A 57,553-nucleotide genomic window follows, 5' to 3' on the forward strand; every position below is an offset into this window, starting at 1 on the left:
CGACGCGGCCCGGGAGTTGGGTGTGGCACGGATCTTCGTGCTCACCTTCGAGACGCAGTTCTTCGGCGCGTTCGGTTTCCGCGAGATCGATGGCGCGCCGGTGCCGCAACCGGTGTACGAGCAGCTGCTGCGCTCGTACGACGAGGGTGTCGCGGAGTTCCTGGATCTGGAGCGGGTCAAGCCGAACACGTTGGGCAACACCCGGATGCTGCTGCGCCTGTAGTCAGGCCTTGCGGGGGTGGGCGGCGAAGAACTCCCACATCAGGTCGGTGGCCGACAGCCCTGCGGAGGAGTCGGCGAGCGAACCGGTCGTCGCCCCCGGCCAACTGTGGCCCATGTCGGCGATCGTGTAGACGCTGACCTCGCTGCCGTCCGCGCAGCCCGCCACCGTGTGCGTCACACCCGCCACACCGGACGCCTTCGGGCTCGGCCGGCAGGTGAGCCGCTGCTGCCACCCCGTCGGGGTAGGCGACAAGCGCGTTGTCCTTGTCAGCCTTGGCGTTCAGGCCAGCCAACTCCTGCATGGAGGTGGCGGAGCCGGGGTAGTAGTGCAGCGCAATGATCAGCGCGGCCGGCCGGCTCGGGTCGTAACCGGGTGGTGCGTGCAGCAGGTAGGTGCGGTCGAGCCCGTTGTGGCTCAGGGTGAGGTCGTGGTCGCCGCCGCCGGGCGCTCGCCGGCCACGGAGGGTGTGGCTGGCGGGGTCGACGAGGGCCGCCCCCGCTCACCACGGGCCGCGGCGACGATCATGAGGCAGAGCCCCGTCAACACTGCCACCGATCGCCGCACGTCGGCCTCCCCCCGTCGACCCCGCGTCCACACTGGAGGTGGTGCGCTGACGGAGCAACCCTTTCGGTCCTGAGCGAAGGCAGGCAGGCTGTCCCCCATGCTTCGCCTCCAGCTCGGGTCGGCGGACCTCTGTCGGGTGCGGTTCGCCGACCGGTTGCACCCGGTCGGCACCGCACTGTTGGCCGGTCAGTGGCTGCGGGACCCGACGGTCGCGGCGATGGCACCAGCGTTGGCCGAGCGGGCTGCGGCGGTCGGGAGTACGGGCGCCGCGCAGGCCGCCACTGCGATGCTTCAGCACCTGCTGCCCGCCCGGGGACGTCTGCCGGACTTCGTCACCCCCTTCGCCGGCCGGGAATCGATCGAGGCTGGCCTGGAGGCGATCCGGGCCACCCCGGCACAGAGGATCCGCGCCGAGGCCACCGCCGCGTACGCGCAGGCGGCCGTGACCCCGCTGCGGCAACGGTTCGCGGCCGCCGACCCGGAGGTGTTGGACCTGTTCGGCGGGGCTGTCCGCACCTGGTTCGACGCGGTTCTGGCACCGCACTGGTCCGATCTGGTGTCCGCGTACCGCCAGCAGGTGACCTGTGCCAGCCAACGGCTGGCGCAGCATGGCCTGGACGGCCTCTTCGCCGGGTTGCACCCGGCGATCCGGTGGCGTGAGCCGGTGCTGGAGGTGCGAACGTGGTGGGACGGGGATCTGCTCGGTACCGGCCACGGGCTCATCCTGCTGCCCTCCCCGTTGGCCGGGCCCCGCCCCCGGGTGCTGGTCGAGCCAGGTCACCCGATCCTGCTCGTCTATCCGGCGGTAATGGTTGCGCGCGGTGCCACTGCCGGGGCCGATTCACTCGGTCGGCTGCTCGGCGTCACCCGGGCGCTGGTGCTGCGCCGGCTGGCGGCCGAAGGCGGGTTGACCACCACCGTGCTGTCCCGGGCCGTCGGGATCAGCCTCTCCTCGGCCTCGGAGCACGCCACCGCGTTGCGGTCTGCCGGCCTGGTGGCCAGCGAGCGCGAGGGCGGGGCCGTTCGGCATCACCTGACAGTGCTCGGCGCGGAGCTGTTGAGGGGCTCGTCGGGCGACTCGTCCGAGGGGTGGCTGCCGTCCGACCAAGCCGCAGGGTGGCGTTCTGTCCTGCCGTAAGGTTGCTGCCGTGACGACGCGTGTGGCGGCCATCGACTGCGGGACCAACTCGATCCGACTGCTGGTCGCCGACCTGCCGGAGGAGTCGGCGGGTTCGCAGACGCCGCTTGTCGACCTGACCCGGCGGATGGAGATCGTCCGGCTCGGGCAGGGTGTGGATCGCACCGGCCGGCTGGCACCGGAGGCGATCGAACGGACCCGGGTGGCGCTGGCGTCGTACGCCGCGGACATCGAGAAGCTGGGCGCCGAACGGGTGCGGATGTGCGCCACCTCGGCCTCCCGGGACGCCGCCAACGCCGCCGACTTCACCGAGATGGTGCAGCGCACCCTCGGCGTCGCGCCCGAGGTGGTCACCGGCGACGAGGAGGCCCGGCTGTCGTTCACCGGCGCGGTGCGCGGGTTGCCGGCCGACGCGAAGGAGCCATTTCTGGTCGTCGACATCGGCGGCGGTTCCACCGAGTTCGTGGTCGGTGACCGGGCCGAAGGGGTGCGCGCGGCGATTTCGGTGGACATCGGCTGTGTCCGGATGACCGAGCGGCACCTGCCCGGCGACCCGCCAACGCCCGAGCAGGTCGCGGCGGCGCAGGCCGACATCGCGGCTGCGGTGGACCGCGCGCTCGCCGTGGTGCCCGGCCGCGAGGCGGCCACCCTGGTCGGCCTCGCCGGGTCGGTCACCACCGTGGTCGCCATCGCTCAGGGCCTGCGGGAGTACGACCCGGAGCGCATCCACCACGCCCGGGTGTCGTACGAGACTGTCGCTCAGGTGACCGCGGAGCTGCTGGGTCAGACCCGTGAGCAGCGGTTGACGGTCCCGGTGATGCACCCGGGCCGGGCTGACGTGATCGGCGCGGGCGCGCTGGTGCTTCGCGTGATCATGGAGCGGGCCGGGATGCCGTCGGTGGTCGCCTCGGAGCACGACATCCTCGACGGCATCGCCTGGAGCCTCCAGTAGGCCAAAAGCGCAGCGCATGACCTTGATCGACTCCAGCTCGCCGACATAGCGGTATCCGGCCAACCGGATACCGCAACATCGGCGATCCTGTGTCGATCTCTATCCGGGCTGCGGAGCTTTGCTTGATCAAGCTCAATCCGCATCCGCATCCGTATCCGGCCGACCTGTTCGCCCGATTCGTGGGGCTGGACGGCCAGGGGGTCCGACGCTGATTCGACCGGCTTCTGGCACCCCTGGTCTGGCAGCCAGGATGTCAGACGGACGACAGTCAAGCTTTTGAACTGGTGGGTACGGGCATCGACTCGGCGCCGCGAATGGCCGACCTCCACGGTAGTGTGGATGTCATGGTTGCAGCCTACGAGGATCTGCCGTTCAGCGAGTTTCTGCACCGTCCCGGGGCGACCGCAGACCGGTTGAACGTGGTGCGTGCGTTGCGGCTACGCCGTAGGGATGCCGGTGATCTCGCCCTGATGCGGGTGGATCAGATGGAGCGTGACGGTGTGGTGGTCGACTTCACCGCGCGATTGCTGGCTGGTCTGGTTCGTTCGCAGCCGCTGGACGTGGTGCGCCGGGTGCTCGGCGAGGCGTTGCCGTGGGCTACCTTCCTGCCGGAGGCAGATCTGGATCAGCTTCTCTCGGAGTTGGTGGCGGTCTCCCAGGGCGCGGCGTCGTTGGCGAATCTGTCGCCGGTGGCGGTGTTGCTGGAGCAGTGGCGGCACACGGCCGAGGTGTACGCCGACCCGGTCCTGCTGGAGATTCTGCTCAAAGAGCCGGAGGGTGATTTCGGTCCGGCGACGACTCCGGCCGGTGAGCGATGAGTCCCAGGCGCGGCGATCGAGCCGCCCCGCCTCCCGTTGGTGGCGAGTTTGATCTGCGTTTCGCCAACTCTGCGGCCGTGGATGGCTGGGAGCACCTGGCGCGGCAGGTGCCAGCCAACCTGCGGAGGGCCCATGACGCCATCCGTGCGGCCCCCAGAGGCCCCGGCTCACCGGATCGGCATCACCGGTTGAAAGGCTCATTGGCCACCGGTGTCTGGAAGGGCCAGTCGCACGAGCGTTGGCAGTATGAGGTCACCGGTGGCGGCAGAATCTGGTACCTCGTCGACGACGAACGCCGTACCGCGTGGATCACCTACGCCGGCACCGGCCACCCAAGCGAAACCGACTGACCGATCACCGACACGACGGTCTTAGGGCCTGTGTCAAAGCCCCTGGCCGGCCTGCGGCGGGCCCAGACGACGACCGGCCGCGTTGGAAGTTCGTCCGGATACAACACCGGTATCCGGACGAACTTCCGCCTTGCCGGACCGCCGCCTGGACTCCGCCTCGGCTCAACCGAGGGCTTTGACACAGACCCTAGGGCGTTTGCTGGGATCGACTCCGGGGCTGTCCGGCGGGTTCCGTTGACGGTATTTCGCATTGCACAGTAGTGTGCAATGCGTGGACACCACACAGTTGCTGAAGGGCGTGCTCGACCTGGCCGTCCTGGCCGTGCTCCGGGAGGAGGACGGCTACGGTTACGACATCCTGCGCCGGTTGCGCGAGGCCGGCCTGGAGGAGGTCGGCGACGCCTCGGTCTACGGGACGCTGCGCCGCCTCTTCGCCGCGGGCCTGCTCACCACGTACGTCGTGCCGAGCGAATCTGGGCCGCACCGTAAGTACTACTCACTCAACGCCGCAGGGCGTGACCAGTTGACCCGCTCCGGCAAGCTCTGGCGCTCATTCGCCACCACCATGGACAGTCTGCTCGACGATCGGGGGATGGCGGCATGACCGTCACGGAGCAGGAGATCACCGACTACGTGGCGCGGGTCCGGGCCGCTCTGGCCGACCTGCCGCCCTCGCAACGCGATGAGCTGACCGAGGATCTTGCCGACCACCTCACCGAGGTCGCTGCCGAGGCCGAGGGCACCCTCGTCGAGCGGCTGGGCGAGCCCGAGACGTACGCCGCCGAGATGCGCGCCGCAGCCGGCGCCGCCCCGGGCAGTGGGCGCAATCTCGACCAGCGGGTCGCGACCGCGGTGGTCCGGGTCCGCAGCCGGCTGCACGCGCTCGACACCCGACTCGGCCCACCCCTGGGGTACGCGACGGCCAGCGATTTCCTCCGGTTGCTGCGCCCCGGCTGGTGGGTGCTCCGGGGCTACTTGGCGGCCATGCTGGTCACGGTGATCAGCACCGGCGGCAGTTTCGGGCTGCTGCCCCGGTTCGGCGGCGAGTTGCTCGCCGGCCTGATCATGCTGGTCGGCTTCCTGCTCGTCTCCATCTGGATCGGCCGCCGTTCCGGGCGGTTGGCCCGCTGGCCGCGCTCGGCGGTGCAGGTCGGCAGCGCGGTGCTGGTGGTCTTCGCGTTCGCCGCTCTGATGCAGGCCGAGGACCGGATGCGTTACGGCGACTACGGCTATGACCAGACCTCGGTCGACAGCCAGTACGACCGCATCCGGGACGTCTTCGTCTACGACAGCGAGGGCCGCCTGGTGGAGAACGCTCGGCTCTTCGACCAGAACGGCAACCCGATCCGGCTCGGCTACCCGGACTGCTTGCAGGGCGCCTATGTAAAGCAGACGCTGCGGGCGTACCCGTACTGCCCGGAGCAGGCGCCCTTCGCGCCCCGCGCCCCGGGCGGGCCGATCCCCTCCGAACCACCCACCGCCGTGCCCGGCGTGACCACCACTCCGGACCCGACCAGCACCCCGGACCCGACCACCACGCCGACCCCGACCGGGACGGCCACCGGTGGACCCCCGGCAGGCCCGACCGCGACGGGCGAACCGACCCCCACGGCGACGAGCTGAGTCACGGTGTGAACTGGATCATGCAGGCGAAGCTGGGAAATAGCTGAACGGACGAGGCGAGCGGGACGGCACCGAAAATCAATGATCGTTACGGTGTCGTCTGCTCATCAACCCCTCGGAAGGAACCCCCGTGTCAGAGCAGGTCGCACCGCCCCCCGTGTCCGACGCCGCACCATCTGAGTCGGCTGTCGAGACGCCGCAGCCGGCGGAGTCGCAGCCGGCTGAGCCGCAGGCGGCGGCGTCGCAGCCGACCGAGCAGGAGGCGAAGAGGTCCGGTGGGAAGAAGGCCCTCAAGATCGTCGGCGCGGTCCTCGTGTTCGTCGTCGTCGCCGGCCTGAAGTTCGGTGTCGCCTCGGCGATCGGCAGCTACTTCAACAAGGACGAGACCGCCGCAGCCAAGGCGGGCGACTGCATCGCCGAGATGCCCGAGGTCACCGGCACCGAGGAGGAGGAGGTCGACGACGCCAAGGTCGTGGGGTGCACCTCCACCGAGGCCGCGTACAACGTGGTCGGCCGGGTGAACGACCAGACGGAGACCCAGGCCAAGGCCGACACCGCCTGCAGCCAGTTCTTCAAGGAAGGCGATGAGTTCTACGTCTTCTACAGCATCGAGCCGGGCAAGACGGGCTATGTGCTCTGCCTGACCAAGAAGGCCTGACCAAGAAGGCCTGACCGGAGCGGCAGAACGACATCGACGGCGGCGGGAGCCTACCCCGCCGCCGTCGGCGTACCCGGAGTCACCGGCGGGCAAACGGGAGGTGAATGCCACTGTTCCGGCGTCTTCCCGGCGGCGGCGCGGCATGGCAGGCTACCGGCACTAGGACCACTGGGCGACCAGCCAACGATGACTGACCGCTAGGAGGACGGCCCATGGGCGAAATGGTGAGCTACCGCAGCAACGGCGGCACGAGCGAGGGGTATCTCGCGATACCCGCCAGCGGCATGGCCAGCCCCGCCGTCATCGTCATCCAAGAGTGGTGGGGCCTGGTCCCGCACATCCGGTCGGTAGCGGACCGGTTCGCCGAGGCCGGATTCGTCGCCCTCGCCCCGGATTTCTACCACGGTGAGACGACCAGCGAGCCGGACGAGGCGCAGCGGTTGCTGATGGCGATGCGGATGGACGAGGCCGCGAAGGACATCGCTGGCGCGGCCGACTATCTCGCCGGGCGGCCCGAGGTCACCGGCAAGGTCGGTGCGGTGGGTTTCTGCGCCGGGGGCAGTCTTGCCCTTTGGTCGGCCACCATCTCCGACCGGATCGTCGCCACCGCAGGTTTCTATCCCGTGTTGCCCTGGGAGTCGATGCACCCCGACTGGGTCGACTACGCCGGCAAGACCGCCGTCATCCACTGCTCCGAAGAGGACGGCACCTCGACCGACGAGGGCGTACAAACAGCCCGTCGGTCCATTGAGGAGGCTGGCGGCGACTGCCACCTCTACGACTACCCGGGCACCTCGCACGCCTTCTTCAACGACGACCGGCCGGAGGCGTTCGACCAGCGCGCCGCCGCCAGCGCCTGGGCCCGCACCCTGGAACTCTTCCGGGCCAAGCTTGGCTGAGTCACGTACCCCCGAGCAGGTGGTCGCCCACGCAGCGCGGGCGACCGGCCTGGCTGACCTCGACGCGGCGGTGAGCGACTGTTTCGCCTGTCCCCGGTTGGTCGACTGGCGGGAGGAGGTCGCCCGCACCCGCCGGGCGGCGTTCCGCGACCAGGAGTACTGGGGCCGGCCAGTGCCGGGCTTCGGCACCGGCGACGCACGGATCGCCATCCTCGGGCTGGCACCCGCCGCACACGGCGGCAACCGCACCGGCCGGATCTTCACCGGTGATCGGTCGGGTGACGTGCTGTTCGCCGCGCTGCACCGGGCCGGGCTGGCCAACCAGCCGACAAGCGTCGCCGCCGACGACGGGCTCGCCCTGCGGGACCTGCGGATCTTCTCGGCCGTCCGGTGTGCACCCCCGGACAACAAGCCGACTCCGCAGGAACGGGACACCTGCGCACCCTGGCTGCACCGCGAGGTCACACTGATCCGGCCGACCCTGCGCGTCGTTGTCGCGCTCGGCGCATTCGCCTGGGCAGCGTGGTGGCCGGTGCTCCGCCAGGTGTACGGGCAGCGCCCGCCCAGCCCGCGACCGGCGTTCGGTCATGGGGCACACTGGTCCGGCACGGACGCTCCGGACTTGTTGGGCTGCTACCACGTCAGCCAGCAGAACACCTTTACGGGGCGGCTGACACCAGAGATGCTGGACGACGTCTTCGGCCAGGCCAAGCAGCTGGCCGGAGTGGACTGAGACATCCGTGGGGTGGTGGCGATGACAGAGCACACACGCCCGCCCACGCCGTCCGAGGTAGCCGAACCGGGGGTGTTGCGCCCGGCGCTGGGCCTGCTTCGTCGGTGGTGGCCGGTGGGCGCGGTCGGCGCGCTGCTTGTTGGTGCCGCGCTGTCGGCAGCCCACTCATCGATCGGGGCCAGCCGGATCCCGCCAGCGGAAAACGTTCCCTGGGTGCCCGAGTACCCGACCGCCGAGCCGCCGCCGTCGATTCCGATCGAGCCGCGCAACGCCGGTGAGGTCACTCAGGCCCACGTTCCACAGTGGATCTCGACCGTGGCGATCGTACTGCTCGGTCTCGCAATCCTCGCGGCGCTCGGTTACCTCGCCTGGATCCTGCTGCGGGGCTTCCGACGTCGCCGGGCCATCCGTTCGCTGCCTGCGCAACGGGCCCGCCGTTCGGCCGAGGGCACTGCCCGCGACGTGGTCGCCGCCCTCGACGCCGGCCTCGTGGAGCTCGAAGACACCGACACCGATCCCCGGGTCGCGGTGATCGCCTGCTGGGTGCGCCTGGAGGAGGCCGCCGCCGCAGCCGGTGTGCCGAGGCTTGCCGGGGACACGCCCACCGACCTGGTCAGCCGGCTACTGCGCGGTGACCCGGCGGCCGGGGTGCCGGCGATCGTCAGCACCGACGTGCTGGCCGAGTTCGCGCACGTCTACCGGGAAGCCCGGTACGCTACCCGCCCGGTCGGCGAGCGCACCCGAGACCAGGCCCGCGCCGCGCTGCGCCGCCTGCGTGGCGAACTGTCAGCGGTGGTGACCACATGAGCAGCACCAGCATCGACGATCTGCTCACCTTCGAGGAGGAGGCGGCACCGGCGGGCACGCAGGCGCGCGGCTCCCGGGTCGGCCCGGTGCTGCGCTCGCTCGCGTGGGCCGCCGGCGTGGTCGCGGTGCTGCTCGTCGGCCTGCGCGCGGTCGGCCTCCAGGTCTCGCTGCCCGTCCTCATCGCTGGGGTGCTCGCCGTGCTGGCGGTCCGCCGGGTCACCGCCCTGCTCGCGCCGCCACCCCCGCCGCCGGCGGGTGGCCGGGCCGCGACGGGCGAGGAGGACGGCAGCTACAACTGGGGTGCGCGGGACGCTCTGCGGTCCGCGATCAACCGCTGGGAATGGCCACTGGACTGGTCCAACTCCCGACCCGAACGTTTCACCGAGGTGGTCCTTCCCCGGATCGGTGAACTGGCCGACGAGCGGATGCGCCTGAAGCACGGCGTCACCCGCGAGTCGGATCCGGCCCGTGCGCGTGTCCTGCTGGGTGACCGGCTGTGGACGTTCCTGGAGACCCCACCTCGCCGCACCCCGTCGCCGCGCGACCTCGCGGTGATCGTCGCCGAACTGGAGAAGATCTGATGAACGACGTGGACCGGAGCATTGCCCCCGCCGAGGTCGGCCACCTGGCTCGGGCGGTCCTGGACGCGGTCGGCACCGTCGTGGTCGGCAAGCGGGACGCGTTGGAGCTGGTCCTCGCCGGCATCCTCGCGGGCGGCCACGTGCTCTTGGAGGACCTGCCCGGGCTGGGTAAGACGCTCACCGCACGATCGTTCGCCCAGGCACTCGGGTTGGATTTCCGGCGGCTGCAGTTCACCCCCGACCTGCTCCCCGCCGACGTCACCGGCTCGTTCCTCTACGACCAGCGCAACGGCGACTTCACCTTCCGGGCCGGGCCGGTCTTCACCAATCTGCTCCTCGCCGACGAGATCAACCGGACGCCGCCGAAGACCCAGTCCGCGCTGCTGGAGGCAATGCAGGAGAAGCAGGTTTCGGTGGAGGGCGTGACCTACAAGCTGGACGAGCCGTTCCACGTGCTGGCCACCGCCAACCCGATCGAGTACGAGGGCACGTACCCGCTGCCCGAGGCGCAACTGGACCGCTTCCTCCTGCGCGTCTCCTTCGGTTACCCGCAGCACGAAGAGGAGTGGGAGGTCCTGCGCCGGCGGATGAGCCGCCGCCGCGAGGAGGCGGACATCAAGGCGGTGGTCGACGCGGCCACGCTCCGGGCGATGCAGGCCGCACTGGAGGACGTGGTGGTGGAGGACTCCATCGGCCACTACATCGTGTCCCTCACCGCGGCCACCCGTGAGCACCCGTCGGTGCTGGTCGGAGCCTCGCCTCGCGGTTCGCTGGCGCTGCTGCTGCTGGCCCGGGTCCGCGCGGTGTTCGGCGGACGGGACTACGTGGTGCCGGAGGACGTCAAGGAGGTGGCGGCGCCCGCCCTGGCCCACCGGATCACCCTGCGCCCGGAGATGTGGTTGCGCCGCGTCGATCCGGCGTTCGTGGTCGGCGAGGTGTTGGAGGCCACCCCGGCCCCGGCGAGTGGCGCGCTACCCAGCTACGCCGCCGGCGGGCCGCGGCACTGATGGTGGGACCGACCGTGTCGAGGGCCACCGAGCCGGAACCGGCTGCCGGCTGGGCACCCACCCGGGCGCTCGGCCGGGCGGTGCTGCTTGCCGGCCTGCTGCTGGTGGCAGGGGTGCTGCTGGGGCGGGTCGACCTGATTGTGCTCGCCGCCCCGTTCGCGCTGGGCACCGCGTACGCGCTGCGCCGGCGGCCCACGGCGTTGCCGCAGGTGTGGATCACCCCGGGTGACGACGGGCCGTTGGTCGAGGGCGGCGAGGTGACGGCGGCGGTGAGTGTCGGCAACCCGGACATCGTCGACTACGACCTGGTGGTGGTGCGTTCCCGCGTGTCGCCGTGGTTGCGCGTCGACCGAGCCGGTTTCGCCCAAGACCAGACCGCCGACGACGTGCCACCCACGGCAACCACGCCGACCGGCGCAGATACACCGGCCAGCGGCACGGGCCGCTCCATTGCGGATCGGCCGTTCGTGACGTCGGTGCCCACCGGTCTGGCGGTGGACCTGGAACTGGCCGGCCGTGCCCTGCGCTGGGGCCGGCACCCGGTCGGCCCGGCCGGTGCCCGGGTCGCCACGGCGGGCGGCCTGCTGGTCTCCCGAGCGGTGATCAGCGAGCCGGTCCGGGTGCGGGTGTACCCGCGTACCGAGCCGTTCGAGGCGGTCGAGGCCATGCCCCGCGCCGCCGGCCTGGTCGGGGCGCACCACTCCCGCAGGCCTGGTGAGGGCGGCGAGTTGGCCGGCGTACGGATCTTTGGCCCCGGGGACCGGCTGCGCCGCATCGACTGGCGGGTGTCGTTGCGCGCCCGGCAACTGCACGTGGCCTCCACTCTCTCCGACCGTGACGCGGAGGTGGTGGTGCTGCTCGACGTGCTCGCTGAGGCTGGCCGATCCGGCGGGGTGGGCGGTGCCGCCTCGGTGCTGGACACCACCGTCCGGGCCACCGCCGCGATCGCCGAGCACTACCTGCACCGCGGCGACCGGGTCTCCCTGCTGGAGTACGGGCCGGCAGCCCGCCGGCTTCGTCCGGCTGCCGGGCGTCGGCAGTACCTGACCGTCCTGGAGTGGCTTCTCGACATCCGTGTCCAGTCGTCCTCGCACGAGCCGTACGACCAGGTGTTCGGCCCGCAGTTGCTCTCCTCGGACGCGTTGGTGGTGGTGCTCACCCCGCTGCTGGACGAACGGTCGGCGCAGATGCTCGCCCGGCTGACCCGTGCTGGGCGGTTCGTGGTGGCCGTCGACACGTTGCCGACCGACCTGGCGTCGCCGAAGGACCAGGCCTGGGCCGAGGTGGCGTACCGGCTGTGGCGTTTGGATCGCGAGGTCATGATCGGGCAACTCCGGGAGCACGGCGTGCCGGTGGTGCGTTGGGCCGGTGCCGGCAGTCTCGACCAGGTGCTGCGGGACGTGGCCCGGTTGGCGACGGCTCCTCGGGTTGGTGGCCGGTGAGCGCGAGGAGTGAGCTTGCGAGCCCCGCAGTCGCGAACGAGAGGCGGGCGGGGTTGAACGAGGGTAGGCGCAGATGATCGAAGCCGTGACCGGGCGGGTTCGGGCGGCCCAGAACGCTGTCGCCCGGATCAGCGTTGCCCCGCTGCTGGTTCGGGCCGGCATCTTCGTCACCGTGTTTGCCGGGTTCGTCCTGGCTTTTCCCGCCGAGGTGCTTCCGGGTCGGCCGTTCCTCTTTCTGGCGGTGGCCGCGCTGTTCCCCGCGTTCGGTCCGCGCCGGGTCTGGGCGACCTTCACGGCGTTGGTCACGGTTGGTGGCTGGCTGGTCGCCACCGACGGGTACGGCCGCCCGGTCGCCCTCTGGCGGCTGCTCGCCGTAGCTGCCCTGCTCTACCTGGGGCACACCCTCTGCGCGCTGGCTGCGCTGTTGCCGTACGACGCGGTGGTGGACCCCGAGTTGATCACCCGATGGTTGTCGCGGTCGGCCGCCGTCCTGCTGGGCAGTGCGGTGCTCGGGGTGCTGTTGTTGCAGGCCACAGGGATCGGCGGGGGCGCCGGATATCAGTGGGTGACAGTGCTGGGTCTGCTGGTGGCGGTGGGGACAGCAGCGTTGCTGGGCTGGCTGCTGCGCCGTCGGTGACCCCTGTGAAATGAGAGTTACGCAGGTCACAGGGGTTGTGCTCCGTCACAGATGGGGGGCGCGAGCGGGATTACCTGAGGAGGCCGGGGAAAGATAGACAACGTGAATCCGAAGCGGATCCTTGTGGTTGGTGCCGGGCATGTCGGTCTGTACGCCGCCCTGCGCCTGTCGAAGAAGCTCAGCGCCCGTGAGGCTGAGGTCATGGTTGTGGATCCCCAGCCACACATGACCTATCAGCCGTTCCTGCCCGAGGCGGCGGCGGGCAACATCTCCCCGCGGCACTCCGTGGTGCCACTGCGGCAGGAGTTGCGCCGGTGCAAGATGGTGGCCGGCACGGTCACGCGGATCGAGCACGACCGCAAGGTGGCGACCGTGCAGCCGATCAGTGGCCCGGCCCGGGAGATCACGTACGACCACGTGATCGTGGCCCCGGGGTCGGTTTCCCGCACCCTGCCGATCCCCGGCCTGCACGAGCAGGGCATTGGGTTCAAGACCATCGGCGAGGCGATCTACCTGCGCAATCATGTGCTGGACCGCCTCGACGTGGCAGCCGCCACGCCGGATGAGGACGTCCGCCGTTCGGCGCTGACCTTCACCTTCGTCGGCGGTGGGTACGCCGGCATCGAGGCGCTCGCCGAGATGGAGGACATGGCTCGCGACGCCCTGCGCTACTACCCCGAGCTCAAGCAGGACGAGGTTCGTTGGGTGCTGGTCGAGGCCACCCAGCGGGTGCTGCCCGAGGTCGACCGGGACATGGGCGCCTATACCGTCCAGCAGTTGACGAAGCGCAACATGGACATCCGGCTGGACACCCGGCTCGAGTCCTGCGTCGACGGGGTGGTCAAGCTCTCCGACGGTGACAGCTTCCGGTCCGACACGATCGTGTGGACGGCTGGCGTGAAGCCGTCCCCGATGTTGGACTCGACCGACTTCCCGCGCGACGACCGTCGGCGAGTCACCTGCCTGCCCACCCTCCAGGTCGTCGACGGCGACCAGGTGGTCGAGGGCGCGTGGAGCGCCGGCGACTGCGCCGCTGTGCCGGACCTGACCAAGGAGCCGGGCAACTTCTGCTCGCCGAGCGCGCAGCACGCGGTGCGTCAGGCGGCCCGGATGGCCGACAACATCGTGGCCGTGATCCGGGGCCGTGAGCCGGTCAACTACAAGCACAAGCACGTCGGCAGCGTCGCGAGCCTTGGTCTGCACAAGGGCGTCGCCCAGGTGTACGGGATCAAGATGACCGGCTGGCCGGCGTGGGTCATGCACCGGACGTACCACATGAGCCGGATCCCGTCGTTCAACCGCAAGGTCCGCGTGGTGGTGGACTGGTCGTTGGCGTTCTTCCTCAAGCGTGAGGTGGTCTCCCTGGGCCAGCTGCACGACCCGCGTGAGGAGTTCGTGGAGGCGTCCCAGCCGGTAGGCGCGCCCCGCGTCTGAGTTAGCCCTGCCCGCCCCCACCCCGCCGATCTTGCACTTCCGGACGCCGTTATGCGGCTGTTGGCACGTCCTGTCCGGGCAGTAAGTGCACGGTCGACGGAGTGGGGGCGTTGGCGTTTGTCAGACCCGCCAGATCCAGGCGTCGGCTATTCGGGTTGCTGGGCCGTAGAGCTGCTCCAGGGTGGCTCGGAGGCTGCCGGCGTGCGGGGCGTCGTCGGCCAACGCCACGCAGCTGGCATTCCAGAAGTCAGCGTCTCTCGTGGCTTGACGACGCTGCTCGTCGCCGATGGCCGGTTGGTCGCCACGCCGGGCGACGTCCGCCAACAGAGCCGAGGTGGGCTGCTTCAAGGTGCCCATCGCCGCAGTGCCGCGCCGCCCGTACGGGCCGATGAAGAACCCTTCGGGCAGACCGAAGGCGGCGTTGGCGGCGGTCGGCCAGCGCATCTGCCAGGGCTCCTCGGGCGTCGGCAGCGGCACCGGAACCAGCACCCCGCCGGGGCGTACGCACTGCCGCCAGTGCCCGCCGGTGATGAACTTCGGCACGGCAGGCCGTTCGGCGGTCGGCAGGGGGGTCGGGAAGATCGGCAGCAGCGCCGCGCCGACGGCCACTGGCACCAACCGCCGCGCCCGACCGGTGCCGCGCAGAGCCCGGTCGACGGCCAGCACCAGCAGCGTCGCGACGATCGGCAGCAGTGCCAGCGCGAACCGCATCGGCAACGCGCCGTCGACCACCGGTAGCCCGCGGATCAGCGCGTACGGGCCGGGAATCGCCGTCCTGGTGCCGTCGAGCACCACCTCGGGGCCGAGCGACAGCGCACCCATCACCAGGCCCGCCACGACGCAGGCGAAGACCCACCGGCGTCGCCCGGCCCAGATCGCGCAGGCCACGGTGACGAGCAGCAGGGGCAAGCCGAGGAAGGTGTTGTACTCAGCCGGACCGGTGGTCAACCGGGCGGATTCGTCGCTGCCAGCCACCGACAGTGGGGAGACCGCCCACCAACTGCTTAGATCGGCTGAGAAGTAGGCCGGGCCGAACAGGCCGTCGGCAACACCCTGCGGCCCGGCGAACTGGAACCACAGCGGGTAACTGAGCACCAGCAGGGCAAGCCCAGCGGCGATCGCCAGCCCACCGGCGAAGCCGGGCAGCGCCCGCCGGGCCAGGTCCCGGTCTGCCACGGCGTAGCTGATCGCGATCACCAGCAGCGTGGCGGCGGCGAGGAAGAGCACCTCCTCGCCGATGAAGACCTGCGCGGTGACCGCCGCGGCCAGCCCCGCCGCAGAGGTGAACATTCGTCGGCGATCTGGCCCCGCGGGTCGGGTGCGACAGGCCGCTTCGGGTGCCGCAGGTCCCGGGTCAGCCGCCCGCAGCAGGCGGACCACCAGCCAGACGATCACCGGCACCAGCCACTGGGCGGTCATGTGCAGGTGGCTGTTGGTCTGCGAGACCATGCCGGGGCCGAACCCGCACAACCCTCCGCCGAGCGCGGCGGCGAGCCGGCGGGCGCGCAGCGTGCGGTGGAACAGCAGGTACCAGGCGAGGGCGGTGCCGGCGAGGTTGGCGGCGGCGAGGAGCGCGAAGGTGACCGGTGCGCCCAGCAGCAGGGTGACCGGTGCGAAGACGATGCCGAGCGCGATCACCGAAGTGTTGGCCATCAGGTTGACGCCGTCGGGCGCATTCAGTCGGTCGCTGAGTAGGTCGAAGTCGCCGAGCAGCGCGCGGGCGTCGACCGCCAGGAACCACTCGTAGAGGGTCTGGTCCTCCGGGTTGAGCGCCAGGGTGCGGCCGGTCGGATCGGGCCACAGCCCGTGGGTGAGCCAGCCGGCAAGCACCAGGCAGATCAGAGTGACAAGCAGATCCGCCCGGTGTCGGTTGACGGCGGCCAGCAGGCGGGCGGCCCGAGGTCGGCGGTTGACCCGGAGGGCGAGGCGGAAGGCCTGTTCAGAGGCGGCGTCGGGGGCCGTGGGGGCTGCGCTGCTCACGGCATCGACCCTATGTGGCCAGGCCTGCTGGGTACGTCAGGTCGCCGCTAACCGGCTACGGTGACACTGCACAGCGCGTGTCGGCGCGCCGGTGCCGCCCGCCCGGGTGGTGGAAAGGCAGACACGGCCGCCTTAAAAGCGGCTGCCGCAAGGCATGCGGGTTCGACCCCCGCCCCGGGCACCAACCAGCTCGACACATTCTCATTCGTGATCACCAGGACTTGGCTGCGCCGTTTACTCTTGGAGGGCACGTTCACGTGCAAACGACCCCCTGAGGGAGGCCAGACAGTGAAGACCTCGAACCCGGTGCTCGCCCGGCTCGGCCAGGCGGCCGAGCGGGAGCGCGCCGCCGGGTACGCCCCGGCTGGGCCGTACGGACAGCCCGGCATTCCCCAGCAGTACCCGTCCCAGGCCGGATACCCGGCCGCGCCGCCGACCGTGGCGCCGATGACGGTCGACGATGTCGTCGTCAAGACCGTCGCTCTGCTCGGCATCCTCGGCATCACGGCTGCGGCAGCCTGGGTGCTCGTGCCCGACGCGTTGGTCGGTGCCGCCTGGATCGGCGCGGCGGTGGTCGGCCTGGTCCTCGGTTTGATCATCTCGTTCTCCCGGATGGCCAACCCGGCGCTCGTCATCACGTACGCGGTCGTCGAGGGCGTCTTCGTCGGCATGGTCAGCAAGGCGTTCGAGACCTTCTACGACGGCATCGTGCTCCAAGCCGCCGTGGCCAGCTTCGGCATCTTCTTCCTGATGGCGATGCTCTACCGGGCGAAGGTCATCCGGGCCACCCCGGCATTCGTCAAGGGCATGATCGCCGCGATGGTCGGCCTCTTCGCCGTCATGCTGATCAACTTTGTGTTGTCCCTCTTCGACGTCAACACCGGCCTGCGCGACGGCAGCCCGCTGGCGATCGGCTTCAGCGTGGTCTGCATCGTGGTCGCCTCGCTGAGCTTCGTGCTCAGCTTCAAGGAGATCGAGGACGGCGTCCGGATGGGCCTGCCGCAGCGCTACTCCTGGACGGCCGCGTTCGGCATCCTGGTCAGCCTGGTCTGGCTCTACATTGAGATCCTGCGCCTGCTGAGCTACTTCCAGGGCGACGACTGACCTCGTCCGCACTGCCGATCGGCGCCCGTTCCCGCTCTTGCGGGGGCGGGCGCCGTCGTCGTCGGCGCCGTTTCCCCGCCGCCGCCGGTCCGCCCGGGGCAGAGTGACTGCGAGGGGTACGCGGGCAAGAGGAGGCAGCGGTGCGCAGCAACAACCCGGTGCTCAACCGGTTGGACGAGACCGGCCGGGTGGAGGCCCGGGTGCTCGGTGCCCGCGACGTCGAGCCGATGACTGTCGACGACGTGGTGACCCGTACCGTGGGGTTGCTGCTGGTCACCGGCGTGTCCGCGGCGGTGTCCTGGGCGGTGGTCCCCGACGCGGCGTGGCTTGGCGCCGCGCTGGCCGGCAGCGCGCTCGCCTCGATCGCGCTGGTTCTGGTCATCTCGTTGCGGGGGATCACCAACCCGGCGCCGATCGTCGGCTACGCCGTGCTCCAGGGCCTGCTGCTGGGGGTGGCGAGCCGCACCTTCGAGCAGGTCTACCCGGGCATCGTGGTGCAGGCGGTGGCCGGCACCTTCGGCGTCTTCCTCGGCATGGCGGCGCTCTACCGGGCCCGGGTGATCCGGGCGACGCCCCGGCTGGCGCGGCTGGTGATCGGCACCCTGCTCGGCATCGCCGTGCTCAGCGTGGTCAACCTGGTGTCGTACCTGATCTCCGGGCGGCCGGGGCTGGAGGTCTACAGCGTCAGTGGAGAGGTCGGCTGGCTGCCGTACGCCTTCTCGGTGGTGGCCATCATCGCCGGGGCGTTCAGCTTCATCCTCGACTTCGACCTCGTCGAGCGCTCGGTGCGCGACGGCCGACCCCGCCGGTACGCGTGGCTGAGCGCGTTCGGCCTGCTCACCGGGTTGGTCTTCCTCTACTGGCAGATCTTGCGGCTGCTCAGCTACCTACGCCGTTGACCGGCCCGCCGTGGCGTGGCCGGTGCCAGCCGTAGACTCGGCGGCGATGAGCGCAGCGGAGTTGGATCAGGCCGTGCAGTTGCTGGTCCGTCAGGTCGGGCACTGGCAACCGCCGAGGTGGGCAGCGGTCGCGACCACAGGCAACGTGCCGCGCGCGGACCTGGTGCACCGGTTGGTGCAGGAGATCGCCAACCTTGCCGCCGACGCCGAGGGTGCACCCCGGCGGGTGGTGCCCCGGCTCGACAACGACCTGGCGTTGCCCGACCAGTTGCGGGTCGTGGCGGCAGATCTGGTGGCCGCCGGCGCTGGGGGCGAGGCGCTGGCGCGGGCCGCCGCCGAGGTGACGGCGACCCGCAGCGCACTCTGACGTCGACTCGGTGAGCGTCGCGGCCAGCGGGCCCAGGCTCAGCTGAGCCGTTCGAGCACCATGGCCATGCCCTGACCGCCACCCACGCACATGGTCTCCAGACCGATGGTCTTGTCGTGCCACTCCAAGGCGTTGAGCAGGGTGCCGGTGATCCTCGCGCCGGTCATGCCGAACGGGTGACCGACCGCGATCGCGCCGCCCATCACGTTGAGCTTCTCCTCCGCGATGCCCAACTGGCGGTAAGAGGGGATGACCTGCGCGGCGAACGCCTCGTTGATCTCGACGAGGTCGACGTCGTCGATGGTCATGCCGGCCCGGCGCAGCGCCTGCCGGGACGCCTCGACCGGCCCGAGACCCATGATCTCCGGCGACAGGGCGGTCACACCGGTGGAGACGATCCGGGCCAGCGGGGTGAGGCCGAGTTCCTCGGCGCGCTGGGCGCTCATCACCACCACGGCAGCCGCGCCGTCGTTGAGCGGGCAGCAGTTACCTGCGGTGATCCGGCCGTCCGGGCGGAACACCGGCTTCAGGCCGGCGACCGCGTCGAGGGTGACGCCGGCGCGGGGACCGTCGTCGGTGCTCACCACGGTGCCGTCTGGCGTGGTGACCGGGGTGATCTCCCGGGCCCAGAAGCCGTCGGCGATGGCCTTCTCGGCGAGGTTCTGGCTGCGAACGCCGAACGCGTCCATGTCAGCGCGGGTCACGTCGTACGCCTGGGCCAGGTTCTCCGCGGTCTGCCCCATCGTCAGGTAGATGTCGGGCAGCTCACCGGCCTCGCGCGGGTCGGTCCACGCCTCGGCGTCGCCCTGCGCGCGGCGCTTCGACCGCTCGCCGGCTGCCCCGAAGCGAGGGTTCTCCCAACTGCCGCCGACCAGGGCCTGCGCCTCAGGAGGCAGCCCATCGGAGCTGCCCCGGGCGTAGCGGGAGACCATCTCCACGCCGGCGGAGACGAACACGTCGCCCTCGCCGGCCCGGATCGCGTGCATTGCCATCCGGGTGGTCTGCAACGACGAGGCGCAGTAGCGGGTCAGCGTGGCGCCGGGCACAGTGTCCAGACCGAGGAGTGTGGACACCACCCGGGCCATGTTGAAGCCCTGCTCGCCACCGGGCAGGCCGCATCCGAGGTACAGGTCGTCGATCGTGGTCGGGTCGAGCTGGGGGATCTTGTCCAGCGCGGCCTGGACGATGGTCGCGGCGAGGTCGTCGGAGCGGACGCCGCGCAGGGACCCCTTGTGCGCCCGGCCGATGGGGGAGCGGGCGGTGGCGACGATGACGGCATCGCGGGACGACTCAATCGGCATGGGCCAACGTTAACCCGCCAGTAACATGGCGCGGAAGAAGCCTGCGCGGCGGGAAATGTCACCTTGGCCGGGACGATCTAACGGCGGGTCGAGACCGTCGCCGCAGCGGCGATGGCCGGCAGCAGCGCGTGCGCCCACACCCGGTAGCCGTCGGCAGAGGGGTGGAAGCCGTCGTGGCAGAGCGTCCCCGCGTCAGCCCGGAACACCGGCCCGGTCTCGGTGGCGAGGTCGACCACCGAGCCGCCAGCGTCCAGCGCGGCCGTGGTCTGCGCGTGGGCCATCCGACGCCCGGCCCAGCCAACCACCTGGCGTAGCGGAGGCGCGATGGCACGTACCGCGCCGAGATCGGGGCAGGTGCCCACCACCACCTCGACCCGCGCCTCGCGCAGCCGATGCACCGCCGCGCCCAGATAGGCCGAAGCGTCGGAGGGTCGGCGCAGCCCGGTGGCGTCGTTGGCGCCGATCAGGATCAGCGCCACGTCGGGCCGTTCACCAAGCAGGGCCCGGGCCACCTGGGTGGCCAGGTCCGTCGAGCGGGACCCGGAGACGCCCACGCTGGACAGGTGCACGCGCCGACCGGTCGGGCCCTCGGCGAGCAGGCTGGCCAATTGGCCGCCGATGGTGTCTTCGAGACGGTCGACACCCACACCCAGTGCCGATGAGTCGCCGAGCAGCACCAGCCGCAGCGGCGGAGCGCCCGACCGGCCGATCGTGGCCCGCAGGGCCAGCCCCAACTCCGGTTGGGCGTAGCGTCGGTGGCGGGCGGCAAAGGCTTCAGCGGCCAGGACGGCGGCGCCTCCCACGGTGCCGGCGAGCAGCGAGTATGCCGCCGCCCGACCCAGTCGGCCGGCGAGGCCGGCGGTCACGCCCCGCTCGCTGCGCTCGTTCATGCCAGTCCCTCCACTGTCGAGGTGTCCGAGGCGGGCCCGTGTTGCGGCACCGCGCCGACACCGAAGAACGCCCGCCGGCGCAACTGCGCCCACCGGCCGGCCGGCCCTCGGTCGTGGCCCCGGACCTGGGTGCCGCTTACCTCCGTGCCGGCGTGCCGGGCCGCCTCCTGCGCGGCCTCCGCCAGCGACCGTACGCCCTTGCCCCGCGTCGGTGTGGCCCGTCGTTCCTGCCCTGCGCCGAGCACGGACAGCATCGTCGGCAGGAGCGCGGCGGCGGCCATCGCGTACCCCTCGGCGGAGGGGTGGAACCGATCCCAGGCGAACATCCGGGTCGGCTCGGCCGCGAACCGAGGGCCGAGCAGGTCACCGAGGGAGACCGTCGACCCCCCGGCCTCGACCACCGCGACCGTCTGGGCTGCGGCGAGCTGGCGGCTCCACCGGTGCGCCAGCCAGCGCAGAGGCGGCTGGATCGGGCGGATCGCCCCCAGGTCGGGGCAGGTGCCGACGACCACCTCGCACCCGGCGTCGCGCAGGGAGTGCACCGCCTCGACGAGGTAGCGCACCGCCAACCCGCGCGGGGTGCGATTGGTGATGTCGTTGCCGCCGATGAGGATCACCGCGATGTCGGGCCGGCATTCCAGCGCCGCCTCCACCTGATGGCGCAGCGCCGCAGAGATGGCACCCACCACCGCGAAGCGGTGCAGTTGCACCGGCCGGTGCAGTCGACGGGACAGGCCGGTGGCGAGCAGCGCGCCGGGTGTCTCCCGGCGGCGGTGCACCCCGTAGCCGGCCGCCGACGAGTCACCGAGCACGACCATGCTGAGCGCCGGGCCGGGGAACTTCGCGCCGTAGATCCCGTCGCAGCGCGGTGGCGGTGCCTCGGCCATCGGGATGGTGCGCCGGGCCTGCCGGGCCTGGCCGAGCAGCACCCCACCGGTCGCCACCGCGGCCGCCGCGGCGGCGCCCGTCCCGAACGCTGCCAGACGGGCGAACCGCCGGGCTTGTCGCCAGCGCTCAGCACTGGGTACGACAGAATCAGCCACCCCCATACCACGACATTATCGCGCCGGTCCGACACGCCGCTGTCGTCGTGACGGCACCCGGGGTGCCTGGAAACCGACGCGACGGGGTATCTGTGCAGGAGAGGCCGGCCGACTTGCGCCGACCCGCCACGCTGATCCGGCGGAGAGGAGCGCGACGATGGGAAAGACACTGAAACGCAGCGCGGCGTTCGCGGCCCTGGCGCGGGCACTGACGGCCGGGTCCCGCGGTGGGCCATCGCTGGGCACCCGGTTGGCCGCGCTGCCCCGGATGATCCGGGCCACGACCAAAGGGGAGTACGACGGCGGCCTTCGGCTGGCCCTGATGACCGCGGCGACGGCGTACATCGTCTCGCCGATCGACCTGCTCCCGGAGATCCCGCTGGCGATCTTCGGGTTGGCCGACGACGCGGTCATGGTCACCTGGCTGGCCGGCAGCGTGCTCGCCGAAACCGAGCGCTTCCTGGAGTGGGAAGCCCGCCGCAGCTCGGTCATCCCCGGGGGGCTGGTGCCCTGACGACACGTACGCTGGTCGACGAGGAAACGTCTGCCCGGCCGCCGTTGCCGGCGCCGCAACGAAGGGCACACCGTGCAGTACTACGACAACGTCGTCGACATGATCGGCAACACCCCGCTGGTACGTCTGCGTAACGTCACCGAGGGCATCCAGGCCACGGTGCTCGCCAAGGTGGAGTACCTCAACCCGGGCGGCTCGGTGAAGGACCGGATCGCGCTGCGGATGGTGGAGGACGCCGAGGCTGCCGGCCTGCTCAAGCCCGGCGGCACCATCGTCGAGCCGACCAGCGGCAACACCGGCGTCGGGCTGGCCCTGGTGGCCCAGCTCAGGGGCTACAAGTGCGTCTTCGTCTGCCCCGACAAGGTCAGCCAGGACAAGCAGGACGTGCTCCGGGCGTACGGCGCCGAGGTGGTGGTCTGCCCGACCGCGGTCGCCCCGGAGGACCCGCGCTCGTACTACAACGTCTCCGACCGGCTGACCCGGGAGATCCCCGGCGCCTGGAAGCCCAACCAGTACAGCAACCCGGCCAACCCGCGCTCGCACTACGAGACCACCGGCCCGGAGCTGTGGGAGCAGACCGGGGGTGGGCTGACCCACTTCGTGGCGGGTGTCGGCACCGGCGGCACCATCTCCGGCATTGGCCGGTACCTCAAGGAGGCCTCCGAGGGTCGAGTGCGGGTCATCGGCGCCGACCCGGAGGGCTCGGTCTACTCCGGCGGCACCGGCCGGCCGTACCTCGTGGAGGGCGTTGGCGAGGACTTCTGGCCGGAGACGTACGACCAGGGCGTGGCCGACGAGATCGTTGAGGTTTCCGACAAGGCGTCCTTCGAGATGACCCGGCGGCTGGCCCGCGAGGAAGGGCTGCTGGTCGGTGGCTCCTGTGGGATGGCGGTCGTCGCCGCGCTGGAGGTCGCCAGTAAGGCCGGCCCCGACGACGTGGTGGTGGTGCTGCTGCCAGACGGTGGCCGCGGCTACCTCTCCAAGATTTTCAACGACTCGTGGATGGCCCGGTACGGCTTCCTCGACAACTCCGGCGCAGAGCCGACAGTGGCCGACGCGCTGGCCAGCAAGCCGGGCGGGCTGCCTGAGCTGGTGCACGTGCACCCCACCGAGACGGTCCGTGACGCCATCGACTACATGCGCGAGTACGGCGTCTCGCAACTGCCGGTGCTCAAGGCCGAGCCGCCCGTGGTGACCGGCGAGGTGGCCGGCTCGATCGCCGAGCGGGACCTGCTCGACGCCTTGTTCACCGGCCAGGCACACCTGCACGACACGATCGAGCGGCACATGGGCGACCCGCTGCCGATGATCGGTGGCGGTCAGCCGGTGAGCGAGGCCGTGGGTCTGCTGGAGAAGTCCGACGCCGCCCTGGTCCTGGTCGACGGCAAGCCCAAGGGCGTCCTAACCCGCCAAGACCTCCTAGCCCACCTAGGCGCCAACTAAACCGCCCCCCGCCCCGCCCGCCCCCGCCCCCGCCCCGCCCCCGCCCCCGCCCCCCGCCGATCTTGCACTTGCTGTCGCGTGAACGTCGCTTATGCGGTGTTTTGTCGCTGCAGAAAGTGCAAGATCGGCGAGGCGGGGCGGGGCGAGGGCGGGGTGGGGTGGGGACGGGGCGGGGCGGGTGGGGTGGGGTGGGGTGGGGTGGGTTAGAGGTTTCGGGTGTAGCGGAGTTGTCGGGTTGGCGCCGAGCCGATCGTCTCGTCTCGTTCGTCGCCCGTGGGTGTCCAACCGCCGCGCTGGTAGAAGGTGCGGGCGTGGGCGTTGTCCCGGAGCACCCAGAGCACGGCGCGCCGCCAGGCCCGCGCCCGCATGGCGTCCAACGCGTCCACCATCAGGGTGCGGCCGGTGCCCCGGCCCTGCTCGGACGGCTCAAGGTGAAGCGCGTTGAGTAGCCCGGTGGTCGGGTCGTCCTCGTCGTCCGGCCCCACGTAGCTGAACCCGACCAGCGTCCCGGCCCGCTCCGCCACGGTCAGCCGATGGTTGTCCCGCTCCCAGTGCCACCGCTCGGCCCAGTAGCGCCCCATCGCCTCCGGCGTCGGGTCCGCCAACGCCTCGGCCGACAGGAAAGCGGAGTACGCGGCGACCCGGGAGCGCTGGTGCAGGGCACCCACCGCCATCAGGTCGGCGCCGGTCGCGGGGCGGAGTGTGACGGTCACCCGGCCGAGGCTACCCGGCGGGGTGGGAGCTGCACCGTGGTCAGATCCTCGGCGATGATCAGGTCACCGTCGAAGTGGTCGCGTGCCTCGTCGTGGAACCGGCGTGGGTCCGGGTAGCGCTGGGAGAAGTGGGTGAGCACGAGCCGGCGTACCCCGGACTCGGTCGCCACCCGGGCGGCCTGCGCCGCGGTCAGGTGGCCGACCTCGGCGGCGAGCGCGGCTTCCGACTCCAGGAACGTCGACTCGATGACCAGCAGGTCGGCGTGCTCAGCGAGGGCGTACACCCCGTCGCAGAGGCCGGTGTCCATCACGAACGCGAACCGCTGCCCCGGTCGGGGCACGCTCACCTCGCCGCGGGTGACGCGGCGCCCGTCGAGGTCGAGGTGCCCGACGCGGATCAGCTCGCCGACGGCCGGCCCGCTGATGCCGTACGCGGCCAGCTGCTCCGGCAGCATCCGATAGCCGTCCGGCTCGATGAGCCGGTAGCCGTACGTCTCGATGGGGTGCCGCAGCCGGCGTGCCTCAAGCGTGCCGCAGCGCAGGGTGATCCGCTGCCCGTCCGCCTCGATGGGCTCGACCCGCAGCTCAGCCGTCTCGTAGAAGGAGGTGGCGTGCCGGAGCCGGGCGAAATACTCGGCGCCGCCGGCGGGAAAGTGCACGGCGACCGGGTGCGGCACCCGGTCCAGGGAGAGCCGCTGGATGGTGCCGGGCAGGCCGAGGCAGTGGTCGCCGTGGAAGTGGGTGACGCAGATCCGGGTCAGGTCGCTGGCGGTGACCGTGGTGTGCAGGAGTTGGCGCTGGCTGCCCTCACCCGGGTCGAAGAGGATCACCTCGTCGTCCCAGCGCAGCACGTACCCGTTGTGGTTGCGCTGGCGGGTCGGTGCCTGGCTGGCCGTCCCCAGCACCACCAGCTCGCGCATGGACATCGCCGGTCCTCCGGATATGGAGCGACCCCCGGGGCGCTCCGCGCTGTGCGCGGGCCGGCTGGACTTGGCCGGCACCCCGGGGGTCGGGTGGCTGTCGTGGATTCGCCGCACCGCTGCCACACGGTCTCGACGATGGTGCTGGTGCTCGCCTTGCGGCGAGCCGATCACTGTCGAGGACAGCGGCTAGCTGACAGCCACCTCACGAGTCCGATTGCTATACAAGTCTGGACCACCTCCTTTCGCGTGTACGGCCACGTTATCGAGTCCTCGCCGGGCTCTGCAACGGATTTCGATCACAAGGCCAAACGGGAATGCCCCGCCGCCGCCTGTCAACACGTTCGACCAGGTCGGCGGTGGTTAGGGCCGCGTCTACGGAGTGCCGATCAGCTCGCGTCGCCACTGGGCGAACCGCTCGCGCATGGCCGGCAGGTCGGCCACAGGTACGCCGTAGCAGTCGAAGTCCTCGTCCGTGATCTGGGACAACGCCCCCAGTGCATCCGCGAAGGCCCGCGGCTCGAAACCAGAATCCGCAGCCGAAGCCAGTTCCAGCAGTCGTTGCTTGGTGTACTGGCCGCTCATCAGGGCAGCGTCCACGTCAAGGAAGTCCCGGGCCTCGGCGCGGCCGAAGAGGGCACACATCTTGTTGGCGACGGCATCATCGGGGTGAAGAACAGGCCCGATGGTCGACATCACGGGGGTGTGCGCCCGCCAGTCTGCGGACATCTCAAGCTTGTCCGGCTCGGCACTTGGGTCATCACGGTCGGCGATGAGCAGGCGGGCGAACGTGTCGTTCCGAATCACCGCTTGAACCGTGTACCGGTTGTCTTCCAGGGCATTGACGACGCTGTCGACCGCCTCCGAAAATGAGGCGCGCAAGGACCAGGCGGTGAAGAGATCCACATCGCCGCTCAGTCGAGCGCCCATACCGTGAGCGCTGACTGCGTACCCGCCAGCTAGTGCGAAGCCGAAGCGGCCGGCCGCCGTGAGAGCTATTCTGGTGATTTTGATGTGGCCGGGCAGCATCGTGTCAGGCAGCGCGGCGGGGAACGAGACGAAGTTCAGGAAAGCGCTCTTCCCACGCGTGGCGCACTGCTTGGGGCAACCACATCGTCGGCCAGAGCCGGATCAGGGAGTCGCGGCTGAGATAGCTGTGCAGGTCATCCGGACTGGCGGCCTCGTTCAGGACCGTACGGTAAAGATCGCCCATGCGTCCGGGCTGCGCAAGGTCGTAATGAGGATTGCCAGACCACTTCAAGTGGCGCGGCAAATCCACCACCCCGGTAGTGGGCCCGCGTAGATGATCAAGGGTTTCGGGCACGACAACCGGTTTGGCGTAACCGTGTGGACGGGTCGCGCTGTCGCCGGTCATCGTGCCCTCCCTCACGTCCGAATCAGGCTAACGCCTGCATGCAGCCGGCGGTACAGGCCACGCCGACCGGGCAGCTCATGCCGTTCGGGCACTCAGTCATCACCAGGTTGCGGCATGCGGCCGAACCGTCGGACCTCCTGGGGCCAGCCGCATGCTTCCGCGATCTTGCCGGCCCACATCCGGGCCGTTTCCTCGTCGGCCACGTCCACTACGGTCAGCCCGCCCAGCCACTCCTTGGTTTCGACGTAAGGCCCGTCGGTGAACATCAACGTGCCGCTCGTGGCGTCGGCACTGAAGACGGGGCCGTCTTCCTCCAGGCCCCCGGCGAACAGGTACGCCCCGGCTTCCTTGATCTCGTCCACGACCGCCTTGGCGAGTGGCCCGCGCCCGCGAAACCACTCCTCAGTGTGGTCGCCCACCCACTGCTGGTTGAAGTAGATGAGGTATTCGGCCATGTCTGCTCCATCGTCTCGGGCGGACCTATGTCTGCCTCCATCTTCGCTACGAACGGAGCCGGGCGGATACGACACCTCAGGCCGGACTGGTCCGGGGATCCGCGCCAGCGGTACAGCGAGGCTGCCATCCGCCGCGCCTCCGTGAGCGATACCAAGCTGCCAACGGCGATCCCGGCCAGCTACAGCGACGAGCAGCCCGCCAAGCAGGCCATCTGAACTTTGTCGCACGCCTGAGCTAGCTTCCGTTCCGATCTGGGGAGGACTGGTTGAGGACCTGCAGCAACCCGAAGTGCGGTATAGACATCTCTCGCAAGCGCGCTGACGCGAAGGCATGCGACCGGTCATGCAAAGCCGCGGCCCGTCATGCAGCAAAGGGCCTGTCACCGCGGCAGCCGCGCGGCGGTTGCAAAGTCGAACACTGCCTTGAAGTGCAGAAGGCCAGGGGCGTTTGTAACCGGCACTACCAGCAGCTCAGTCGAATGACCAAGGAGCAGGTGTTGGCGCAACCGCCCGATGCCAAGTCCTGTTGTAGCTGCGGCATCAGCATTGCCGGTAAGCGATCGAATGCCCGGTTCTGCAACCGGACGTGCAAAGCGGCCGGATTCCAGACTGCCAACCGGGTGCGGCTCCGGGGCAAAGACAGGGCGCGCTACCCAAAAGAAGCCGCGAAGCGCCGCGCTGATGCCAAGGCGTACTACGGCTTGAATGCCGAGCAGCGGCGTGCGTACGCCGTGCGGTGGCGTAAGGAAAACCCTCATCGCAGGCGGAACCAGCAGGACCGGCGAGTCGATCTGATGCTGAGCAACCCCGGTTTCGTCGCCTTCGGCGAGGCTGAGTGGCAAGAGCTGCTACGTCAGTATGACCATCGCTGCGTCTACTGCGGTATCCGTTCCGACAGGCTGGAGAAGGACCACGTCATCCCGCTCACGCGAGGCGGGCGGCACGCGATCTCGAACATCCTCCCCGCCTGCAAGGGTTGCAACATCTCGAAGTACGACCACCTCCTCGTCGAATGGAGATACGCACGGCGTAAGCGACACGCTCCCCAGATCGAATGAGCCAAGCCCCGCCCGGATGCGTACCCGAGCGGGGCATGATTTGTTTTTGGGCTTGAATCAGGGCTTGAATCACCGCATCGGCGGCGGGAAAAGCAGCTACTCGCCGACCCTGGCGACGCCCACCGGGCAGCTCAGCCCGTTCGGGCCGTGGTTGCAATAACCATTCGGGTTCTTGGTTGGGGCCAGGTACTGCTGGTGGTAGTCCTCGGCGAAGTAGTAGCTGCCGAGCGGGGCGATCTCGGTGGTGATCTCACCCTTGCCGGCCCGCGTCACGATCGGCTGGAACGCGTCCCGGGACGACTCCGCGATGGTCCGCTGCTCGTCCGTGGTCGTGTAGATCGCCGACCGGTACTGGGTGCCCACGTCGTTGCCCTGACGCATGCCCTGGGTCGGGTCGTGGTTCTCCCAGAAGACCTTCAGTAGGTCCTCATAGGCGATCTTGCTGGGGTCGTACACCACCTGGACGACCTCGGCGTGCCCGGTCCGGCCGGAGCACGTCTCCTCGTACGTCGGGTTCTTGGTGATGCCACCCGCATAGCCGGCGGAGGTGGTGTAAACGCCGGGCAACGTCCAGAACAGCCGCTCGGCGCCCCAGAAACAGCCCATGCCGAAGACCGCGACCTGAAGGCCTTCCGGGAACGGGCCCTTCAACGGGGTGCCCAGCACCTCGTGGCGGTCGGCGACCGGCATGGCGATCGGGCGGCCCGGCAGGGCCTGGTCGGGCGAAATCATCTCGGCGTTCATGCGGCGCAAAAACACGGTGGGGATCTCCTCTCGTACCGCTCCCAGCGTGTAACACCGGAGGGTCTTGCTTCCTTACCCGCACCACCGTGACTCAGGCCCTACCCGCAAGGGCCGCGGCGACCCGGTCCGCGTACGTCTGGGCCTGGGTGTCGTCGTCGTAGCGGGTGCGTGGCCAGAAGAACCCGCGCAGCCCGTCGCCCTTGGTCCGAGGGACCACGTGCGTGTGCAGGTGTGGCACCGATTGGGACACCTTGTTGTTCATCGCCACGAACGTCCCACCAGCCCCGAGACCGGTCTCTACGGCCACCGCCAGCCGCTGGACCAGCGCGAAGTAACCGGGCAGCAGGTCGGCCGGCAACTCGGCCAGGGTCACCAGGTGCACCCGGGGCACCACCAGCACGTGCCCCTTGAACACCGGCCGGGTGTCCAGGAACGCGACCCCGTCCGGGGTGTCGGCGACCCGAAAGGCCGGCACCTCACCCGCGACGATCCCGCAGAACACGCAACCGCTCATCGAGTCAGGCTATTGCCGGCGTTCCTGGGCCGCAGCCTCGGGAGCGCGGGTTCCGTTCCAGCCCCCGGGACGGGGCACTAGCCTCACCAGCATGAGTCACGGCTTCGAGACGCTCGCCATCCACGCCGGCCAGGACCCTGAGGCCCGTACCGGCGCGGTGATTCCACCGATCTACCAGACCAGCACCTACGCGCAGGATGCGGTCGGCGCACCCCGCCTCGGCTACGAGTACAGCCGCTCGGGCAACCCGACCCGCGACGCGCTCCAGGAGTGCCTGGCCGCGCTGGAGGGTGGTTCGGTAGGCCTCACCTTCGCCAGTGGCCTGGCGGCCGAGGACGCCCTGCTGCGGGCTGTGTGCCAGCCGGGCGACCATGTGGTGATCCCGGACGACGCGTACGGCGGCACGTACCGGTTGTTCGCCCGCGTCGCCCAGCGCTGGGGCCTGGACTTCACCCCGGCCAAGGTCTCCGACCCGGCCGCGATCCGGGCCGCCGTGCAGCCCGGCCGCACGAAGATCATCTGGCTGGAGACGCCGACCAACCCGCTGCTCGGCATCGCCGACATCGCCGCCCTGGCCGCCGTGGCACACGACGCGGGCGCACTGCTGGTCGTGGACAACACCTTCGCCTCGCCGTACCTGCAGCAGCCGATCGCGTACGGCGCGGACGTGGTGGTGCACTCCACCACCAAGTACATCGGCGGACACTCCGACGTGGTCGGTGGCGCGCTGGTCGTCGCGGACGCTGGGCTCGGCGAGGAGTTGCGCTACCACCAGAACGCGATGGGCGCGATCAACGGACCGTTCGACGCCTGGCTCACCCTGCGGGGCATCAAGACCCTCGGGGTACGCATGGACCGGCACTGCGACAACGCCGAGCGGCTTGCCGCGTACCTCGACGGGCACGCCAAGGTGGCCCAGGTGATCTACCCCGGGCTGCCCTCGCACCCTGGTCACGAGGTGGCCGCGAAGCAGATGCGCCGGTTCGGCGGCATGATCTCGTTCCGTGCCTCCGGTGGGGAGGACCACGCCGTGGACATCTGCAACCGCGCCAAGCTCTTCGTGCTCGCCGAGTCGCTGGGTGGCGTGGAGTCCCTGATCGAGCATCCGGGTCGGATGACACACGCAAGTGCTGCCGGCTCGCCGCTTGAAGTTCCCGGCGATCTCGTGCGACTGTCTGTCGGCATCGAGACGGTCGACGACCTACTCGCTGATCTGGAGCAGGCGCTGGGCTGACCGCTGGGGAGGATGGCCGTGCAGGACATCATGGCGACCTGGGTCGGGGCGACCGCCAAGCAGATCGCCCGGGGCGTACGCCGAGGTGATGTGTCGGCCACCCAGGTCGTCGCCGACCACCTCGAGTACATCTCCCGTGCCGACCGTGAGCTGGCCGCGTTCCGCGCCGTCCGGGGCGGCGAGGCGATCACCGAGGCGGAGAAGGTCGACGAGCAGGAGGACCTGGCCAACCTGCCGCTGGCCGGGGTGCCGGTGGCGGTCAAGGAGAACACTCCGGTCGCCGGTCTGCCCACCTGGAACGGGTCGGCCGCCGCGCGCTCCGGCGTCGCGGAGGCCGACCACGAGGTGGTGCGTCGGTTGCGCGGCGCGGGTGCGGTGATCCTCGGTGTGACCCGGATGCCGGAGCTGGGGCTGTGGGCACTCACCGACGACGACAGCGCGGTGACCCGCAATCCGTGGGACAGCACGCGTACCCCCGGTGGGTCCTCCGGTGGCGCCGCCGCCGCGGTGGCCGCCGGGCTGGTGCCGATCGCGCACGGCAACGACGGTCTCGGCTCGATCCGGATCCCTGCGGCCTGTTGCGGTCTGGTCGGGCTCAAGCCGGGTCGGGGCGTGGTGCCCTGCCAGCTCGGCGCGGACGACTGGTTCGGCCTCACCGAACACGGCATGTTGACCAGCACTGTCGCCGACGCGGCGGTCGGCTTCTCGGTGCTCGCCGGCCGGCGTCCCGAGAAGCTGGTCCCGCCGCAGCGGCTGCGGGTCGGCGTCTCGCTGCGCTCCCCGGTGCGTGGCGTCGCACCGGACGCGCCCAACCGGGACGCGGTCGCCGCCGCCGGCCGGCTTCTCGCCGCTGCCGGGCACGACACGGTGCCAGCCGATCCGGTCTATCCCACCGCGCTGGGCCTGCAGGGCATCGCCACCTGGTTCGCTGCCGCCGCCACCGACGTCCGGGCCTCCGGGTTGGACCGGCGTGGCCTGCAACGGCGTACCCGACGGCACGTCACCCTGGGTGAATGGGCGCAGCGTCGCGGCTACGTGCGGGAGGCTGACCGGGCCGCGTGGCGGCAACGGTCTGTCGACTTCTTCACCGACCACTCGGTCGACCTGCTGCTCACCCCGGCGCTGGCCAGTGCACCGCCGGAGGCGGCACGCTGGTCCGACCGGTCCTGGCGGGCGAACATGGCAGCCAACATCCGGTACGCCCCGTACGCCGCGCCCTGGAACGTCGCCGGCCTGCCGGCGATCGTGGTGCCGGTCGGCCGCCGCCCGGACGGCCTTCCGGTCGCCGTGCAACTGGTCGGTCCGCCGGGGTCGGAGCTGCTGCTGCTCGGCGTGGCCGGCCAGTTCGAGATGGCCGCCCCGTGGGCGCGCCACGCCCCCGGCTACCCCCGGGTCGGAACGGGGTCACCGGCCGCTGCTTGATCGTCACGGAGTGCGCGTGTCGTCGCGGGCCCACCGAGCTGACTCCTGGCGACCCCCGGTGTCGCCGCTGAGGGCTCCGGCGGCGGGTGGCACGATCGGGGCATGACGGAACTGGTCGGTCTCGACGACGTACGGGCTGCACGGGAGTTGCTCGCTGGTGTCATCCGGACCACCCCGGTGGAGCCCTCCCGTCCGCTCAGCGCGGCGCTGGGTGGGCCGACCTGGCTCAAGTGCGAAAACGTGCAGCGCGCCGGCTCCTACAAGGTGCGGGGCGCGTACGTGCGGATCTCCCGGTTGTCCGCGGCGGAGCGGGAGCGCGGCGTGGTCGCGGCGAGCGCGGGCAACCATGCGCAGGGTGTGGCGCTCGCCGCCGGCCTGGTCGGCACGCACGCCACCGTCTTCATGCCGGTCAACGCGCCGCTGCCGAAGGTGGCCGCCACCAAGGGGTACGGCGCGCAGGTCGAGTTGGCCGGGAACACCGTCGACGAGTCGCTGATCGCCGCGCACACGTACGCGGAGCGCACCGGCGCTGTGTTGATCCACCCGTTCGACCATCCCGACGTGATCGCCGGCCAGGGCACGGTGGCACTGGAGATCCTCGAACAGTGTCCGGACGTGAAGACGATCATCACCGGGGTCGGTGGTGGCGGGCTGATCTCGGGCATGGCGGTGGTGGTGAAGGCGTTGCGACCGGACGTCCGGATCATCGGCGTCCAGGCGGCCGGCGCGGCGGCGTTTCCGCCCTCCCTGGTGGCCGGGGAGCCGGTCCGGTTGCCCGTCTTCTCCACCATCGCCGACGGCATCGCGGTCGGTCGACCGGGGGAGATCACCTTCAACCATGTGCGCAAGCTGGTCGACGAGATCGTCACGGTCTCCGAGGAAGACATCTCCCGGGCCCTGTTGATGCTGCTGGAGCGCGGCAAGCAGGTGGTCGAGCCGGCCGGGGCGGTCGGCGTCGCCGCGTTGCTGGCCGGCGTGGTCGAGGTGGAGACGCCGGTGGTCGCGGTGCTCTCCGGCGGCAATATCGACCCGTTGCTGATGCTACGAGTAATTGAGCATGGTCTGGCCGCCGCAGGTCGCTATCTGCGGGTGACCGTGCGCTGCTCGGATCGGCCGGGGCAACTCGCGTCGCTGCTCAGCCAGATCGCCGAGCACCGGGCCAACGTGGTGGACGTGGAGCACCAGCGGGCCAATCCGCACCTCAGTCTCGGCGAGGTGGAGGTGGCGCTGTCGGTGGAGACCCGGGGAGTGGAGCACTCGGACACGCTGATCAGCGCATTGCGGGCCAGCGGCTACCAGGTGGTCTTCGCCGCCGAGGCGTGACACCGGTGGTGTCACGCCTCGGGAGCAGTGCCTCTGAGTGGGTCGTGCGGCTGGCGACGGGTCAGCCGGAGAACGGCTCGAAGCTGACCACGGTCACCTTGATGTCGGTGCCACTGGGCGCCGTGTAGGTGCAGGTCTGCCCAGGCCGGCCGCCCAGGATCGCCTTGCCGAGCGCCGACTCGGGGCTGTAGACGGTGAGGTCGGTGGTGGCCGCGATCTCCCGTGAACCGAGCAGGAAGGTCTCGGTGTCGTCGGCGTCGTCGTCGAAGTAGATCGTCACGACCATGCCGGGCGACACCACGTCCGCCGTCGGCGCTTCGCCAACCTTCGCCGTGCGCAGCAACTCCTGCAGGTAGCGGATGCGACCCTCGGCCTTGCCCTGCTCCTCGCGGGCGGCGTGGTAGCCGCCGTTCTCCCGCAGGTCGCCCTCCTCGCGCCGAGCGTTGATCTCAGCGGCGATTGCCGGACGGTTGGCGATGTGCTCGTCGAGCTCGGCCTGGAGGCGGTCGTGCGCGTCCTGCGACAGCCAGGTGGCGGGCGCCTCGTTGCCAGTGGACACAGGCGTTCTCCTCAGTTGTGCGTGGCTGGCTGACAGGTGAACTACTAAGTTACCAGTGCGGTACGACACAGCGTGTCGGCCATCACCGCCGGTGTCCGGATCCGACACCGGGGGTAGGCACCCGGCAAGCCTCGTTCGCGGGGCCGTTCTGGCCGCTCAGGACGGGGGTTGGCAGCGCAGGACCTCACCGATGAACGGCCGCGCGGTGGTCGCCAGGCGGTGCCGGGCCGTGACGTGCCGGTTGCCGGGCTCGGCGGTCACGGTGATCTGGTCACGGGCCACCTCGGCGCCCTCGTGAGTTCGGGCCCGCAGCACGCAAACCGCCGATCCGCCCGCCGGTACGGTCACCCGAAAGTCGACCCACACCTGACTGTCCGTGATGTCGGTGTACGTGATCACCTGGGCGTCGTAGACCGGGTCGCCGTACTGTCGGTAGAGCCGGACCGAGATCACGGTCAGCGTCGCCACGAGCGCCAACAGCACCAGGGCGGCCAGCAGCGTACGGCGGCGCTTCCCACCGGTTTCACGGCGGCGGCCGTAGCGCCCGGCCGGAAATACCGGCGCGCCTGCGGAAATTGTGGCGTGCGTCTCGGTCACCGGCGGGTATCTCCTGGCGTTGTTGTCGGCGGCGTCGGCAAGAATGACAGGGTCCATCTTCCCACCCGGTCCAGCGGCAGGAATGGCAGGTCATGCCCTGCGGTGCTGGCCGGCGGCAGGGTGTGGTGAGGAACGATCCCGGCAGGTCAGCCGGTCGAGCCCGGTCGGGTCCACCGGCCGGCACAGACGAGGAGTGCCGAAGTTGGCAGAGCAGCTGCGTCTCATGGCCGTGCACGCGCACCCGGACGACGAGTCGAGCAAGGGTGCGGCGACCATGGCCAAGTACGTCGCCGAGGGCGTGGATGTCCTGGTCGTGACGTGCACCGGCGGGGAGCGCGGCAGCGTGCTCAACCCCAAGCTCGACCGCCCTGACGTCTGGGCCAACATCGGCGAGATCCGCCGCGCCGAGATGGACGCCGCCCGGGCGATCCTCGGCGTCGAGCAGGCATGGCTCGGCTTCGTCGACTCCGGGCTGCCTGAGGGCGACCCGCTTCCGCCGCTGCCCGAGGGCTGTTTCGCCCTGCAGGACGTCGAGGTGGCCGCCGGTCCACTGGTGCGGCTGATGCGCGAGTTCCGTCCGCACGTGGTGACCACGTACGACGAAGAGGGCGGTTACCCGCACCCGGACCACATCATGTGCCACAAGGTGACGGTGGCCGCGTTCGAGGCCGCCGGTGACCCGGAGCGCTTCCCGGAGCTGGGCGCGCCCTGGCAGCCGCTGAAGCTGTACTACGACATCGGCTTCTCCAAGGCCAAGATCATGGCTCTGCACGAGGGCATGCTGGCCGCGGGTAAGGAGTCGCCCTACGAGGAGTGGCTCAAGCGCTGGGAGGACCGGCCGGACAAGGGCCCTCGGATCACCACTCGGGTGGAATGTTCCGAATACTTCCCGGTCCGCGACGACGCGTTGCGCGCCCACGCCACTCAGGTCGACCCGGACGGCTTCTGGTTCCACGTTCCGATGGAGCTGCAGCGCCGCGCCTGGCCGACCGAGGATTTCCAGCTGGCCCGCTCCGTGGTCGACAGCCCGATGCCCGAGTCTGATCTCTTCGCAGGGGTCCGGGAGACGGCGCACGCACGCTGATCCCAGGCAGGGCTACCCTGGTTACCAATCGCACATCGGAGGAACGCCATGTTGACCGCTGCCCAGGTGCTCGCGGAGAACAACTTCGGGGACACCCGCACGGGTGGTCTGGCTGGGCCGATGGGCCTCTTCCTCATCCTGCTGCTGGCCGCCGCGACCATCCTGCTGATCCGCAACATGAACGCTCGGCTGCGTCGCCTGCCTGACCGGTTTCCGCAGCAGACGGGGCTGGTCGACCAGGCTAGGGCCGACGCCGCAGTCGTCGATCCGACAGACGGGACCGGAGGGCATGATTCATCCATGCCCGGGTCCAACGGGCACCAGCAGCACCGGAACGGGTAGTCAGCGCGTGATTCATGCCCAACCGGGTGGTCGCCCCCTGTTGCGGCCACCCGGTTTGGCTTAGCCTTCCGCCGGGGGACCAAAAGTCCCCGAGCCGTGTGCGGGAGGGGGCGCCGATGACCAGCACAGCACTGGCCGCCCGCCGCAATGTCGGGCGGTCGGCTGACGGGGCAGGTCGATGACCTCCGGTCCGGCCGGCGACCTTTTCGACCGGATCGGGGTGCGGGGCACCCCGGGTCGTCTGCTTGTGCTCACCGCCGCCGTCACCCTGACCGCCGTGGTCGCCTCCGTGGTCGGGTTGAGCCTCCCGGCCAGGCTTCCGGCCGACGACCCCCTCGGCGGTCCGGCCCGCTTCGGCATCGCCGTCGCCGTCCTCGCTCTCGCCCAGCTCGCACGGTTACGGTTCCGCTCGGCCGCAGGCATGGTCAGCATCACCTGGGGTGAGGCGGCGCTGATCGTCTGCCTCTATCTGACGCCGGCCGGCTGGCTGCCGTCTGCCACGCTGCTCGGCACCGGCCTGGCCTGGACGATGCTCTCGCTGCACAACGACCGCCGTCCGGCTTTGGAGATCGTCCGGATCGCCGCCTCGCTGGCCGCCGCGTCGGCACTGGCCGTCTCCGTGGCCAGCGCGCTCGGGCGGCCGTTGCTCGCCCCGCCCACCCCGATGCTGGCGGCGGCCGTGATCGCCGGGTCGGTGACCTACCTGCTGGTGACCGCCTGGCTCGGTGGGGTGACGCTGGGCCTGCGGCACGGGCTGCCGTTCGGGCCGCCGCTGCTCGCCGCGCTGCGCGGCAAACTACTGATGTTCGTCGGCAACGTGGCGGTCGGCCTCGTGGTGGTAGCTCTGCTGGAGCTCGACGCCCGCTGGTTGCTGTTGCTGCCGCCGCTGCTCTGGCTGCTGCAGCAGACCTACCGCTACCGGCTGCGCTCCGATCAGGAGCGCCGCACCTGGCGAGCCTTCGCCGAAGCCACGGCAGCCCTCAACCAGCTCGACGAGCGAGGCGTGGCCACCGCGGCGGTCACCGGGGCGCTGACGCTGTTCAACGCCGAACTGGTGGACGTCTACGTGGCTCGGACCGACGGCCGGTGGCATCGATACCGGGGCGACGCTGGCGGCCAGCTCGTCGACCGGGAGACGGACCCACCGGACCAGTCCGAGCCGGACGAGCACGAGCTGAGCCGGGCACTGACGGTCGGCGCTGCCCCCGTCGGCCGGCTGCGGGTCCGGTTCCCCCGCTCTGCTCCGCCCAATGCCCGGGAACGCGACGCGGTGGCCGCATTCGGCGATGCGCTCGCCGCCGCGTTGCACGACGCCGCCACCCACCGCGAGCTGCGGCTGGTCACCGCCCGTTCGTCGTACGAGGCGGTGCACGACCCGCTCACCGGGCTGGCCAACCGGGCGGCAATGCTCGGCAAGGGCGATCAGTCGCTGCGGCAGCTCGCCCACGATCACCCGGTGGCGCTGCTGCTGCTGGATATCAACCAGTTCAAGGAAGTCAACGACACCCTCGGTCACGCCGCCGGCGACCAACTGCTGCGGCTGACCGCGAACCGGCTCCACGCGCTGGTCCGCCCTGGTGACCTCCTCGGCCGGCTCGGCGGCGACGAGTTCGCTCTGCTGCTCACCGCGGTGCCGGTGCTCGGCGACCGGGCCGCCCCGATGGCCCACGCACTGCGTCAGGCCCGCGAGATCGCCGAGCGGCTGGCCGCGCCGACCGAGGTGGCCGGCGTACGGATGTCGATCGAGGTCTCCGTCGGGGTGGTGGTGGCCGACGCCGGCACCGCCGACCTGACCGAGTTGCTGCGCCGGGCCGACATCGCGATGTACCAGGCCAAGGAGGGCGGCGGCAGCGTCGCCGCGTACGACGGCACTCGCGACGCGGCCAGCACCGACCAGCTTGCCCTGCTGGCGGAGCTTCGCGAGGCGCTGAAGGTCGACGATCAGTTGGTGCTGGCGTTGCAACCGGCGGTCGACCTGGCCACGGGTGCGCCCACCGGGGTGGAGGCGCTGATCCGTTGGCAGCATCCCCGGCGTGGGTGGCTGAGCCCGGCCGACTTCATCCGGCCGGTGGAAAACAGCGAGCAGCTCGGCACGTTCACCCGCTACGTGCTGGACAAGGCCCTCGGCGTGGCCGCCGGTTGGGCCCGGGAAGGACTGGACGTCCCGATCTCGGTCAACCTGTCGGCGCGCAGCCTGCTCGACCCCCGGTTGCCGGCGGAGATCGCCGAGGCGCTGCGCCGCCATCAGGTGCCACCGCGCCGGCTCGTCCTGGAGATCACCGAGACGGTGGTGATGAGTGAGCTGGAGGTCATCGACGAGGTGTTGGCCACGCTCCGGTCGATGGGCGTGCAGCTCGCGGTCGACGACTTCGGCACCGGCTTCTCGTCGCTGACCTTCCTCACCCGCATCGCGGTGGACGAGTTGAAGGTGGACCGCTCGTTCGTGATCCGGATGGCCGACTCGCCGGAGGCCGCGGCGATCGTACGGACGACCGTGGGCCTTGCCCACGAGTTGGGGCTGCGCGTGGTCGCCGAAGGGGTGGAGACCGCCGAACAGCGGATGGCCCTGGCCGAGCTGGGTTGCACCTCAGCGCAGGGGTACCACTTCTTCAAGCCGATGCCGGCAGACAAGATCGGCGCGGTCCTGGGGTCGCTGCGCGACTCAGCGGAGTCGAACGTGTTCCGGCTCCGCGCCGACGGCGCCTCCTGACCTCACCCGAAGGCACTATGGTCGTCGGGTGAACCGACTCGTCGACGCCACCAGTCCGTACCTGCTCCAGCACGCCGACAACCCGGTCGACTGGTGGCCCTGGTCCGACGAGGCGTTCGCCGAGGCGAAACGGCGGGACGTTCCGGTGCTCATCTCGGTGGGCTATGCCGCCTGCCACTGGTGCCACGTCATGGCGCACGAATCGTTCGAGAACGAGCAGGTCGGCGCTCTGATGAACGACAACTTCGTGTCGATCAAGGTGGATCGTGAGGAGCGCCCGGACGTGGACGCGGTCTACATGACCGCGACCCAGGCGATGACCGGCCAGGGTGGGTGGCCGATGACCGTCTTCGCCACCCCGGACGGCACCCCGTTCTTCTGTGGCACCTATTTCCCGCGGCCCAACTTCGTCCAGTTGCTCCAGTCGGTTTCCACCGCATGGCGGGAGCAGCGCGAGGCGGTGCTGCGCCAGGGTGCCTCGGTGGTCGAGGCGATCGGCGGCGCGCAGGCGGTCGGTGGCCCCACCGCCCCGCTGGACGCCCCGCTGCTCGACGCGGCGGCCGCCAAACTGGCCGGCGAGTACGACGCCACGAACGGCGGCTTCGGTGGCGCCCCGAAGTTCCCACCGCACATGATCATGCTCTTCCTGCTGCGCCACCATCAGCGCACCGGCGACCCGGGCAGCCTGGAGATCACCCGGCACACCGCTGAGGCGATGGCCCGTGGCGGCATCTACGACCAGCTCGCTGGTGGCTTCGCCCGCTACTCGGTGGACGCGCACTGGACGGTGCCGCACTTCGAGAAGATGCTCTACGACAACGCGTTGCTGCTGCGGGTCTACACCCAGCTGTGGCGGCTCACCGGCGACCCACTGGCCCGCCGGGTGGCTCGGGACACCGCCCGGTTCCTCGCCGACGAGCTGCACCGGCCGGGGCAGGGGTTCGCGTCCGCGCTGGACGCCGACACCGAGGGCGTCGAAGGGCTCACCTACGCCTGGACGCCTGCCCAACTCGTCGAGGCGCTGGGTGAGGAGGACGGCCGGTTCGCGGCCGACCTGTTCACCGTCACCGACGAGGGGACCTTCGAAAAAGGCGCGAGCGTGCTTCGGCTCGCCCGGGACGTGGACGATGCCGCGCCCGAGGTCCGCGCCCGCTGGCAGCAGGTGGTCGGGCGATTGCTCGCGGCCCGGGACACCCGCCCGCAGCCGGCCCTCGACGACAAGGTCGTGGCCGCCTGGAACGGCCTGGCGATCACCGCCATCGCCGAGTTCCAGCAGGTCGCTGCCCTGTACGCATCCCCGCAGGACGAGGACGCCAACCTGATGGACGGCGTGACCATCGTCGCCGAAGGTGCGATGCGCAACGCTGCCGAGCACTTGGCCACCGTGCACCTGGTGGACGGCCGGCTGCGCCGGGTCTCCCGGGACGGCAAGGTCGGCGAGCCGGCCGGCGTCCTGGAGGACTACGGCTGTGTGGCCGAGGCTTTCTGCGCACTGCACCAGCTCACCGGCGAGGGCCGCTGGCTCACGCTGGCCGGCGGGTTGCTGGACACCGCGTTGGCGCATTTCGCCGCTCCGGGTGGCGCCTTCTACGACACCGCCGACGACGCCGAGCGGCTGGTCGCCCGCCCGGCCGACCCGACCGACAACGCCACCCCGTCCGGCCGGTCGGCGCTGATCGCCGGGTTGGTGGCGTACGCGGCGCTGACCGGGGAGACGCGCTACCGGGAGGCCGCCGAGGCGGCGCTCGTCACGGTCGCGCCGATCGTCGGGCAGCACCCCCGGTTCGCCGGGTATGCGGCCATGGTCGGCGAGGCGCTGCTCTCCGGGCCGTACGAGATCGCCGTGGCGACCGACGACCCGGCGGGTGATCCTCTGGTGGCCGCCGCCCGCCGGTATGCCCCGCCCGGGGCGGTTGTCGTCGCCGGACGTCCGGACCAGCCCGGAGTGCCGCTGCTCGCCGACCGGCCGCTGGTCGACGGGCGGTCCGCCGCGTACGTCTGCCGGGGTTTCGTCTGTCAGCGGCCGGTCACCTCGGTCGAGGAGTTGGTCGCCGAGCTCGGTTGAGCCACCGCCACGCCCGGTAGTTGCCCGCGACCCGTGCCGGGTGGTGGGCGCCATCGACCGGCGGGTCGGCCGCGCGAGCACCGGCCCTCCGGGTGGGCGTGCCGGCGGCCCGGATAGGCTGGCCGCGCTATGGATTCCCGTACCGGTCTGCCTGTTGTCGGCATGGTGGGTGGCGGCCAATTGGCCCGAATGACCCACCAGGCCGCGATCGCCCTCGGCCAGTCACTGCGTGTGCTCGCGACCGCCCCTGAAGACGGCGCGGCGCTCGTCGCCGCCGACGTCCAGTACGGCGACCACACCGACCTGGCCGCCCTGCGCACGTTCGCCAAGGGCTGCGACGTGGTCACCTTCGACCACGAGCACGTGCCCAACGAGCACATTCGCACGCTGGCAGCGGAAGGGGTGACCCTGTACCCGCCAGCCGACGCGTTGCGGCACGCCCAGGACAAGCAGGTCATGCGGGAACGCCTGACCGAGCTGGGTGCGCCCAACCCGGCTTGGCGGCCGGTCGGCGAGCCCGCCGATCTTGTCGGCTTCGGCGAGCAGGTCGGCTGGCCGGTGGTGCTCAAGGCGGCGCAGGGTGGCTACGACGGCCGGGGCGTCTGGATGGTCGACGACGCCGCCCAGGCCACCGAGCTGGCAGCCACGCTGCTCGCCGGTGGCACTCGGCTGATCGTCGAGGAGCGGGTGCCGTTGCGACGGGAGTTGGCCGTCCAGGTGGCCCGGTCGCCGTTCGGTCAGGTGGCCGCGTACCCGGTGGTCGAGACGGTGCAGCGGGACGGCATCAACGTGGAGGTGCTGGCCCCGGCGCCCGACCTGGACGAGGAGTTGGCGGTCGCCGCCCAGCAACTCGCCATCGACCTGGCCACCGCGCTCGGTGTGATCGGCCTGCTGGCGGTGGAGCTCTTCGAGGTACGCGACGACGACGGCCGGCCCGCGATCGTGGTCAACGAGCTGGCGATGCGCCCGCACAACTCGGGGCACTGGACCATCGAGGGTGCCCGGACCTCGCAGTTCGAGCAGCACCTGCGGGCAGTGCTGGACTACCCGATGGGCGACACCGCGCTGACCGCGCCGGTGGTGGTGATGGCGAACGTGCTCGGCGGCGAGCCAGGCGGAATGTCGATCGACGAGCGGCTACACCATCTCTTCGCTGCCGAGCCGGGTGCCAAGGTGCACCTCTACGGCAAGCAGGTGCGACCCGGCCGGAAGATCGGGCACGTCACAGTGCTCGGCGACGACCTGGACGACGTACGAGCGCGGGCCGCGCGGGCCGCGAGTTGGCTGCGCGAGGGGCATGAGTGACCCCTCGGTCGAGAAGGAGATTCCAGTGAGCACGGTCGGGCTGATCATGGGCAGCGACTCGGACTGGCCGACCATGCGGGCTGCCGCCGAGGCGATGGACGACTTCGGCGTGGCGTACGAGGTGCGGGTGATCTCGGCGCATCGGACCCCGGTCGCGATGATCGAGTACGGCCGTGACGCCGCCGACCGTGGGCTGAAGGTGATCATCGCCGGGGCTGGTGGTGCTGCCGCACTGCCGGGCATGGTCGCTTCGGTGACGCCGCTGCCGGTGATCGGTGTGCCGGTGCCGCTGAAGCACCTCGATGGCATGGACTCGCTGTTGTCCATCGTGCAGATGCCGGCCGGGGTTCCGGTCGCCACCGTGTCGATCGGCAACGCCCGCAATGCCGGCCTGCTCGCCGTGCGGATCCTCGGCGCCACTGATGAGGGCCTGCGCGCCAAGATGACGACCTACCAGCAGGACCTGGAAAAGCTGGTAGCAACCAAGGAAGCAGCCCTCCAAGCAACCCTCCCGTAACCCGGCGCCCCACCCCCACCCCCACCCCCACCCCCACCCCCACCCCCTCCGTCCGCGATCTTGCACTTTCGGTTGCCATTTCGCGGCATTCGCGCCCTTATGTCGCAACAGAAAGTGCAAGATCGCGCGGGGCGGGGTGGGGTGGGGCGGGGTGGGCCTGGGGCGCTTGCCGTGCCTGGTTACCTAGGCCGTGGGGACCCTCCGGTTCACCTCATGCCGCGTAGGGCGGTTTGTAGGCGGTCCTGGGCGCGGCGGCGGCGCTCGTTGCTCGCGCCGAGCACGAGCAGCAGGATGCCCACCGGGATGAGCGCCAGCCACGGGCCGAGGCTGAACAACGCGTGGATCGCGGTGATCGCGGTGACCGACGCGCCGACGATCACCGGCGCCTGCTGCCGGCTGGACGAGCCGAAGATCAGCACCGCGACCGCGCCGAGCAGCAGCAGCATCTGCCGCAGCGTGCTGGAGTCGGTGGCCAACACGATGGCCAGCGTTGGCACGAAGGCGGTGACCAGCGCCGGCCCGTACGCCACCCAGCTGCTCAAATCCGGTCGGTGGCGCAACTCCAGGACTCCAACGAGAAGAGCCAGCGCGGCGAACGGCAGCGTGTACGCCTCGGGCAGCGCCACGTCGGCGACCCGCATCAGAATCCACCACGCGGTGATCTCGCAGACCACCACCGCCCAGAAGAGGATCCGGCGTTCCACCGGGCGGCGACCGGGGCGGGTCGCCGCCACTCCGAGGACCGCACCCCAGGCGGCCAGCAGTGCAGCGATGTGTCGGGGCGAGTCGAAGGCGAGGGCCAGCGCGATCAACGCGGCGGCGTACCCGCTCCACTGCACCGTGGCGGCCTCCCGCTGCGACTCCGGTTGCCGCAGCCGGGGCAGGATCGCGGCAAACACCTGCAGGACGGCTCCGACCGCGAGCACCCCGAACGCGGACCAGACCGCGGCCAGCCCGGCGACCAGACCGGCGGTGAGGACGAAGAGCTGCGCCATCAGCGAGGCGAAGAGCCAGCCGAGGATGCGGGCCCGCTGGGTGGTCCCGAACAGGGCTGCCACCACGCCAACGCCGACCCCGCCGCCGAGGCTGAACAGGGTCAGTTCCTCGGCCGCGAGACTTCCGGCGAGTCCGGCGCCGCCTGCGGCCAACCCGATGACGAACACCAGGACCCGGGCCAGCCGCAGCGAGCGGGCCGGCTCGACCAGCGACGGTGGCGGGGTCAACGCGAGCCCGAGCATCGCGATGGTGAAGACGGAGAGCGCCGCGAGGGTGCTCGCCGGCCAGCCGCTGCCCAGGGCGATGGGCGCGATCAGCAGCGTGACGGCGGCACCGGGCAGCACCACCGGTACGGCACGGGAGCGTCGTCCACCGCTGAAACCGGTGGCGGCGAGTGCTGCGGTCGCGGTGAGCAGCAGGGCCGTCAGCACGTGGGTGGGGTCGACCACGTCCGGGGGTGGGGTGAGCAGCTCCGGCGGCGGCCCCTCCCAGATCCGGGTCAGTGTGCGGTGCGGCTCGACCAACGCGACTACCAGTGCGGGTGCGATCGAGGCGAGTGCGAGGGCGGTCGGAAGGGCCGCTGCGGCCAGCGCACCGGCAGCCGGGTTGACCCGCCACCGCCGTCGCTCCGGGTCGTCCGGCAGTCGCCGTAGAGCGCCGTCGAGGCGTACCGCCCAGCGCCGGACCGGCTGAGCGGACCCGGTCGGCGGCACGGTGGCCGCTCGGATCAGCTCGGCCAGCACACCGAGCAGGGCGGCGGCGGCCGCGTAGACGCCCGCGGGGAGGCCGGTGGGGATGGCGGCGAGGGCGCTGATGGTGGCCCCGCCGACCACCGCCGCGCTGACCCAGGGCAGATATTGCGGCACCTGCCGGCGGACTGCGGCCACGGCAGCCAGGCCGAGGCTGGACGCGGCCAGCGCAGCGGTCAGCACCACCTGCGCCGAGTGTTCGAATTCGGCGGCCAGCGCCGCCACCGCACCGGGGAGGGCCAGCAGCGCGGCACCGATCGCCGCACCACCGATCTGCACCAGGTGCGGTGGCATTCCCTCGGTTTCGATGTCGGTCACCTGCGGGCCGGCCAGGACGCGGGCCAGCGTGGCCACCACCACGCCGATCAGCGCGATGCTGCCCAGCGCCAAGGCCGTGGTCCATGGCCGGACCAGGCCGGCTCCGGCAGCATGCAGCGCGACCACCCCGGCCACGGTGGCACGGGACAGCCCAGCGCGCGCCTCCTCCGAGGCCACTGCGGCCATCCCGTACACGGTGGCGACCATTCCGCCGACCAGGACGGGCGACCACCAGGCCAGATCGAACGCGGCCGGCGCACCGATCGTGGCGAGCAGCACCGCCACGCCGGACACGTCCCATCGCCAGGGTGGGGGCAGCAGGATGCCGGCGGCGAGGGCCAACAGCGCCAGCGCGACCGGCGCCTGCCAGGTGGCGCCACCGACGGGCGCGGCCGGCCAGCCGCTGAGATTGCCGTCCCAGATCGGGCCGGGGGTGGCCAGCACGCCGATCCCACCGCGAATCGCCGACCAGCCGGCGAGTACGCCGATGAGGAGTCCGCCGACGGCGAGGCCGAGGATTGGCCCGCGTCGCCACTCCTCCGGCATGGTGCGTGCACCCACGGCGACCATGAGGACCAGGGCGGCGGCCATCGCCAACTGCCCGCCCGGTGCGAGCACCGCCCCGATCCGTACCAGCGTGGCGATCAGGGCGGTGGTGACCGCCGCCGCGGCCAGGTCCGAGCCGTCGAGGGAGAGGTCGGCCCGACGGCCGGCGTCAATGGATGGGGCCAGGAAGAGCAGCACCGCCGCGATCAGCAGTAGTGCGCCCACCCAGGCATCGGCGACGGTCGCGCCGGGCGCCCCGAACGCGGCGGCCGTGACCAACAACGCGCCCACCCCGGTGCCGACCGACAGCGGCGCGGGGATGCGGCGCTGGGAGACCTGTACGACGGCGGCGTAGCCGAGGGTCACGCAGACCGCCAGGAAGCTGGCCGCCAGGACTGGGACGGTCACCTCCCGGAGGCTGGCCGGGGTGAGGGTCGGGTCGTTCGGCAGGGTGGCGGCCACGAACGCGGCCACCGCCCCGGGCAACGCGAACGCCGCGCCTCCGGCGGCCCATGCGGTGACCGTGTCGGAGGCGGCCGAGGCGATCCGGACCCGGGGTGCCAGCGCGACCAGCGTGCCGGCCGCGAACAGGGTGATCAGGACCGCAGCGGTGAGCGTGGGGCGGGACAGGCTGGCACCGGCGCCGAACAGGCCCACCACGGCCGCCCCGATGGCGTGCGCCGCTGCTGCTCGGTCGGTGCGGGCGGAGAGCCCGATGACGCCGATACCGATCGCAGTGATCACCATCGGCCAGGGTGCCGCTGCCCAACCGAGACCGAGCGAGGCCGGGACGGCGAGTGCGGTCAACGCCGCGCCGGCGACCGCGAATTCACGGCGGATCTCCGTGGGCAGGGCCAGCACCGCCGCGATGGTGAGCAGGAATGCTGCGCCCGCGAGCTGCCAGGTGGTTGGCCCGACCGCGGCGGCCAGTTCAGTCGGGTATCGGGCGAGGTCGGCACCCCAGGCGGGCAGCGCCGCCCGGACCGGTGCCACCCCGGCGCGTAGCGCGCCTCCGGCGACCACCAGACCGCTGACGGTCAGCGCCACCGCCGAGGCGATCTGCGGGCCGCGTCGGGCCGCCTCGGGGACCGCGCGTACGGCCAGCCCGGTCACCGTGATGACCGCCGCGATCAGCAGCAACGCCCGGCCGGGAAAGGCCACCGAGGCGATTCGGCTGAGCGCGCCGATCACCGCCAGGGTGACGATGCCGGCCGCGACGTCGGGCAGCGGCGGACGACGCAGTACCAGTGCGCCGGCCAGCCCGACTGCGGCGGCCAGCAGCAGCACCATCCCGGCGCCGGTCGCGACCGGCACGGTCTGCGCCCGGAGGAGGGCGGTGACCGCGTACGCCAGAGCGACCGCGACCGCCACCGCGTGCAGCAACCAGGTCAGCTCGCGCAGCCCGGGCACCGGGCGAGTCGGCCGGGTGTCGGCGGAACCCGCGCTGGCGTCGATCAGCTCGGCGGCTTCCTCCGGGTCGCCCTCGGGCCGGGTCTCGGCGCTGCGCTGACGGGGTGCCGACGTGGTGCCCGGCGGTGGCAGGTCCGGCCCGACGGGGCGTTCCAGGGCCACGCCGGAGCGGGCCAGCCAGAGGTCGACGAGGGCGACCAGGGCCAGCACCAGCGCCCAGCCGCCCGGCCCGGTGATCCGGTCGTACGCCAGCAGCGGCAGCACCGGTTGCGCGGCGAGCACGGTGGCGAAGCGGGGTGCGCGCAGACCTGTCCAGCCGGCGTACCCGAATGCGACGCCGGCCGTGACCGCGAAGATCACCCCGGCGAAGACCGTGGCGGAGGCGTCGCTGGCACCGATCCGTTCCACGCCCCAGAGGGCGTTGCCGGCAAGCGGCACCAGCAGCAGGCCGACTGCGGCGATGGTCTCGGCGGTCGAGGTGAGCCCGCGCCGGGCCAGCGCCGGCGGGGCGAGCAGCATCAGCACGGTGGCCAGGAGCAGGATGCCGAGCCGGGCCAGCGCGTCCATCGAGCTGGTCGCCACCGCGGCGAAGACCACCGCGGCCACCCCGAGCAGCAGCGCTCCCAGCCCGAGAGGGATGTTCTGCACCTCGCGCGACGAGGCCTCCGGAGGGTGCTCCGGGTCGTCCACATCCAGCCAGCGGGGCGGGGGCGGTGGCGGGTCGTCCGGGGCGGGCGGGGTGCCCTGGCGGGGCACCCGGGGCGGCGCGCCGGTGGTGGCGGTCGGTGGCCGCCGGCCGGGGCGTCGGCGTAGCACTCGGCGTGGCCGCGTGGCCTGCTTGGTGCGCTCCTCGCCGGCGTGGGCGAGGATGTCCCGTTGGAAGAGTGCGGCCTGCATCTTGGCGGCGATCTGCCGCTGCTCGCGGGCGATGGCGGCGTCGCGCGCCTTCATCTCCGCGATCGAACGCTCGATATCGGCGAGGTGCTCGACCCACTGCGGCTGATCAGCCCCGCAGTGGGGGCAGTGGACGGCCGGCTTGATTTCCCGGCCGCACGAGGAGCATTGAAAGTTCGCCACGACACCCCTCCACCCGCACTGTGGACTCCCACTGTCGCAGCATGCCCAAAGCTGGCGCGGATTTCGACTCTTGTCGGCGGGTCCGGGGCAAACAACGACACCGGCCGGCCACCGAGATGCTCGATGGCCGGCCGGCGAAGGTCGTTTCCGTCAGGGGCGGCCCATGCCCCGGTACTCCCAGCCGGCCTGGGTCCACAGCGCCGAGTCGAGGCAGTTGCGGCCGTCGACCACCCTGCGGCCGTTGACCAGCTCGCCGAGGGCGACCGGGTCGGCGTTGCGGAAGTCGGCCCACTCGGTGAGGACGCAGACCAGGTCGGCGCCGGTGACGGCCTCGTTGATGCCGTCCTCGTAGGTCAGCTCGGGGACTGCGCGGCGGGCGTTCTCGGTGCCCTGCGGGTCGTACACGTGCACGTCGGCGCCGGCTTTGTGCAGCAGCGCGGCGACGGCGAGCGCCGGGGCGTCACGGACGTCGTCGGTGTTGGGCTTGAAGGTGGCACCGAGCACGGCGATGCGGGTGCCGGAGAAGTCCGGGCCGGCCGGCCCGGAGCGGCGGCCGAGCAGGTCCGCTGCGAGCTGGAGCACCCGGGTACGACGGCGCAGGTTGATCAGGTCGACCTCGTGCAGGAACCGGAGCGCTTCGCCGGCGCCCAGCTCCTGAGCACGGGCCTGGAAGGCCCGGATGTCCTTGGGTAGGCAGGCGCCGCCGAAGCCGAGGCCGGCCTGGAGGAACCGGTTGCCGATGCGTGGGTCGTACCCGATCGCGCGGGCGAGTTGGGTGACGTCGCCACCGGAGGCCTCACAGACCTCGGCCATCGCGTTGATGAAGGAGATCTTGGTGGCGAGGAAGGCGTTCGCGGCGACCTTGACCAGCTCGGCGGTGGCGAAGTCGGTGACGACCAGGGGCACCTCGCGGTCCTCGGTTGCAGCCAGGTCGAACACGCCCTTGTGGGCGGCGTAGAGCATGCCGTTGGCCCACTCGCTCTTCACACCGACCACGATCCGGTTGGGGCGCAGGACGTCGTCGACGGCGAAGCCCTCCTGGAGGAACTCGGGGCTCCACGCCACCTCGACGCCCAGGTCGTGGGGGGTGTGCTTGCCGACCAGTTGCTCCACCCACTCGGCGGTGCCGACCGGCACGGTGGACTTGCCGACGATCAGCGCCTTGCGGGTCAGGTGCTGCGCGAGGCTGGTGACCGACGCCTCGACGTACGACAGGTCGGCGCCCATCCCGTCGGCCCGCTGGGGGGTGCCGACGCAGATGAAGTGCACGTCGCCGAAGTCGGCGGTCTCGGCGATGTCGGTGCTGAACCGCAGCCGCCCGGCGGCAAGGTTGCGCCGGAGCAGCTCGTCCAGGCCGGGCTCGTGGATCGGCACCTGGCCGGCGTTCAACATCGCGATCTTGTCGGCGTCGACGTCGAACCCGAGCACTTCGTAGCCCAGCTCGGCGTAGCAGATGGCGTACGTCGCGCCGAGGTAACCGGTCCCCAGGAACGTCACCCGCGGCCGAGGCGCGCCCGAGGGCGGTGTCACCGCGGCGATGGCGGGGGTCGGCTGGATGGTGGGGTAGGGGATCGTCACGCCTGTCTTCTCCGCTCGCACTGGCGGCGCGTCGTCGCGTCGCATTTTGCTGCGGCGCCTGGGCGGGGCACCGGAGGGGTGGCTCTCACTGTTGTCCACCATCATTGCCCAGCGGCGTGGGTAGACCCTCATGCCCATACCTACGCGCCGGTAACATCTCCCGAAATGCAGTCGCTAGTCTTCAGTCTGCGCGGTCGGCGGTCAGGAGTCGTCACAGACTGCGCATGATAGCGGTGAAGGGGAGGGGCCGACATGGCCGCAGGCGAGTCGTTCGACGTCTACCGGTTGCCTGAGGAGCACCAGGCGGTCCGGGAAGCGGTGCGTGAGGTCTGCGCGGCGAAGGTGGCCCCGCACGCGGCCGAGGCCGACGAGACCGGGGAATTCCCCAAGGCGTCCTACGACGCACTGCGGGCGGCCGACTTCCATGCCCCGCACATCCCCGAGGAGTACGGCGGCGCGGGCGCGGACGCGCTGGCCACCGCCATCGTGATCGAGGAGGTTGCCCGTGCCTGTGCGTCCTCCTCGCTGATCCCGGCGGTGAACAAACTTGGCACGATGCCGCTGCTGTTGTCCGGTTCCGAGGATCTCAAGCGCCGCTACCTGACGCCGGTCGCGGCCGGTGAGGCCATGTTCTCGTACTGCCTGTCCGAGCCGGAGGCGGGCAGCGACGCCGCCTCGATGACGACCCGGGCGGTGCGTGACGGAGATCACTGGGTGCTCAACGGGGTGAAGCGTTGGATCACCAACGCCGGTGTGTCCGAGTTCTACACCGTCTTCGCCGTCACCGACCCGGCGGCCCGCTCCCGGGGCATCTCGGCCTTCGTGGTCGAGAAGTCCGATGCTGGCGTGAGCTTCGGTGCGCCGGAGAAGAAGCTCGGCATCAAGGGCTCACCGACCCGTGAGGTCTACCTCGACAACGTGCGGATCCCCGCCGACCGGATCATCGGCGCGGAGGGCACCGGCTTCGCCACCGCGATGAAGACCCTGGACCACACCCGGGTCACCATCGCCGCGCAGGCCGTCGGGATCGCGCAGGGCGCGCTCGACTACGCCAAGGGGTACGTGGCGGAGCGCCGCCAGTTCGGCAAGGCGATCGCCGAGTTCCAGGGCATCCAGTTCATGCTCGCCGACATGGGCATGAAGCTGGAGGCGGCCCGGCAGCTCACGTACGCCGCGGCTGGCAAGTCCGAGCGCGGCGACGCGGATCTCACCTATTTCGGTGCGGCGGCCAAGTGCTTCGCCTCCGACGCCGCCATGGAGATCACCACCGATGCGGTGCAGTTGCTCGGCGGTTACGGCTACACGCGGGACTACCCGGTCGAGCGGATGATGCGGGACGCCAAGATCACCCAGATCTACGAGGGAACGAACCAGGTGCAGCGGATCGTCATGGCGCGGCAGCTTCTGAAGGGCTAATGCGGGGCTGTTTTAGCCAGCTCAGGGCAGGTGTGGTGGGGCGAGGTGGTCGAGCAGGCGCTGGTCGCAACGTGTCGGGACCATCCGGGTGTAGCGGGTAGGGCCTACCCCACCGGCCATCTTCCCGCTCACCGGCTGTAATCCGGACAGGCCGCTTCATAGGGTCACAGGACAGTCACCGAACACGATGCCTGTCCGTTCCGGAGGTCGTCACGTGAGCCACTCCATCAAGGACCCGCCCGTCGGAAATCGAGCGTCGTCCGGGACGCTCCCCCGGATCGTCGACGTCGACGCGTTGCGCGCCGTGGCGCTGCTCCTCATCCTGGTCGTCAACATCGCCTTCTTCGCCTCCGGCTATCCCTTCCAGCTGGTTCCGGATCCCGCGCACGACTCCTGGGGCGACCAAGTGGTCCTGTGGCTGGTCGAGCTGCTCTTCGCGATGAAGGCGTACCTGCTCTTCTCCTTTCTGTTCGGCTACAGCTTCACGCTCCAGCTCGAATCCGCCGCGCGGCGCGGCGTCGACGGCGTCTCACGGTTCCGGCGACGGCTGGCCGGGCTCTTCGTGCTCGGCATCCTGCACGCGGTGCTGCTGTTCCAGGGCGACATCCTGACCACGTACGCGTTGCTCGGTCTGGTCCTGCTCGCCATGCGGGGAGTCCGCGTCGGGACCGCGCTGCGCGTCGCCGTACTGCTGACCGGCGGGATCGGCTTCGTCCTCGCGCTCGCCGCCACGGGCGGGACCCAGCTGGTCACCGATCCGGCGACGGCACTGGCGGCGGGGCAGCGGTCCACCGAGGCACTACAGGGTGGGATCGGCTCGGTGATCACCGAGCACGTACGCCAGCTGCCGGCGATGTTCGGCACGCTCCTCGTGCAGGGGCCGCTCGCCCTCTCGGCCTTTCTCTTCGGTTACGCGGCCGGGCGGCGCCGGCTGCTCACCGACGTAGTCGGGAACCGGCAACTCCTGCGCCGGGTGCAGCAGTTGGGCTATCCGATCGGTCTGGCCGGCGCGGTGATCTTCGCATCGGGCGGGGGCACCGCCAACCTGACCGGGCTGACGGCGGGCGTGCTCACCGCGCCGTTGCTCGCGGCCGCGTACGCCGCCACCCTGCTCCAGTATTTTCAGACCGACCGGGGGCGGCGGGTCGTCGCCGTACTCGCGCCGGCAGGCCGGATGTCCCTGTCGAACTACCTGGGCCAGTCGCTGCTCTGCGTGCTGGTCTTCACAGGCGTCGGGCTGGGCCTCGCCGGTGCCGTCGCGCCCCCGGTCGTCGTCCTCATCGCGGTCGCGATCTACTGCGTGCAGCTCGCCGCCAGCGCGGCGTGGATGGCTCGGTTTCGGTACGGGCCGATGGAGTGGCTGTTGCGGGCCTGGACCGAGCAGCGGTGGCCACGGCTGCGGGCTGCGGGCAGCGGACCGTCATGGCGCGGGAGCTTTTGAAAGGCTGATTCCGGGCTGTTTTAGCAGCTCAGGGTAGATGTGGACGGGGTGACCTAACCCTCGCCGCAATCAGAGTATTTCGCCCCGGGATCGCGTCTGGTTCACCGTCGCCCCGAATTGGCGTACATAACGTCCGTCGAGCCGGTTCCCGGACGCCGTACCCCTTGCTCCATGACCGAACGGCGAGCCTATCCCTCCGGCCTCTCCGACGCCCGCTGGGCCCTGATCGCACCCCGGTTGACCGCCTGGCGACAGGCCTATACACCGACGCCGGCGTCAGCGGTCGCGCCCCAACCCACGACCTACGCGGGCCGCACCACCGAGCTCACCGAATCCATCATGGACAATCAATCAGGGTATAGTGCCTTCCGTGAATATCTGGTGCGGACGAAGAAATTTGACTGCTGCTGCAGCAATAGTCCTGGGCTGTATCGGCGTGGGTTTCCGCGCTTGGCTCACGGCGGTCGACGCACCTCCAACAAACAGCGATGAAGCAACTTTCGGGCTGGCTGCTTTACATATTATGCATGGCAAGGACTTCCCCGTTTTCCTCTACGGTCAACATTACATGGGAATAGCGGAATCCTATTTGGCCGCACCCATGATTTGGCTGAACGGTCCAACTGCGTCGTCACTGCGTGTTGGGACGCTGGCCTCTTACGCGCTGTTCCTGATTGCGATATATTTTCTAACTAAACGACTTTTCTCGAGAGGGCTTGCGCTCCTGGTGATCGGCCTTCTCGCACTTGGATCGGACCGCGTAGTAAAGGATAGAATTATCGCGGATGGCTCCACCGAACTTGCGGCAATCGCGGCACTTCTAATCCTGGTTACATCGAGACTCGCGGCGGCGGACAACGACCAGCGCCGTCCCCTATATTTCGGCGCCTGGGGTTTCCTTGCGGGTTTTTCGCTCTGGGACCATCTGCTGATCCTTCCTTATCTCGCCTGCGCTGCCGTCGTCCTGGCGCAAACCTGCGCGCGTGAACTACGCGGCAAATCCGGTCTCATTGCGGTGGCCGGGCTTTTGTTGGGTGCGTCGCCTATGATTGCGCACAATCTCATGAGTCCTTTCAAGAACAACTTTCTAATGGTCCTGCTGCATCACAATACTGTTGGATCGGAGGCATCGCTTGTCGACCGCATTCACGGCGGAGTCATGCTAGGCATCCCCTTGGCGACGGGCCTATGCGATCCGAGCCACTGTAGTCGATGGCAGATGCTGTGGGGGCCTGCCTACCTGGCGTTACTCGTTCTATCGGCGATAATCGCGGTGCTCATGTATAGGACCAAGCTCGGTCCCGATCGTGCTCGGGCGCTCGGCTCGCTTACCTTATCTCTGGGCGGCATCATAACTATTCTTTCGTATGCGAGGACCCCCGCGGCCGCCGATACGCCCATTGAGAGTGCCCGCTATCTCGAGCTGCTATTGGTTTCCTTGCCGGCTGCCCTTTGGCCGCTGTGGCGATTTGGCTCGGCCAAGTTCTGGGTGGTTGGGCGAATGCTTTCTATTGGCTCAATAGCCACACTCGCCGCGATGATGATTCATGCTACCATCATGCTCATACAAACTGTTCCGACCTACTCGGTTCAGGCCGGCAATCAAAGAGATCTCCTGGCTGCTATTGACGGGCTTGGCATCACGCGCTTCTATACGGAGTACTGGACGTGCAATCGCTTGATATATGCAGCCAACGAACGAATTGCTTGCGCCGTCCTCCAGGACGATCTCCAGCCCGGGTTAAACCGATATCGCCCATATGTAGAGATGGTCAATAAGGCCAGCAGCGTTGCCTACGTCGCGCCGGTCGGGTCAACCTTTGATCTAAATGTCGGCAGATATTTAAGCGATGTCGATCCGCAAGTTGTCGAAGCTGCTGGCTACCGGCTCTACCTACCAGGCCGGCCTACCCATCCAACACCGCAGCAGAGCCCTTAGATGAGGCCGAGGATGTGTGGCCGAAGTCCGTCCGGTTCGGCCCTACCAGCCCGCCTCGCCGACGATGAGGCGAATGGTCTCCGGAAACCGTGCACGAGGTCGTTAGAGACAATCGAACTCATCCCAGCACCGTGCCGGGCGGCACGAAGCCGCCCGGCATCCGGACGTTCGGGTTAATTGTCGCCCCAGTCGTGCAGTCAACCCACGCTTGGTAGTCGTCAGGGCCGTTGCCGTCCACCCAGCCACCGAAGTCAGGTGAACATTCACCGTGACGTGTTCCGCGCCGAACCACTGTGCGCCAGCAACAGCAGGGGTGGCCAGACCGGGTCTGGAGACCCAGGTGGTGGCGGCGCCCACCCGGCGGTGGGGGTGGGGCCACCGGGCGGCGCAAGGATCGGGCAGCTCGGCTATCGGGGAGCCGCTGGCTTCGAGGCCGTCATCCGGACGTCGGCCTCGAAGCCGGTCAGTTCTGTGGGCGCACTCCGGTCGCGAGACGCCGAACGCACCTCTACCCTGGCCTTCACCCGCAGGTCGAGACGGGTCTCCTGGCCGGCGGCGACCTCGACGGTCACGGTGGCGGGTCGGACGCCCACCGCGCCCGCACCGCCCAGCGGCGGCCTCGCCGTCGCCGTCACCTCGTGTCGGCCCGGCGGGAGGCGGTAACACCAGGTGCGCCAGGAGAGCGGGTGCCCGGCTCCGTCGATGAGCAGCGACGGCCACGGCAGCCAGGCGTTCGGGTCCACCGACGGTCTCGCTGCGACCTGGGTGCCGTTCCAGACGTACTCGCGGGTCGCCGTGGCGGTGACGACGAGGACGCCGTGGCCGCCGTCGGCGAGGCTTGGCGGGGGAGTGCCGTCGCCGAGGAACGCTCCGGTCTCCGCCGTGCGTGCGTCCGCGTCGACCTCGTGGGACACCTCGGCACGGTACCGGCGGTCGACCCGGCGTTTCGCCCGGATGATCAGCACGGTCGTCGCCGCCGTGATCGCGAACAGGGCGGCGACAAGGGCCGCGTTCGGCCGAACGCCGGCCGCGTCGGCGACCAGCGCGACGCAGGCCAGGGCCAGGAAGGCGGCAGCGATCCCGGATACTCCCGATCCCAGCCGCCGCCGTGCCGGGGCGGGCACGAGTACCCCGTCGGCGCCACCGAAGGAGGCCGGCGTCCAGTACTCCAGCTCGGCGATCTCCCCGGCCCGGAGACGTACCCGTCTCGCCGTCTCCGCCGACAACCGTCCCCGCACCTCGACGAGATGCTCGCCGGGGTCGGTCACCACCACCATCCGACCGACGCCGTGCCACATCGGCTGGTCGTCGACGCCGACCGCCTTGGCCGACACCCAGTTGGCCGGGTCGGTGGTCCTGGTCCGGATCCGTACGGATATCCCGGCCTTCCCGGCGGGCAGACCGGGGGCGGGCTGCCCCACCGGCCAGGCCACGGTGGATGCTCCCGGGAACGGCGTCGGCGGTAGCAGTCTTTCCCATCGGTTCATCGGTTGGTGTCCAGTGCCTCGTCGATCTCGGTGTCGGACATCTGCGGGTCGCCGGCCTACTCGCGCCCAGTGGCACCAGCGCCGTGCCGGTGCCGCCATAGTGGAACGCGCGGGTACTGAGGTGAAGGTCCCGTACGGCGCCGCCCGGACCGACCACCACGGTCACCGCATGGTCGTCGCTGGTGACCTCCACGGACGCCTCCGTGATCGCCTCCTGTATGCGCCGCGTGCGTTCGGTCATCGCGTGGGGGTCCACGGCTGGCGCTTCTCTCGCTCCGATGCCAGCGAACGCATCCGGGTTGCGAACCACCATAGGGGTCGGAGGCGTCTCGTGTCCGCCCGTGATCGCACCGTCGCGGTGCCGGTCATCGCCACCCCGCGAGCCGGCTCACGCGCCCGCCAGCTCACCAACCTCACCGTCGAGGTCTCCTACGACGACGGCGCCACCTGGAAAGCCGCTCCCGTCCAGTCCGGCCAAGCGCAAGTGAGCGACCGTACCCCGCCTGATCTGGCGCGTCCCACGCCTACCCGGTATTCCGGACAGCTACCGGCTGCTACAACCCGCTTGCGTGGAATGGCTCAGTGTGGGGGCGATTCGACGTAAGGAAATGTCTGACTCGAGACAACCTTCCATGTCCCCGGGACGTGGAAGGAGCGTGACGGACCAAGCCAAACCACTGTCGACGGCGGATGCCCCCTACGCGGCATTCGTCGAGGTGGCCTGGCAACGCCATATCCGGTTCGCGCTGGTCACAGAGCTGAGGAGTCGAATGCGATTCAGACGAGGAGTCGGCGGCGGAATGGCCGCGGCCATGCTGGTGGCGGGCACCACACTCGCCGCAGCGAGCGCTACGAGTGCCGCTCCGCCACCGGCCTCCGTGCAATCATCGGCGGCACATGGCCCCGTGCGTACGGTCACCCTGGTGACCGGCGATCAGGTGACAATGTCCCCCGACGGTGCTTCCGTGTCGGCGAAGGCCGGCCCCGGTCGAAAGGGTGTCACCTTCACGATCACAGAGGGAGACGGCCGGGTACGAGTGGTCCCCAGCGACTCGGTGTCGTTGTTGGCGGCCGGGCGGCTGGATCCGCGGTTGTTCGACGTGACGGGCCTGCTGGAGGCCGGGTACGACCGCCCGGATCATTTGCCTTTGATCGTGACCGGCGGCAAGGGTGCCACGGCCACCACGACGCGCCACAGCATCGCCGGGGTGGGCGGGCTGAGCGAATTACGCGACCTGCCAGCGGTCCGTGGTGTGGCGGTACGTCAGTCACGCGGCGCGTCGGTCACGTCGTGGCGTGCGCTGACCGGGGGGAGTCCGGCGCCACGCTCTCTCCGGTCGGGGGTGGGGAAGGTGTGGCTGGACGGTCTGCGCAGGCCGACCCTCGACGTGAGTGTGCCGCAGATCGGTGCCCCGGCGGCTTGGCGGGCCGGCTACACGGGCATGGGCAGCACCGTGGCGGTGCTGGACACAGGTGTAGACGACACCCACCCGGACCTGGCCGGGCAGGTGGTTGGCCGACAGAACTTCACCGAGGACCTGGAGCCCGGCAGCGACCTGTCGGGACACGGCACGCACGTCGCCGCGACCATCGCTGGCACGGGCGCTGCCTCGGACGGAAAGTTCAAGGGTGTGGCGCCGGGGGCGAAGCTGCTCGACGGCAAGGTCTGCACCGTCGACGTCTGCGCCGACTCGTGGATTGTTGCCGGGATGACGTGGGCGGCGGCGGAACAGCACGCGAGGGTGGTCAACCTCAGTCTCGGCGGTATGGACGACCCGGAGGCGGTGGATCCGGTCGAGGAGGCAGTGCAGACGCTGTCTGGCCAGTACGGCACCCTGTTCGTGATCGCCGCAGGAAACACCGATGGCGGCATCGTCGAGGGGGAAATTTCCTCACCCGGTACCGCACCGGCTGCCCTCACCGTCGGTGCGGTCGATGACACCGACGCGCTGGCGGGCCTCTCCCGTCGTGGCCCTGGCCCACAGGACGCGCTGAAGCCAGATATCACCGCACCTGGTGTGGGCATCACGGCAGCGCGGGGCAAAGATGCGACCAGGGTTCCCGGCAACCAGGGCGAGCAGCACACCACGCTGTCCGGGACGTCGATGGCGACCCCGCACGTGGCTGGCGCTGCGGCGATCCTGGCGCAGCGCCACGCTGGGTGGTCGGGGCAGCAGCTCAAGGCGGCACTGATGGCCACGGCTCAACCTACTGCCGGCACTGCCGTCTACGGTCAGGGTGCCGGGCGGGTC

General features: G+C 70.4%; 51 protein-coding genes, 1 tRNA gene and 2 pseudogenes (2 of these 54 running past the window's edge). 37 read left to right on the top strand and 17 right to left on the bottom strand.

Features of this window, described 5'->3' with window-relative positions; all coding sequences use genetic code 11:
- A protein-coding gene (locus ACLQ28_RS09015) for an amino-acid N-acetyltransferase (protein WP_425685722.1) crosses the window boundary here: on the top strand, positions 1-223 show its final stretch. The gene continues 314 nt to the left of window position 1, outside the view; the window shows 223 of its 537 coding nt (coding positions 315-537); the start codon falls outside the window, past its left edge; the stop codon is at positions 221-223.
- Here the strand turns inward: ACLQ28_RS09015 and ACLQ28_RS09020 are convergent, their stop codons facing one another.
- Positions 224-475, bottom strand: a complete 252-nt coding sequence (locus ACLQ28_RS09020) for a hypothetical protein (RefSeq protein WP_425685723.1) — start codon at positions 473-475, stop codon at positions 224-226.
- Positions 476-884: 409 nt separating this feature from the next.
- Here ACLQ28_RS09020 and ACLQ28_RS09025 point away from each other — a divergent pair, with 409 nt between their 5' ends.
- The 15 genes from ACLQ28_RS09025 (at position 885) to ACLQ28_RS09095 (ending at position 13,866) form a co-directional block, all read left to right on the top strand.
- A complete protein-coding gene (locus ACLQ28_RS09025; RefSeq protein ID WP_425685724.1) occupies positions 885-1,925 on the top strand; it encodes an ArsR/SmtB family transcription factor in 1,041 nt (346 codons plus the stop codon).
- Positions 1,926-1,947: 22 nt separating this feature from the next.
- Complete coding sequence (locus ACLQ28_RS09030) at positions 1,948-2,877, top strand: exopolyphosphatase (protein WP_425685829.1); 930 nt, start codon at positions 1,948-1,950, stop codon at positions 2,875-2,877.
- 344 nt (positions 2,878-3,221) lie between these two features.
- Positions 3,222-3,695, top strand: a complete 474-nt coding sequence (locus ACLQ28_RS09035) for a hypothetical protein (RefSeq protein WP_425685725.1) — start codon at positions 3,222-3,224, stop codon at positions 3,693-3,695.
- 188 nt (positions 3,696-3,883) lie between these two features.
- On the top strand, positions 3,884-4,045 hold the full coding sequence (locus ACLQ28_RS09040; RefSeq protein WP_425685726.1) for a hypothetical protein: 162 nt from the start codon (positions 3,884-3,886) through the stop codon (positions 4,043-4,045).
- A 271-nt stretch (positions 4,046-4,316) separates the two neighbouring features.
- Positions 4,317-4,649 carry a PadR family transcriptional regulator gene (locus ACLQ28_RS09045; RefSeq protein WP_074316865.1) on the top strand — a complete coding sequence of 111 codons (333 nt, stop codon included), beginning with the start codon at positions 4,317-4,319 and terminating at the stop codon, positions 4,647-4,649.
- A complete protein-coding gene (locus ACLQ28_RS09050) occupies positions 4,646-5,668 on the top strand; it encodes an HAAS signaling domain-containing protein (RefSeq protein WP_425685727.1) in 1,023 nt (340 codons plus the stop codon). Before ACLQ28_RS09045 ends, ACLQ28_RS09050 begins: the two co-directional genes overlap by 4 nt.
- Positions 5,669-5,798: 130 nt before the next feature.
- Entirely contained in the window at positions 5,799-6,326 is a 528-nt protein-coding gene (locus ACLQ28_RS09055; RefSeq protein WP_425685728.1) for an LppU/SCO3897 family protein, read from the top strand.
- A gap of 212 nt (positions 6,327-6,538) precedes the next feature.
- Entirely contained in the window at positions 6,539-7,225 is a 687-nt protein-coding gene (locus ACLQ28_RS09060) for a dienelactone hydrolase family protein (RefSeq protein WP_425685729.1), read from the top strand.
- A complete protein-coding gene (locus ACLQ28_RS09065) occupies positions 7,218-7,958 on the top strand; it encodes a uracil-DNA glycosylase (RefSeq protein WP_425685730.1) in 741 nt (246 codons plus the stop codon). Before ACLQ28_RS09060 ends, ACLQ28_RS09065 begins: the two co-directional genes overlap by 8 nt.
- Before the next feature lie 21 nt (positions 7,959-7,979).
- Entirely contained in the window at positions 7,980-8,765 is a 786-nt protein-coding gene (locus ACLQ28_RS09070; RefSeq protein ID WP_425685731.1) for a DUF4129 domain-containing protein, read from the top strand.
- Complete coding sequence (locus ACLQ28_RS09075) at positions 8,762-9,346, top strand: hypothetical protein (RefSeq protein WP_425685732.1); 585 nt, start codon at positions 8,762-8,764, stop codon at positions 9,344-9,346. The genes ACLQ28_RS09070 and ACLQ28_RS09075 overlap by 4 nt, the downstream gene beginning before the upstream one ends.
- Positions 9,346-10,353 carry an AAA family ATPase gene (locus ACLQ28_RS09080; RefSeq protein ID WP_425685733.1) on the top strand — a complete coding sequence of 336 codons (1,008 nt, stop codon included), beginning with the start codon at positions 9,346-9,348 and terminating at the stop codon, positions 10,351-10,353. The genes ACLQ28_RS09075 and ACLQ28_RS09080 overlap by 1 nt, the downstream gene beginning before the upstream one ends.
- Positions 10,353-11,795 carry a DUF58 domain-containing protein gene (locus ACLQ28_RS09085; RefSeq protein WP_425685734.1) on the top strand — a complete coding sequence of 481 codons (1,443 nt, stop codon included), beginning with the start codon at positions 10,353-10,355 and terminating at the stop codon, positions 11,793-11,795. The genes ACLQ28_RS09080 and ACLQ28_RS09085 overlap by 1 nt, the downstream gene beginning before the upstream one ends.
- Before the next feature lie 76 nt (positions 11,796-11,871).
- Positions 11,872-12,432 (top strand): hypothetical protein, encoded by a 561-nt coding sequence (locus tag ACLQ28_RS09090; RefSeq protein WP_425685830.1) that lies wholly within the window; start codon positions 11,872-11,874, stop codon positions 12,430-12,432.
- Between the two features lie 102 nt (positions 12,433-12,534).
- The gene (locus tag ACLQ28_RS09095; protein ID WP_425685735.1) at positions 12,535-13,866 is read left to right on the top strand and encodes an NAD(P)/FAD-dependent oxidoreductase; all 1,332 of its coding nucleotides are present in this window, start codon (positions 12,535-12,537) and stop codon (positions 13,864-13,866) included.
- Between the two features lie 120 nt (positions 13,867-13,986).
- Here the strand turns inward: ACLQ28_RS09095 and ACLQ28_RS09100 are convergent, their stop codons facing one another.
- On the bottom strand, positions 13,987-15,846 hold the full coding sequence (locus ACLQ28_RS09100) for a hypothetical protein (protein ID WP_425685736.1): 1,860 nt from the start codon (positions 15,844-15,846) through the stop codon (positions 13,987-13,989).
- Positions 15,847-15,946: 100 nt separating this feature from the next.
- Between ACLQ28_RS09100 and ACLQ28_RS09105 the strand changes: the two genes are divergently transcribed.
- The 4 genes from ACLQ28_RS09105 (at position 15,947) to ACLQ28_RS09120 (ending at position 18,216) form a co-directional block, all read left to right on the top strand.
- A tRNA-Leu gene (locus ACLQ28_RS09105) sits at positions 15,947-16,030 on the top strand.
- A 104-nt stretch (positions 16,031-16,134) separates the two neighbouring features.
- Positions 16,135-16,950, top strand: a complete 816-nt coding sequence (locus ACLQ28_RS09110; RefSeq protein ID WP_425685737.1) for a Bax inhibitor-1/YccA family protein — start codon at positions 16,135-16,137, stop codon at positions 16,948-16,950.
- A gap of 140 nt (positions 16,951-17,090) precedes the next feature.
- The gene (locus tag ACLQ28_RS09115; protein WP_425685738.1) at positions 17,091-17,849 is read left to right on the top strand and encodes a Bax inhibitor-1/YccA family protein; all 759 of its coding nucleotides are present in this window, start codon (positions 17,091-17,093) and stop codon (positions 17,847-17,849) included.
- Between the two features lie 46 nt (positions 17,850-17,895).
- On the top strand, positions 17,896-18,216 hold the full coding sequence (locus ACLQ28_RS09120) for a hypothetical protein (protein ID WP_425685739.1): 321 nt from the start codon (positions 17,896-17,898) through the stop codon (positions 18,214-18,216).
- 38 nt (positions 18,217-18,254) lie between these two features.
- Here ACLQ28_RS09120 and ACLQ28_RS09125 read toward each other — a convergent pair whose 3' ends face one another.
- The 3 genes and pseudogenes from ACLQ28_RS09125 to ACLQ28_RS09135 all read right to left on the bottom strand — a co-directional run.
- A complete protein-coding gene (locus tag ACLQ28_RS09125; RefSeq protein ID WP_425685740.1) occupies positions 18,255-19,517 on the bottom strand; it encodes an acetyl-CoA C-acetyltransferase in 1,263 nt (420 codons plus the stop codon).
- 77 nt (positions 19,518-19,594) lie between these two features.
- Positions 19,595-20,383, bottom strand: coding sequence for an SGNH/GDSL hydrolase family protein (locus tag ACLQ28_RS09130; RefSeq protein WP_425685831.1), 789 nt, complete (start codon positions 20,381-20,383; stop codon positions 19,595-19,597).
- A pseudogene (locus ACLQ28_RS09135) lies at positions 20,375-21,456 on the bottom strand (SGNH/GDSL hydrolase family protein); the annotation flags it as partial. The pseudogene ACLQ28_RS09135 and the gene ACLQ28_RS09130, both read right to left, overlap by 9 nt.
- A gap of 151 nt (positions 21,457-21,607) precedes the next feature.
- Here ACLQ28_RS09135 and ACLQ28_RS09140 point away from each other — a divergent pair.
- Positions 21,608-21,964: a YkvA family protein gene (locus ACLQ28_RS09140; protein ID WP_425685741.1), complete on the top strand. Its 357-nt coding sequence runs from the start codon at positions 21,608-21,610 to the stop codon at positions 21,962-21,964.
- 72 nt (positions 21,965-22,036) lie between these two features.
- Positions 22,037-23,407: a cystathionine beta-synthase gene (locus tag ACLQ28_RS09145; protein ID WP_425685742.1), complete on the top strand. Its 1,371-nt coding sequence runs from the start codon at positions 22,037-22,039 to the stop codon at positions 23,405-23,407.
- Between the two features lie 203 nt (positions 23,408-23,610).
- On the opposite strand, the gene ACLQ28_RS09150 is transcribed toward ACLQ28_RS09145, so the two are convergent.
- The 5 genes from ACLQ28_RS09150 to ACLQ28_RS09170 all read right to left on the bottom strand — a co-directional run bounded on the left by ACLQ28_RS09150 (position 23,611) and on the right by ACLQ28_RS09170 (position 26,870).
- Complete coding sequence (locus ACLQ28_RS09150; protein WP_425685743.1) at positions 23,611-24,120, bottom strand: GNAT family N-acetyltransferase; 510 nt, start codon at positions 24,118-24,120, stop codon at positions 23,611-23,613.
- Positions 24,117-25,046: a ribonuclease Z gene (locus tag ACLQ28_RS09155; RefSeq protein WP_425685744.1), complete on the bottom strand. Its 930-nt coding sequence runs from the start codon at positions 25,044-25,046 to the stop codon at positions 24,117-24,119. Before ACLQ28_RS09155 ends, ACLQ28_RS09150 begins: the two co-directional genes overlap by 4 nt.
- Before the next feature lie 369 nt (positions 25,047-25,415).
- Positions 25,416-26,069: a nucleotidyl transferase AbiEii/AbiGii toxin family protein gene (locus tag ACLQ28_RS09160; RefSeq protein WP_425685745.1), complete on the bottom strand. Its 654-nt coding sequence runs from the start codon at positions 26,067-26,069 to the stop codon at positions 25,416-25,418.
- 4 nt (positions 26,070-26,073) lie between these two features.
- The gene (locus ACLQ28_RS09165; RefSeq protein ID WP_425685746.1) at positions 26,074-26,415 is read right to left on the bottom strand and encodes a hypothetical protein; all 342 of its coding nucleotides are present in this window, start codon (positions 26,413-26,415) and stop codon (positions 26,074-26,076) included.
- A gap of 92 nt (positions 26,416-26,507) precedes the next feature.
- Positions 26,508-26,870, bottom strand: coding sequence for a YciI family protein (locus ACLQ28_RS09170; RefSeq protein WP_425685747.1), 363 nt, complete (start codon positions 26,868-26,870; stop codon positions 26,508-26,510).
- Positions 26,871-27,349: 479 nt separating this feature from the next.
- On the opposite strand from ACLQ28_RS09170, the gene ACLQ28_RS09175 reads away from it, so the two are divergent.
- Entirely contained in the window at positions 27,350-27,928 is a 579-nt protein-coding gene (locus ACLQ28_RS09175) for an HNH endonuclease (RefSeq protein WP_425685748.1), read from the top strand.
- 96 nt (positions 27,929-28,024) lie between these two features.
- Here the strand turns inward: ACLQ28_RS09175 and msrA are convergent, their stop codons facing one another.
- On the bottom strand, positions 28,025-28,687 hold the full coding sequence (gene msrA / locus ACLQ28_RS09180; RefSeq protein ID WP_425685749.1) for a peptide-methionine (S)-S-oxide reductase MsrA: 663 nt from the start codon (positions 28,685-28,687) through the stop codon (positions 28,025-28,027).
- 76 nt (positions 28,688-28,763) lie between these two features.
- Positions 28,764-29,186, bottom strand: coding sequence for an HIT family protein (locus ACLQ28_RS09185; RefSeq protein ID WP_425685750.1), 423 nt, complete (start codon positions 29,184-29,186; stop codon positions 28,764-28,766).
- Between the two features lie 91 nt (positions 29,187-29,277).
- Here ACLQ28_RS09185 and ACLQ28_RS09190 point away from each other — a divergent pair, with 91 nt between their 5' ends.
- The 3 genes from ACLQ28_RS09190 (at position 29,278) to ilvA (ending at position 33,165) form a co-directional block, all read left to right on the top strand.
- On the top strand, positions 29,278-30,420 hold the full coding sequence (locus tag ACLQ28_RS09190) for a cystathionine gamma-synthase (RefSeq protein WP_425685751.1): 1,143 nt from the start codon (positions 29,278-29,280) through the stop codon (positions 30,418-30,420).
- Positions 30,421-30,432: 12 nt separating this feature from the next.
- Positions 30,433-31,842 (top strand): amidase, encoded by a 1,410-nt coding sequence (locus tag ACLQ28_RS09195; RefSeq protein WP_425685752.1) that lies wholly within the window; start codon positions 30,433-30,435, stop codon positions 31,840-31,842.
- Positions 31,843-31,944: 102 nt separating this feature from the next.
- A complete protein-coding gene (gene ilvA, locus ACLQ28_RS09200; protein ID WP_425685753.1) occupies positions 31,945-33,165 on the top strand; it encodes a threonine ammonia-lyase in 1,221 nt (406 codons plus the stop codon).
- A 61-nt stretch (positions 33,166-33,226) separates the two neighbouring features.
- On the opposite strand, the gene greA is transcribed toward ilvA, so the two are convergent.
- Together greA and ACLQ28_RS09210 are read right to left on the bottom strand one after the other, a co-directional pair.
- Positions 33,227-33,724 (bottom strand): transcription elongation factor GreA, encoded by a 498-nt coding sequence (greA, locus tag ACLQ28_RS09205; protein ID WP_425685754.1) that lies wholly within the window; start codon positions 33,722-33,724, stop codon positions 33,227-33,229.
- A gap of 156 nt (positions 33,725-33,880) precedes the next feature.
- Positions 33,881-34,321 (bottom strand): DUF4307 domain-containing protein, encoded by a 441-nt coding sequence (locus ACLQ28_RS09210; protein WP_425685832.1) that lies wholly within the window; start codon positions 34,319-34,321, stop codon positions 33,881-33,883.
- Positions 34,322-34,523: 202 nt separating this feature from the next.
- Here ACLQ28_RS09210 and mca point away from each other — a divergent pair, with 202 nt between their 5' ends.
- The 6 genes from mca to purE all read left to right on the top strand — a co-directional run bounded on the left by mca (position 34,524) and on the right by purE (position 42,344).
- Complete coding sequence (gene mca / locus ACLQ28_RS09215; RefSeq protein ID WP_425685755.1) at positions 34,524-35,405, top strand: mycothiol conjugate amidase Mca; 882 nt, start codon at positions 34,524-34,526, stop codon at positions 35,403-35,405.
- 48 nt (positions 35,406-35,453) lie between these two features.
- Positions 35,454-35,747 (top strand): hypothetical protein, encoded by a 294-nt coding sequence (locus tag ACLQ28_RS09220; protein WP_425685756.1) that lies wholly within the window; start codon positions 35,454-35,456, stop codon positions 35,745-35,747.
- 178 nt (positions 35,748-35,925) lie between these two features.
- The gene (locus ACLQ28_RS09225) at positions 35,926-38,457 is read left to right on the top strand and encodes a putative bifunctional diguanylate cyclase/phosphodiesterase (protein ID WP_425685757.1); all 2,532 of its coding nucleotides are present in this window, start codon (positions 35,926-35,928) and stop codon (positions 38,455-38,457) included.
- A 28-nt stretch (positions 38,458-38,485) separates the two neighbouring features.
- Positions 38,486-40,522, top strand: a complete 2,037-nt coding sequence (locus ACLQ28_RS09230) for a thioredoxin domain-containing protein (RefSeq protein ID WP_425685758.1) — start codon at positions 38,486-38,488, stop codon at positions 40,520-40,522.
- Positions 40,523-40,651: 129 nt separating this feature from the next.
- Complete coding sequence (locus ACLQ28_RS09235) at positions 40,652-41,827, top strand: 5-(carboxyamino)imidazole ribonucleotide synthase (RefSeq protein WP_425685759.1); 1,176 nt, start codon at positions 40,652-40,654, stop codon at positions 41,825-41,827.
- 25 nt (positions 41,828-41,852) lie between these two features.
- Positions 41,853-42,344 carry a 5-(carboxyamino)imidazole ribonucleotide mutase gene (gene purE / locus ACLQ28_RS09240; RefSeq protein WP_425685760.1) on the top strand — a complete coding sequence of 164 codons (492 nt, stop codon included), beginning with the start codon at positions 41,853-41,855 and terminating at the stop codon, positions 42,342-42,344.
- Between the two features lie 206 nt (positions 42,345-42,550).
- Here purE and ACLQ28_RS09245 read toward each other — a convergent pair whose 3' ends face one another.
- Entirely contained in the window at positions 42,551-47,440 is a 4,890-nt protein-coding gene (locus tag ACLQ28_RS09245) for an SCO7613 C-terminal domain-containing membrane protein (protein WP_425685761.1), read from the bottom strand.
- A 150-nt stretch (positions 47,441-47,590) separates the two neighbouring features.
- On the bottom strand, positions 47,591-49,018 hold the full coding sequence (locus ACLQ28_RS09250; protein WP_425685762.1) for a UDP-glucose dehydrogenase family protein: 1,428 nt from the start codon (positions 49,016-49,018) through the stop codon (positions 47,591-47,593).
- A gap of 252 nt (positions 49,019-49,270) precedes the next feature.
- On the opposite strand from ACLQ28_RS09250, the gene ACLQ28_RS09255 reads away from it, so the two are divergent.
- The 4 genes and pseudogenes from ACLQ28_RS09255 (at position 49,271) to ACLQ28_RS09270 (ending at position 53,814) form a co-directional block, all read left to right on the top strand.
- Positions 49,271-50,434 carry an acyl-CoA dehydrogenase family protein gene (locus tag ACLQ28_RS09255; RefSeq protein WP_425685763.1) on the top strand — a complete coding sequence of 388 codons (1,164 nt, stop codon included), beginning with the start codon at positions 49,271-49,273 and terminating at the stop codon, positions 50,432-50,434.
- 214 nt (positions 50,435-50,648) lie between these two features.
- Positions 50,649-51,875, top strand: coding sequence for a DUF418 domain-containing protein (locus ACLQ28_RS09260; protein WP_425685764.1), 1,227 nt, complete (start codon positions 50,649-50,651; stop codon positions 51,873-51,875).
- A 171-nt stretch (positions 51,876-52,046) separates the two neighbouring features.
- Positions 52,047-52,133 (top strand): annotated as a pseudogene (locus ACLQ28_RS09265) (IS5 family transposase); the annotation flags it as partial.
- Positions 52,134-52,245: 112 nt separating this feature from the next.
- Entirely contained in the window at positions 52,246-53,814 is a 1,569-nt protein-coding gene (locus tag ACLQ28_RS09270) for a hypothetical protein (protein ID WP_425685839.1), read from the top strand.
- 407 nt (positions 53,815-54,221) lie between these two features.
- On the opposite strand, the gene ACLQ28_RS09275 is transcribed toward ACLQ28_RS09270, so the two are convergent.
- The gene (locus tag ACLQ28_RS09275; RefSeq protein ID WP_425685765.1) at positions 54,222-55,247 is read right to left on the bottom strand and encodes a hypothetical protein; all 1,026 of its coding nucleotides are present in this window, start codon (positions 55,245-55,247) and stop codon (positions 54,222-54,224) included.
- 824 nt (positions 55,248-56,071) lie between these two features.
- On the opposite strand from ACLQ28_RS09275, the gene ACLQ28_RS09280 reads away from it, so the two are divergent.
- Positions 56,072-57,553, top strand: the start of a protein-coding gene (locus ACLQ28_RS09280) for a S8 family serine peptidase (RefSeq protein ID WP_425685766.1). The gene runs 1,887 nt beyond the window's last position; 1,482 of the gene's 3,369 nt are visible here — the first part of the coding sequence; its start codon is at positions 56,072-56,074; the stop codon falls past the right edge of the window.

This window comes from Micromonospora sp. DT201, from assembly GCF_049841575.1.
Taxonomy (GTDB): Bacteria; Actinomycetota; Actinomycetes; order Mycobacteriales; family Micromonosporaceae; genus Micromonospora.

Bases quoted from the DNA above. Each gene is read 5' to 3' on its own strand.
- ACLQ28_RS09025 (WP_425685724.1), top strand. From the start codon at position 885: ATGCTTCGCCTCCAGCTCGGGTCGGCGGACCTCTGTCGGGTGCGGTTC.
- ACLQ28_RS09035 (WP_425685725.1), top strand. From the start codon at position 3,222: ATGGTTGCAGCCTACGAGGATCTGCCGTTCAGCGAGTTTCTGCACCGT.
- ACLQ28_RS09050 (WP_425685727.1), top strand. From the start codon at position 4,646: ATGACCGTCACGGAGCAGGAGATCACCGACTACGTGGCGCGGGTCCGG.
- ACLQ28_RS09060 (WP_425685729.1), top strand. From the start codon at position 6,539: ATGGGCGAAATGGTGAGCTACCGCAGCAACGGCGGCACGAGCGAGGGG.
- ACLQ28_RS09070 (WP_425685731.1), top strand. From the start codon at position 7,980: ATGACAGAGCACACACGCCCGCCCACGCCGTCCGAGGTAGCCGAACCG.
- ACLQ28_RS09075 (WP_425685732.1), top strand. From the start codon at position 8,762: ATGAGCAGCACCAGCATCGACGATCTGCTCACCTTCGAGGAGGAGGCG.
- ACLQ28_RS09080 (WP_425685733.1), top strand. From the start codon at position 9,346: ATGAACGACGTGGACCGGAGCATTGCCCCCGCCGAGGTCGGCCACCTG.
- ACLQ28_RS09085 (WP_425685734.1), top strand. From the start codon at position 10,353: ATGGTGGGACCGACCGTGTCGAGGGCCACCGAGCCGGAACCGGCTGCC.
- ACLQ28_RS09120 (WP_425685739.1), top strand. From the start codon at position 17,896: ATGAGCGCAGCGGAGTTGGATCAGGCCGTGCAGTTGCTGGTCCGTCAG.
- ACLQ28_RS09125 (WP_425685740.1), bottom strand. From the start codon at position 19,517: ATGCCGATTGAGTCGTCCCGCGATGCCGTCATCGTCGCCACCGCCCGC.
- ACLQ28_RS09140 (WP_425685741.1), top strand. From the start codon at position 21,608: ATGGGAAAGACACTGAAACGCAGCGCGGCGTTCGCGGCCCTGGCGCGG.
- ACLQ28_RS09155 (WP_425685744.1), bottom strand. From the start codon at position 25,046: ATGTCCATGCGCGAGCTGGTGGTGCTGGGGACGGCCAGCCAGGCACCG.
- ACLQ28_RS09160 (WP_425685745.1), bottom strand. From the start codon at position 26,069: ATGCTGCCCGGCCACATCAAAATCACCAGAATAGCTCTCACGGCGGCC.
- ACLQ28_RS09165 (WP_425685746.1), bottom strand. From the start codon at position 26,415: ATGACCGGCGACAGCGCGACCCGTCCACACGGTTACGCCAAACCGGTT.
- ACLQ28_RS09170 (WP_425685747.1), bottom strand. From the start codon at position 26,870: ATGGCCGAATACCTCATCTACTTCAACCAGCAGTGGGTGGGCGACCAC.
- ACLQ28_RS09175 (WP_425685748.1), top strand. From the start codon at position 27,350: ATGACCAAGGAGCAGGTGTTGGCGCAACCGCCCGATGCCAAGTCCTGT.
- ACLQ28_RS09185 (WP_425685750.1), bottom strand. From the start codon at position 29,186: ATGAGCGGTTGCGTGTTCTGCGGGATCGTCGCGGGTGAGGTGCCGGCC.
- ACLQ28_RS09190 (WP_425685751.1), top strand. From the start codon at position 29,278: ATGAGTCACGGCTTCGAGACGCTCGCCATCCACGCCGGCCAGGACCCT.
- ACLQ28_RS09195 (WP_425685752.1), top strand. From the start codon at position 30,433: ATGGCCGTGCAGGACATCATGGCGACCTGGGTCGGGGCGACCGCCAAG.
- ilvA (WP_425685753.1), top strand. From the start codon at position 31,945: ATGACGGAACTGGTCGGTCTCGACGACGTACGGGCTGCACGGGAGTTG.
- ACLQ28_RS09220 (WP_425685756.1), top strand. From the start codon at position 35,454: ATGTTGACCGCTGCCCAGGTGCTCGCGGAGAACAACTTCGGGGACACC.
- ACLQ28_RS09225 (WP_425685757.1), top strand. From the start codon at position 35,926: ATGACCTCCGGTCCGGCCGGCGACCTTTTCGACCGGATCGGGGTGCGG.
- ACLQ28_RS09235 (WP_425685759.1), top strand. From the start codon at position 40,652: ATGGATTCCCGTACCGGTCTGCCTGTTGTCGGCATGGTGGGTGGCGGC.
- ACLQ28_RS09255 (WP_425685763.1), top strand. From the start codon at position 49,271: ATGGCCGCAGGCGAGTCGTTCGACGTCTACCGGTTGCCTGAGGAGCAC.